This is a genomic window from Microbulbifer mixtoriginis (SeqCode) (assembly GCF_052466695.1).
The window spans coordinates 2,130,273-2,187,943 of sequence record NZ_CP174285.1; the positions used below are offsets into that span (position 1 = coordinate 2,130,273).

The window sequence follows — 57,671 nt, forward strand, 5'->3', positions numbered from 1 at the left end:
AGAATTGCACCAGCATCGCCTGGGCATAGTTCAGCTCAAAAATCCCCTTGAGATAGGGAATCAGGATATCATTCAAACAGGTAATAAATCCCCACATAAAAAACAGTGAGGTCAAAGCTACCAGCGCAAATTTTTGTCCCGCTTGATCACCAGCTTGCAACTGCACAGCATCCGTTGCCGTATTCCTCTGCAAAATTGCCATATTTGATTCCCAGAAATTTCTGCCGCAACTAAACCGTAAATGGCAAGCCAGCACTTAAACACTTGTTATTCTTTTTGCTTTCTACCATGGAGGCGCAGATACGACGCAGCGGTTTTCGATAGGGGGGGCTAAAAATGGGGGTAGTAGGGACAGTGTAAAGTGCCCTGGACACGCTCAACTAGCGAGGCAAACAAATAACAGAAGACGAATAACCCACCCAATAAACGGGGAATCGCCAAATATAGAGCAGATCTCGTAAAAGGAAACTGGACTCAAAAAAACAAGAAAAAAGGGCAGCGCCATGATCGGGACTGCCCTTTTAAGGATATTAAGAAACGATATTGCCGTAGCTCATCAGGCGCTGATAGCGCTTTTCCAGCAACTCATCAATAGGAATAGCACTCAACTGCTCCAGTTGTTCACCGAGGCGCTCCTTCAGGCTCTCGGCCATGGCATCCGGATCGCGGTGCGCACCGCCGAGGGGCTCGGGGATGGTTTCATCCACAATACCTAACTCCTCCAACACACTGGAAGTCACCCCCATAGCCTCGGCAGCCAGTGGAGCCTTCTCTACGGTTTTCCAAATAATATTGGCGCAGCCCTCCGGAGAAATCACAAAGTAGGTGGAGTACTGCAGCATATTGAGCTGATCACCAACACCTATTGCCAGAGCACCACCGGAAGAACCCTCACCAATCACGGTACAAATAATCGGCGTGCGCAAACGGGACATCACCGCCAGGTTCTGGGCAATGGCCTCACTGATGCCGCGCTCTTCACTATCGATTCCAGGGTAAGCCCCTGGAGTATCGATCAAAGTCAGCACCGGCATTTTAAAACGCTCGGCCATTTCCATAATGCGCAAAGCTTTGCGGTAGCCCTCCGGCTTAGGCATACCGAAGTTACGCGCAACCTTCTCATTCACAGAGCGCCCTTTCTCTTCACCGATCACCGCTACCGGCTTGCCATTCAAGCGTGCGATCCCAGTAATAATCGCCTTGTCATCACCAAAATGACGATCGCCGTGCAGCTCGTCCCAATCGGTGAATAGCCGCTCAATATAATCCTTGGAGTATGGGCGCTGCGGGTGCCTGGCCACCTGGACCACTTGCCAGGGGCTCAGGTCTGCATAGATGGACTCGGTAAGAGTTCTGCTCTTATCCCGCAGCCGGGTCACTTCATCGGCGATATTCAGCTCATTGTCGTCCCCGACCAGCTGCAACTCTTTAATTTTGCTTTCCAGCTCTGCAATCGGCTGCTCAAACTCGAGAAAGTTGAAATTCATGAAATCTGCGCCTTAACTCTTTTCCATGCCTCTGGGCAATCACAGCGACATAGCTTAACTGTACAGAACCGACCAGTCGAGCCCAGTGGACTTTAACGCCGCTCAGCGTATTGAAGTGCCACCCGCTCACGCCCCAGCAACTCCCGCAGGGACTGAACCATCTGATCATTCGGCTCCACATTCCATTGTGGAGGCAGGCGGTAGAGACCCCGCGCATCGTGGCGCAACACTTCCAGACTGACCCCGCACTGGCCACCGGTATAGGGCTGCAAACACGAGGCCAAACGCTTGGCTAACCCAGGGGCCACAACACCGGTATCGACTTGCAGACGCACACCGGTCACCCGGCTCTGACGCAGCTCATCCAGAGTGGAAACCCCATTCACGGTCATTTTCAGACCGCCGCTGTAATCGTCATTGGCCACGGGGCCTTCGAGTACCAGCAGCGCATCCTTAGCCAGCTTGTCGCGGTGTTCGCCAAATGCCTCGCTGAACATGGCCGCCTCAATACGGCCGCTGCGATCATCCAGGGTAACAATAGCCATGGAATCGCCACGCTTGGTCTTCATCACCCGCATGGCAACCACCAGGCCCGCCACTTTTTGCGCTTCGCGGCCAGGTTTTAAGTCGGCGATTCGCGCCTTCACCAGGTGCTGTAACTCACCGGCATATTCGTCAATGGGGTGGCCGGTGAGATACAGACCCAGGGTGTTTTTCTCACCCTCCAAGCGCTCGCGAATACTCCAGCAGCGAGTGCGACGGAAGTCCTCGTACACATCACCATCGGAAGATTGCGGCACCACCTCACCGAACAAATCCATCATGCCTGCATTGGCATTAGCCTTTTGCTGTTCCGCCGCCTTCACCGCTTCATCCAGCGCGTTAAACAGCACCGCGCGGGAATAATCCAAGCCATCACTGCCGCCAGTATCCGGCCCAATGCTGTCGAAGGCACCAGAGCGCACCAGCGCCTCCAGTGCACGCTTATTCACCTTGCGCGGATCGACACGCGAGCAGAAATCGAACAGATCGGTAAAGGGACCGCCCTCTTCCCGCGCCGCAATAATATTTTCAATCGGCCCCTCACCCAGGCCCTTGATGGCACCGAGACCGTAAATAATGCGGTTATCGATATCCACCGAGAACTGGAAGCTACCCAGATTCACATCCGGCGGCACCAGCACCAGCTCCATGGCGCGACACTCTTCGATAAAGGTCACCACCTTATCGGTCTTATCCATATCCGAAGACATGGTCGCCGCCATAAACTGGGCGGGATAGTGCGCTTTCAACCAAGCGGTCTGGTATGACACCAGTGCGTAAGCCGCAGAGTGCGACTTGTTAAAACCATAGCCTGCGAACTTCTCTACCAGGTCGAAGATCTTAATCGCAAGTTCGGGGTCAATTCCTTGCTCTTTTGCCCCATTTTCAAAAGTGGCCCTCTGTTTGGCCATTTCCTCCGGTTTCTTTTTACCCATCGCCCGGCGCAACAGGTCAGCGCCACCGAGGGTATAGCCCGCCAACTCCTGGGCGATCTGCATCACCTGTTCCTGGTAGACGATCACGCCGTATGTGGGCTCCAGGATCGGTTGCAGTTTCTCGTGCTGGTATTTGGCATCCGGGTAGGCCACCTGAGCGCGACCGTGCTTACGGTTAATAAAGTCATCAACCATGCCCGATTGCAGCGGACCCGGACGGAACAGAGCCACCAGGGCGATCATATCTTCCAGGTTGTCCGGCTGTAGGCGCTTGATCAGGTCCTTCATCCCCCGGGATTCCAGCTGGAATACCGCAGTGGTCTCTGCCCGCTTGAGCATCTTGAAGGTTTCATCATCGTCCAGTGGCAGCGCGGCGATATCCAGAGGTTCCAGCCCCTCCCGCGCTCGCGTCTCATCCACCATGCGCTTGGCCCAGTCGATGATGGTCAGCGTCCGCAGGCCGAGGAAGTCGAACTTCACCAGACCCGCATCTTCCACATCGTTTTTATCGAACTGGGTCACCAGGCCTGCACCGGTCTCATCACAATAGAGTGGCGCAAAGTCGGTGAGCTTGGTGGGGGCGATAACCACACCACCCGCGTGCTTACCCACATTACGAGACACCCCTTCGAGCTGCAGGGCCATCTCCCAGATTTCCTGGCCCTCGTCATCGCTTTCGAGGAACTCGCGCAATATCTCTTCCTGGTCGAAGGCCTTCTGCAGGGTCATACCTACATCGGGGGGAATCATCTTCGACAGCTTGTCTGCGAGGCCGTAGGACTTGCCCTGCACCCGCGCCACATCTCGCACCACCGCCTTCGCGGCCATGGTGCCAAAGGTAATAATCTGGCTCACCGCCTGGCGGCCATAGTTATCCGCAACGTAGCCAATTACCCGATCGCGCTTCTCCATACAGAAGTCGATATCGAAGTCGGGCATCGACACCCGCTCCGGGTTCAGGAATCGTTCGAACAGCAGATCGTATTGCAGCGGGTCCAGATCGGTAATGTCCAGCGAGTAAGCCACCAGAGAGCCGGCACCGGAACCCCGCCCCGGGCCCACCGGGATATCGTGGTCTTTGGCCCACTGGATAAAGTCCATTACGATCAGGAAGTAACCCGGAAATCCCATCTGGATAATGATATCCAGCTCAAAACGCAGGCGGTCTTCATAGACCTTGCGGCGCTCGGCATAGTCAGCGGCGGACTTGTCCAGGATAGTTTCCAGGCGCCGCTCCATACCCTCGTAAGAGACCTTTTCGAAGAACTGGTCTTCGGTCATACCCTCGGGAATCGGGTATTCCGGCAGGAAGTATTTACCCAGCTGGATTGGCGCCGAACAGCGCTTGGCAATCTCCACGGTGTTTTGCAGGGCTTCGGGGATATCGCCAAACAGTTCCCACATCTCTTCCGGCGTGCGGAAATACTGTTCGGCGGAATAACGGCGCTCGCGGCGAGGGTCATCGAGGGCGCGACCTTCGTGAATACACACGCGCACCTCGTGGGCCTCAAACTCGCTCTCCTCCATAAAGCGCACATCGTTGGTGGCCACCACTGGCAAATTTAATGCCTGCGCCAAATCCACTGCCGAGTGCAGGTAGTCTTCATCGCCGGCGCGACCGGTGCGCTGTAACTCCAGGTAGTAGCGGCCGGGAAATAACTCCGCCCACTCCCGTGCCAGCTCCTCTGCCTGGGCGCGGCGCCCCGCTACCAGTGCACGGCCCACATCGCCGTACTTGGCACCGGACAGCATCAGCACCCCTTCGCTGTACTCCTTAACCCATTCGCGTTTGATATAGGCGTTACCGTGGTACTGGCCTTCCATCCAGGCGCGGGAGATCAGCTCGGTAATATTGCGGTAACCATCGGCATTCATCGCATAGAGCGTGATCAGCGTCGGCTTGCCCTCGCCGCCTTCGCTGAGCCAAAAATCCGCTGCAGTAATCGGCTTGATACCGGAGCCCAAACAGGCCCGGTAGAATTTGATCTGCCCGTAGAGGTTGCACTGGTCGGTAATCGCCAGGGCCGGCATTTCCAGCTCCTGGGCGCGAGCGATGGCCAGCTTGATTCTTACCAGGCCATCGATCAGGGAAAATTCTGAGTGAATTCTTAGGTGGACAAAGGGTTGGGTCATAGTCGCATTTAGTTCCGGGCCCTGCGAGGCCCGGCCCCGACAAAGCGCTATCGATTGTTTACCAGATTCGGCCCATTTGCCGCGCGCGCTCGGTGCAGAGTTTTAACACTGCACGGCGCTCATCATTGTTCATGGAGCCCCAGCGGCTGATTTCGCTACCACTGCGAAAACAGCCCTCGCACAGGTCCTGCTCATTCAGGGCACATACGGAGATACAGGGGGATTTCACCGGGCGCTCTTTCGGCTCCACGGTTTTTACCGGTTGTTCAGACATCTTTAGCCTCAAGCGGGACCAGTTCACTGGCGAAATGTTTGCCGTTGGCCGCATAGTGATCGCTGCTGGCTTTGAGCAGCTCGTAGGTGGCGGGATCGAGAGATTTTACTACCTTGCCGGGAGAGCCCAGCACCATAGAGTAATCGGGAATTTCTGTGCCCTCGGTCACCAGCGCATTGGCGCCAATGATACAGCACTTGCCGATTTTGGCCCGGTTTAAGATCACGGCATTGATACCAATCAGGCTGTAATCACCAATGTCACAGCCGTGCAGCATCACTTTATGGCCTACGGTGACACCGGTGCCGATGGTTAATGGCACACCGACATCGGCATGCAGTACCGAGCCATCCTGTACGTTGCTGTATTCACCGATAGTGATCGGCGCACAGTCCCCGCGCACCACCGCGTTAAACCATACGGAGCTGTGCGCAAGCATACGCACATCTCCAATCACATGGGCACCGGGCGCAATATAGTGGCCCTCACCTTCCAGTTGTGGCTGTTTATCCCCCAATCTGTACAGCATTTGGCCTCCGGCTCGATATGATTATGAACCGCTCATTATCTCGCGCCAAAGAGGCCGTGGCTAGGGAGAGATGATTGCGCTTTTCCCAATATTACCCGCTAGAGCAGCTCGCCCTGCTGGACAAAGTTGGCGCCCTCAAGGGTAAGCAAGCGCGCTTTCAAAGACAGGCCGCCGGCGTAGCCGGTAAGGCTGCCATTGGCTCCGATCACGCGGTGGCAGGGAATAACGATGGCAATCGGATTTGCACCATTGGCCCGCGCCACTGCGCGAATAGCCCGAGGCTGGCCCAACCACTGGGCTTGCTGACTGTAACTGCGGGTTTCGCCAAAAGGAATTTGCAACAGCGCATCCCAAACCCGGCGCTGGAATTCAGTACCCTTTGGCGCCAGAGGCAGATCGAAGCTTTTGCGCTGGCCGGCGATATATTCCCGCAACTGCTGGACGGCTAAATCTGTCAGCTCCGAGGCGCCCCGCTGCCAACCGGCCCCCAAACGCAATGGTCGTTCATCATCATAAAACTGGAGTGCAACTATACCTCTGGCGCCTCGGGAGAGCTCCTCTTGCTCGCAGGCCGCGATGGCAACATCACCCAATTCCGTGGTGTAACTCTCATAGACAATCATTTTTTCTCTCCAGATTTCAGGGACTGCCACAACAAAATGGCTCCATATGCCCGCCAGGGCCGCCACTGCTCTGCCCGCTCCAGGGCCTGCTTGGGTTTTGCCTTTTCACCATCACTGCCCAGGGCTTGTAGAATACCCAAATCCGACGCGGGGAAAGCATCCGGCATCGACAGTCCGCGCATAGCGATATAATGCGCTGTCCAATCGCCAATACCCGGCAGTGCTGTGGCTTGGCTGCACCAATCGTCCAGGGACTGATCGGCAAAACTCACACGGCCATCCAAAGTTGCGGCGACAAACTCCTGTAGGGTTTTCATCCGAGCCCGAGTCAAGCCCAGATCGGCAAAGTCCGCCTCAGCGAGACGCTCAGCCGTTGGGAATAAAAACCGCTCTCTGCCAGCATCATCCACAAAAGACTCCCCGTAGCGGGCCACGATACGTCCGGCAATAGTGGTCGCCGCCGCGACACTGATCTGCTGACCGAGAATCGCCCGCAGTGCATATTCGAATGGGTCCCAGGCACCGGGCAAGCGCAGGCCCGGATTCTTCGCCAACTGATCTGCCAGCAATGGATCTTCGTTTAATACTGTCTGGATCTCCTCAATATCCGCATCCAGATCAAACAGCCGGCGCAGGCGCTGGTTCAGCAGATATAACCCTGCCCCACCTTCCTGACCAAAAACCTCCACTACCAGGCGATTTCGTTCCGGGTCGTGGGAGACCTCCATCACGCCGCGACAAGCATCCAGTTCGAAACTGCGTGAATAGACCTCCCCCTCCACATGCTCTACCCCCGCCAAAGCACGAGCTCCCAAGAAAGCCAGGAATTGTTGCCAATCTAATGGCGGGCGGTAATCCAGGTACAGCCGTACCCGTGTGGCACTCGCCGTCTCCGCGCGCACTGCGTGTCCCTCCCTGCGCACCTCGGATGGAGTGCGTTGATAGATCTGTTTGAATACGCCGTTAAAGCGTCTCAAACTGTTAAAACCAGCCTCGTAGGCTATTTCAGCAATAGGCAAGTCCGTATCTCGCAGTAAACGAAAAGCAAATAGTGCCCGCTCGGTTTGCCAAACCGCCAAGGGGCTTACCCCCAAGTGCTCAGAGAACAGACGGCGCAAATAGCGGCTGCTGACCCCGAGACGCTCTGCCAATCGCTCCACAGATTGAGGCTCGCGCTCACTGCGCATCAGTTTTAAAGCGCGCTGCACGGTGGTCGAAACCAATCCCCAAGCTGGACTGCCCGGCGCAGAATCGGGGCGACAGCGCAGGCAGGGCCTAAAGCCCGCATTGGCCGCCTCCGCCGCAGTTTCAAAATAAGTGACATTGCGCTCCAACGGTGGCCGAGCGGGGCAGATGGGTCGACAGAAGATACCTGTCGTCTTCACCGCCGTAAAAAAACGCCCATCAAAACGCCGATCACGGGCAAGCCGCGCACTGGAACAAATTGCCGCATCAATTTTCATTTACCCTCCCGAATCTGACCTACAGTGTATTTCCACGCTGCCTTGGAAACTAGTCAAAAACGGAACTGACCCAAAAGCCATAGACCCAATAGTCATAACAAGACTCAAGCCTTCGTTATCATGAGAAATAAATTCACATAACCAACGTTTGCCGCGGCAAGGACTATATCCGGTTGCCCGATTAATTTACGCACCTGATTACTCTTTACAGCTCACAAGAAATTTTCAAAACTATCAACGTCTTTCCGCTTATTCCCCATCAAAAATACACACCGGCAACAAGTTGAAAATTTCTCAGCACAAATGTGCAGGCATTTTCACCTCCCTCACTGCCAACAAGAAAAACTAAAAAAATAAACTGCCATTATTTTTTCAATCATTACCTTTATCCGGAGAAATCACACATATTTACTCACATCGAAATTCGGTGGCTCATCTATTCTGATAAGAAATAAAAATCAGGTATTTACTCCACCAATTACATCTATAGGGAAGCAACCTTCAAGAAGTGGGCACTTATTTTCACTTCTATTTTCTAGTAATAAATGACAGTTCTTCCCCAGCAGATAACAGAAAAGTATTTGTTCCCAGAGATTTCAAAGCATGTCAAAAATATCGTTAATTGTATTTTTTCTTTCGCTACTGCTATTGAGTGCCTGCGGATCGGACAAAGGAAAAGCCCGAGCCACCGATAACTTCCCCCCGGGCTCCAATGTGACAGACAGTGATGGAGATGGCGTTCGCAATTCCGACGATAACTGCCCCAGCATCAGTAATCCCTCCCAAGATGACCTCGACAGCGACGGTAGCGGTGATGCCTGTGACAACGATGATGACAATGATAATCACCTGGACTTAGAAGATAACTGCCCACAAATCGCCAACATCGATCAGGCAGATAGTGACGGCGATAAAGTTGGCAATGCCTGCGATGAAGATCTCGATGGTGATGAAGTAGTCAACGATGCGGATAACTGTCCTGCAAACGCCAACCATGAACAGAGTGACATGGATGGCGATGGTGTCGGTGACAGCTGCGATAACGACCTCGATGGCGATGACTTCACCAATAGCCTCGATAACTGCCCCACCGTCTCCAACCCAGACCAAACCGATCAAGACAATGACGGCATTGGCGATCTATGTGATAGCGACAGTGATACCGACAATGATGGCCTGGATGATGGTGTAGACAACTGCCCGCAAGTGTCCAACGAAGATCAAGTGGATACCGACAACGACGGCACGGGCAACGCCTGCGATAACGACGATGACGGTGATAGCATCGAAGATATCAGTGACAACTGCCCTGGCAAACCAAACCCAGCACAAGAGGATCAGGACAACGATGGATTAGGCAATGTCTGCGATCCGGACCTCGATAACGACGGCATTGATAATGAAGCTGATAATTGTCCTGCTATCGCCAATACCGACCAAAGTGATATCGACTCCGATGGAAAGGGCGATCTATGCGATAGCGATGATGATGCGGATGGCATTGAAGACCATGCCGATAATTGTCCCGTCGATGCCAATGCAGATCAAACCGACACCGATAGAGATGGCAGAGGCGACCTTTGTGACTCCGACCGGGATGGCGATGGGGTAGACAACGATGCAGACAATTGCCCCCTCGTGGCCAATGAGGACCAGGTAGATACCGACGGTGACAGCTTCGGCGATGCCTGTGATAACAACTCTGATATCGACGGGGATTTAATTACTGACTATGTCGACAACTGTGTAAACATTGCCAATACCAGCCAATTCGACCGAGACGGAGACGGTATTGGTGACGCCTGTGACAACGATAAGGATGGTGACGGCAGTGCCAACACAGAAGATAACTGCCCTGCCATTCCCAATCGAGACCAAGCCAATAACGATAGTGACCAGTTCGGTGATATCTGTGACAGCGACGATGATAACGACGGTATCATCGACCTGATCGATAACTGTCGCTTCAACCCCAATGCCCACCAAAAGGATAGCGATGCCGACTACCTCGGTGACGCCTGCGACCCCGATCTGGATAACGATGGCATCGTAAATAGCAGTGACAATTGTCCCCATAACCCCAACACACTTCAGGAGGATCATGATGGGGACGGCGTCGGGGATGCCTGCGATACCAATACCGATGCAGATAACGATAGCTTCGACGATGGTGTAGACAATTGCCCCGCAGTAGCGAACCCGAATCAGTCAGATCAGGACAACGATGGCCTGGGAGACATTTGTGACAATGACCGGGATGGCGATGGTACGACAAATGAACAAGATAACTGTCCCTTCGTTCCCAATGATCAAAGCGATAGTGACGGCGACGGAAGCGGTGATCATTGTGACAATGATGTCGATGGAGATAGCATCGAGGACACCCTAGACAACTGCCCACATGTACCAAACCCGGAGCAGGAAGATGGGGATGAAGATGGCAACGGCGATGCCTGCGATAGTGATATCGATAATGACACCCTGGATGACAGCGCAGATAACTGCCCAGCTATTTCCAATCCAACGCAAACGGATAGTGATGGAGACGGACAGGGCGACGCCTGCGACCCCGACGTAGATAACGATGGCGTGGAAAACACCTCAGATAACTGCCCTCAAACCTGGAATCCGAATGGAGAAGACTCGGATCAGGATGGCATTGGTGACGCCTGTGACTACGATACTGCCCTTTCCTGCACTTCCTTCGAGGGGCTTGAAATAATGGATGGCGCTAGCACAGAGCTGGAACATGGTATCAATGCTCCCTGCGATGGCTGCTCAGTAGTTTCATTGGCCAAAGTAGGCAATGGAATACTCTCCGATGCCGCCAGAATGGAAGTTGCGAGTGGCGCTGGAGGCAGCACTTATATCCAGGTCAACCACAGTAACGTGAAAAGTGGTCGCTACCTACTTAGCTTCCTGGTGGAAAATACGAGCTCAGTACTGGATCTTATCTACCTCAACAGTATTACCATCAGTACCTATCTGGACGGAACTGCTACAGGTGAAAGCATCAGCGGTTATAGGTTGGCACCATTTAAGGTCAATGGTGCCCAGAATCACCGCCTGTTACTGGCAAATACTCAGGCAGACTTTAACCAGGTACGCCTGACTCTTGGCGGATTGGAGCTCACCAATAACAAGCTGGATATCTATCTCGCCTGTGCGGTTCCCATAAGCCTGCCGTAGTAAAGCCCTTATAAAAGCAATAAAGCCCCGAGTTCCGGGGCTTTATGTTTACAAAGGTTTATTGAAACGATATTTGACCGCGCATAAAGTCAACGGCTTGGCCGATAAGAATAACCTCATCACCTACAACCTCACAGGTGAGCACTCCGCGCCTCTTTGATAGCTGCATTGCATTGAGATGTGACTTACCCAAAACCTGACTCCAATAGGGTGTCAACTCGCAATGTGCAGATCCTGTTACTGGGTCTTCATTGACTCGCAGCTTGGGAAAAAAACAGCGACTGACAAAATCACAGTGATCCCCCGGTGCGGTAATCACCACACCCCTTAAATCGAGCTCAGCCATCAATATGAAATTAGGCTTAACGCTCTTTAGTTGAGTCTCGCTATCCAGTACAACGATATAGTCAAAGGCAGCCAAAGTTTTCACAGGAACCACACTTAAAGCCTCAGCCAAACCTGATGGACATTCCGTTGGGGCAGGGATAATGATAGGAAATCGCATTTTATAGCCGCCTTCGCAGAGCCCCACTTTTAACAAGCCACTGCGAGTTTCGAAGTTGATAACAGGCTTTGCGTACGATAAATGTTTAAACAAAACATGGGCTGCTGCCAGGGTGGCATGACCACAGAGATCCACCTCAGCTTCAGGTGTAAACCATCGCAGCCTATAACCCTCTCCCTCTGGAACAAAAAAAGCCGTTTCAGATAAGTTATTTTCTTCAGCAATATTCTGCATCTGTATATCTGTGAGCCACTCATCAAGTGGACAAACCGCGGCCGGATTACCAGAAAACATACTGGATGCAAAGGCATCTACCTGATAAATATTAATTTCCATATTCTTCTAAACTTCCCACTTATAAAATAACAACTAGATTATTACTAGTAGTGCCTCTATTACAGGCAACATATACAACGCAGCAAAAATTAACAAATATAAAAAAGGGACAACTTAGTGCCCCTTTAAGTAGAAACCTGGCTTTAAATATTAAGTTACATTTTCACCTTATCCATACCGCATACTCCAGAACTCTATCAATCCAAAGGGCAAACACTTGCCAGGGAGGTAGTGAAAGCCCGCTTCATAAACTCAAACTGCTCATTGGTTTCCATGTGTGCACTCAAGGAATTTCTGGCCGAGAGAAAGCGCTTTTTCTCAAGCTCCGTCATGCCGTCATGATAGAGGTATAATTTTTCAATCGGCTTCATGGCCGACTTTTCACTTCTATAAAATTTATCCTTGGACATAGCAAGGTCAACCTTATCCCGTATTGACCCATCCGGCATTATCTGAACAGACACACTGGGCACATAGTTTGCAATTGGCCCCTTTAGATTTAACACCTCGGGATTCAACTCACTAAGTTTCTTGGCGATATAGACTTTCAGCTTGTTATTTCTAACTTCCAACTTCACAAACGGCTTTATTATTTTGAATTTATCTTTATCTTCTTCGAACAACTGCACAGACGCCTCCAACATCACCAAACTCTGGGTGTTTAGAAAACGTTCATATTCCTCTAATTGACAAGACGCCTGTACATACTGACTAAAGAAGAAGGCAAGAACCAGGGCTGGTATTTTCATAGTTCTAATAATTATCCTTAATTTTTAGAAATGGACCGCCCAATTCCACTGGGCAAATCTGACGTATATCACACCCTATTCTAGTCGTCTTTTTTTCTTGGATAATCTATAGGTTCACATTTGCGGATCTTCCCACAGAAAATACGCAACTTCCTTCATTTTTCAGGTTATATACGCCATTTGAGGACGACACAAAGAGGCACATAAACTAGCCCCTAAAGTACCCATTGAGTGTGGAAACCAGTAATGGAAGCCTCTCTCCTCTTTACTTTCGGTAGTCATCCAGAATTACCGGCGGCAAGCTTTTGGCTTCCGACATCCACTCTTCCACACTCTCTCTTGCCAGAAGCCTCATTACCCATTGATGAGCCCGGGGCCAATCACACATTTCCGGGCTATGGGCATACAACCTGATAACCGTGGGCACCAGCACCAGATCTGCGAGGGAGAGATCACCACAAAGGTAAGGGCCACCACTATGGGCTAATTCTTGCTCCCAGCAGTGAAACAGTCGCTCCGCATCTGCCTGCTCAGACTGGGTCATCTGACGCTTATCCTGATAAAAAGCGCTTTCAAAAGAAAGTCGTGGACACAACCCTGAGAGACCCGCATGTTGCCAACTCAAGAAAGAACGTGCTCTAGCCTTGGCCAAAGGATCTGAGGGAAGTAAACTTCCGCCGCCAATATCGTTGGCATATTCCATAATGGCTAGGGAATCAAAAATAACACTCTGGTTTTCAACCAATACGGGTACTGAAACAGCGGGGGATATCTCACCAATCCGGCGAAGATTTTCAAAGCGCTGCGGCTTGCGAATATCAACAACTCGCTCTTCAAATTCAATACCCAGCTCCCTAAAAGGAAGCCATGCCCGAAAAGCCCAGCTGGAGGCATTTTTAGTACCAGTGTATAAAATACGTTCCATGTTTTTCCCTTAAAATTTTTAGATACGGTCTTTAAAACAGATAACAGGGTAATTAAATAGACTCAACTATAAATCCAAAATGATGATCAACCTACTGTAGTGTTTCTTCAATGTAAACATCCTCATTTTTTGTGATTAATCACTCAGCTTTTTCTATCAACCGATAAAAGAGTCTCCGTAAAAGCAACATCTGATACTCAATATATGTTGCATCTAAACTTTCCCCTAAGAGTTTATTCGAGGTAAAAATAAAAAACCCGGCAAATGCCGGGTTTTCAAGGTGAAAATTTGCTTAGTTTTACTTCAAGCCAAGAACTTCTTTACCCTGGATGAAAGTAACATCCACGGGTATATCCGCCTCTGCCAATCGATCCAGGTCAGCCTGCAACTCAGGACCGATAACCCCTTTTTCAGCGAGTAGCGTTTTGGCCTGCTCGTAGTTACCATCACCCTGAATAGTCAGGATCAGGCGCGACAGGTTGGTCATGGCCTGCTGCATTTTTTCGAAATCCACACTGTATTGACCGGTTTTCGGATCGCGGGTAAAGGCGCCCTGCTCTTTGAAGAAGTTAAAGCGCATCATATTGGCCTTACCGTGGGCACTGGCTGCACCGAAGCGCACGCTGCGGAAAATACCAGCGAGGAAGGTAACGTAGTTATCCATCAGCTCGCCCTCTTGGATCTCGCCTTTCTCATGCAAGCGGGTCACCATATAAAGGCCGAGAATATCGGCTTTGCCTTCTTCCAGAGAGGAAGAAGTCTCCTTCAACACCTGGCGTACATTTGCTCCGCCGGTCACAGTCTTCTTAATACCCAGGCCGTGCGCCACCTCGTGGAACATGGTATTGGCAAAGAAAGCGGGGAATGTGATGTTCTTGCGCTGATCTGGAGCAATCAATACATCGCTGATGGGCACCAGGATCTTGTCAAACTTGGCACGCATAGCGTTTTTCAGCTGCAGCCGACGAGTGCCTTTCGCCAGCTGAACTTCTTCATCGTTAGGCAGGTTAATGGCAATCGTCTTGGAACCCGCATTGCTGTGACCTGCGTAGAAAAGTACATCGTACGCATTCAGATCAGAATCAGTACCCGGCTCTTCGGCCTTGTACTTTTCTTCTACCGGCAAGCCTTCCTGTAATTCAGGCAACAGCGCAGCAAACTTGGCCAGCTTCTTACTCCACTCTTTATCTTTGAGGAGTACGTAAGACTCGTAAGCCGTGCGATAGGCGAACATTTGATCTTCGTAGTTTTCAATGGGGCCGATCACTACGTCGATATCATTTTCCTTCATGTCCATCCATGCCATATCGCTGGGACGGAAATTATCATTGAGCAGTGCGTCGGCACGCATGTCCAGATAGTTGGCGAATTCTTTACTTTCCGCCAGCGCGGCTGCCTGGCGCAGGATATCCGCCGCCTTCTTCAGGTCAGCATTGTAGGCTTTGCTGTAGGGGATCAGCTCCAGCTTACCAGCATCGTTGCGGCGCACCAGAGAGTAGAGGCCATCTTTTCCAGGTTGGTCCCAGTTCTCAAACTCTTCGCGAGTCATATCTGCCGGATAGAAGTTGGCACCCAGGGGTTTGAGACCGTAGCCAGTGATAAACGGCTTATTGTCATTGAGGCGATCCCAAGGACCGTAATTAATCTCGGCAAACTTGCGCGCGCGGTTGTCTTCGATATCGGGCAGCAGCACTTCTGCTGGGCCGTAGGACTGCAACCAGAACAGTCGATCCATGATCCGGCTGGCATCAATCAACAGGCCGATCATCTTACGCTGATTCTCGCTAAGATTACTCATATCAGCGGTAAGTTCTACTGGTACATAAATATTAAAACGTTTATCAGCGTTTTCTATGGCTTGGCCTGCGGGCGGTGTGACCGTCTCAGATTCTACAATCTGTGCCTCCGCTTCATCTTTACGGATTTCCTCGGCCTGTTTGTCTTTGCTACAGCCGCCCACCAGCGCCATGGCCAGCAGTGCGGCAGCGATCTTGGTAGTGTGAAAGGGAATGGTCATATCGCTCTGCCTATCATTTTTTTGTTTCGGCGCCACATTAGTCTGGCTACACACAATTATCAAGACAGGCTTTTATGGCTCCGCCACCTGAGAAGCCACAGGAGTTTCTTCTCCTATTCCAGTCGTACGCTCCTGCTGCTGCATACGCCACAGGGTCGCATAGTGCCCGCCTTCCTCCAGAAGCTGGCTGTGGGAACCCTGCTCAACGATCTGGCCTTGATCCATGACCAAAATCTTATCGGCATCCACAATTGTCGAAAGACGGTGGGCGATCACCAGTGTGGTCTGTTCGCGGGCAATTTCTTTCAGAGAGGCGACAATACTGCGTTCCGAACGGCTGTCCAGAGAGGAGGTAGCTTCATCAAAAATCATAATCGGTGGTTTTTTGAGCAGCGCCCGCGCTATGGCAACCCGCTGTTTTTCACCACCGGATAGCTTAAGGCCGCGCTCACCAACCAGAGTATCCACCCCCTGGGGCAGCTGGCGGACAAAATCCGACAGGTGAGCATGATGAATTGCAGCAATCACTTCCTCATCAGTGGCATCCACCCGCCCATAACGCACATTTTCTTTGATTGATTGGTTGAATAACACCGCATCCTGGGGCACCACACCAATAGCGCGACGCAAGGATTCCTGACTGACCGTACGAATATCCTGGCCATCAATGCGAATCGACCCATCACTTACATCATAAAAGCGGAACAACAACTTAAACAGGGTCGACTTACCGGCCCCGCTGGCTCCCACAATCGCCACTTTCTGGCGTGGCAGCACGGAGAAGCTAACCTGGCGCAGAATTTCACGATTGTCTTTGTAACCAAAGCGCACGGCATCAAATTCAATTCGCCCTTCCTGCACTTGCAAATCTAAGGCCTCGGATTGATCGGCCACCGCTGGCTTAACCCTGAGTAAAGAGAACATCTTTTCAATATTGGCCAGGGCACCTTTCATTTCCCGATAGACAAAACCGAGAAAATTCAACGGGATAAAAATTTGCATCATAAAGGCGTTAACCAGGACAAAATCTCCGATGGTCATTTGCCCTTTGGTCACGCCTACCGCCGCCAAAATCATCGCTGCGCACATGGCAGAGGCAATAATCAGTGCCTGACCAGTGTTTAGGCTAAACAGCGATAGGCGGTTTTTACGCCGGGCCCGCTCCCATACCGCCAGCTCACGATCGTAATGGTTCGCTTCATGCCGCTCATTGGCAAAATATTTCACCGTCTCATAGTTGAGCAAGCTGTCTACCGAACGACTGCTGGCCTGGGATTCGGCTTCATTCAGGGCGCGTACAAAACGGGTACGCCACTCTGTGGCCACGACAGAGAAGCCGATATAAACAATAACGGCGACCAGCACTACCAGAGCAAACACGCCGCTGTAATTCCACCAGAGCAAGCCCGCTACCATGGCGATCTCAAGCAGAGTGGGTACGATATTGAACACCATAAAGCGCATCAAAAAGCCAATGCCGCTATTGCCCCTTTCAATATCCCGAGAGAGCCCCCCGGTACGCCGATCCAAGTGAAAGTCCATATCCAACTTGTGTAGGTGCCGAAATACCTCCAGGCCAACTCGACGCTGAGCCCGTTCCGTCACCCGGCCAAAGATGGTATCCCGCAACTCACCAAACAGAGTACTGGAGAATCGCACCGCACCATAAGCCAATAACAGCCCCAGTGGCAGAGCTATGGCTTGGGCAACACCACCGGTTTTATCCAGATTGTCGACGATATGCTTGAGGATAAAGGGTAAAGTGACCCCCGCAATTTTTGCCCCAATCAGGCACAAAATTGCCAGGGCGACAGCCCGGCGAAACTCCAATAAGTAAGGGAACAGGGTTTTCAGCGCACCCCAGTGCACCTCGTCCAGAGAAACAGTGGACTTGGGTCTCGGCATAATCAGTTCCGGAAGGAAAAATAGCCGCCTATTATAAATAGACTTAAAGGGTTATATAGACGCTCAATCGCAGAAACCGATTGGATGCAGCACCCCTAAACCAAAAGTTGAGCAGCAAATCTCAAACCTTGGCTACCAAGCCTCCATCCACATTAATCGTTTCTGCCGTGATAAAGCGAGAGTCATCTGACGCCAAAAACACAGCAGCATTAGCAACATCGAGCGGGTATCCTGGCCCCTTCAGCATCTGCGCGGGCTCTAAGAAGTTAGTAAAGACATGCTTGCCCTCTGGAGAGGTCACCGCCTCGGTCAGTATCTGCCCAGGACGCAAGCAATTGGCTCTGATATTGTGACGTGCCCCAATTCCGGCAATATAACGAGTAAAGGCTTCCACCCCGGCTTTCGAGGCATAGTAAGAAGCTGATGGCAGGAAACTAACCTGCTCCAATTGCGTATCGGTTGGCGCACTCTGCGCAGCAAGCGAAGACACATTAATAATGGCACCACCCCCTGCGCCAATCAGGTAGGGCCAAACCGCTTTACACATCAGAAAACAGCCAGTCAGGTTGACTTTAAAAACCTCCTCCCACTCCTGTAAGCCCTCGTAGGGAAACATATTCGGCGCACCCGTCCCTGCACCGTAAAACAGGATATTGATTGCCCCATAGCAACTGATTGTCTCCATCACTGCTTGACTGACTAACTTGTTATCGGTGACATCGCAGGGGATATAAGTAGCTTCTCCGCCGGAAGAACGAATGGACTGCTCGACCTTTCGCCCCTCCAAAGCGCGGCGCGCCAAAATAGCCACCTTGGCGCCCTCCTCCGCAAAGCGATGAGTAGTCCCATCACCGATACCTTCATTACCGCCAACAACAATGGCGACTTTGTTGCTTAGTTTTCCCATAGTCGGCACTGCCAAAGTCGATAATTACTGTATTGATGAAGAGAGTACTTATAGTTAAGGAGTCCCTGAAAAATTCCGTAATACATTTGTGGACCCCTAAGGCTGTAGAGGTTAGACAAAACTCCTGGCCAATAGCCTTTGCAAGAGCTGAAACCCAGCAGTTGCAACCTTCAACATCAGCCTTCTAGCTTTCAAAGCAGCCTAAAGAATTATGAAGGAATTCCTTAATTTTAGGTTAGCTATATAAAAGCCTAGTATCACCGTGCGATATGCCAACCAACAAATCGACCAAAGAATATTTTCATGCCTCCATAAAGAACATATGAAAGACATGTAAATATACGACCGCAAGAAAACTAAGCCTCGTTAAAAGTGTGATTTCAGTAAAATAGATTAGATGCCATGGACAGAAATCAAAAGAGAAAGCTCAATGCAAATATTAATGGAAAAGCCTTATCGCAACCCCGCCGATTTACAACTAGCGCTGATACGTATTTATATTGGGCTTAACTTTACTCACCATTTTGCTGAAAAATTCGGACTTCTAGGCGCCAAGACTTACGAAGAAATCGTTCAATATTTCACAGCTATAGGTTTCTCCAGCATCATGGTAGTTATATCTGGGCTTTGCGCATTTGCCGCATTTATTGGTTTCACTTTTGGCCTATTCACTCGTTTCGCAGCAATTGGAACGTCACTTTATTTGCTCATCGCCTTGTTTTCAGGACGTCACTATCTCGCCGGCTTCAGCTGGGCTGACCATACAAGCGGCATTGTTATTAATGGTGTAGAGCAAACTGTTTATGGTGGATGGGAATACCCCTTATTTTGGTCATTTATCTGCCTATCGTTCGCGTTAACCGGTGGTAGAAAGTGGTCCTTAGATGCACATTTAAGAAAGTGCAGCTCTGCTATTATTAGATTTTTAAGCCAGTGAGTTACTGCGAAGAAAAAATTATCGGTTTTAAAAATCACAAGCGTCTAGGCGATAGGTATCTTTAGCACTGAACAACAAAATCAAAGGGTAAATCTATGCAATATAGCCTTCACCCGCTAGTTGAAACCGATGCACATGAAGGCCTCGTATGGGTCGATTGGCAAAAGAGATTATATTTCACCTCCAAACCTTCAAGTGATTATCGAACTCCATCGGCCATTCGTTATTTTGATTTTAAAGACAGGTCTATACATACGGTAATTGAGCGAAGCAATATGGCTAATGGTATGTGCCTGACAGCTGATAAAAATCACCTGCTAGTGGCTGAACAGGGATTCCATGATAGTCCTGGATGTATTAGCCGCATAAATTTAAATAGCTTTTGCCGAGAGATTATTGTTGATAACTTTAAAGGACTACCCTTTAATTCACCTAACAAGATAGTCCAAGCAAACTCCCACTTTTTCTTTACCGACCCAGATTATGGTTACTACCAGGGGTTTAAACCACAAAGCGAATTGCCCACCGGATTATACTCCTATGATGTACAAGCATCGCAATTATTTTGCCTGGGCGATGAATTTATTGTTCCTCACGGGCTTGCGCTCTCCTGCAATCAAGAAACTTTGTTTTTAGTTGATAACTGCAGTATCACAAAAGTAAAGCCTTTTTACGACCGCAACCATGAACAAATTATATTCACCCTCCAGCTCAGCTGTGGGTCAAGCAATGCTCAAACAGAAACAATCATCAAAATACCCCCACAGGGTTTTATCGATGGAATAATTATTGGAGAGAACAAACAGCTAATATTTACCAGCTTAAATAAGTTGATGACCTGTTCAGTACAAGGAGAAAACTTGCAGTGTCTCTACGAAAACTCTGAGGATATTAACTTTGTAAACATAGCAATGGCAGAGGGAAGACTTTACGCCACTTCAGATAATGCCATCTACTATCTTGAAACTTAATGAAAAATATGAAAACAAACCATAAAGCCCAGCAAAAGTACTACCACCTTTGGACAGACAAAAGTCATATTTCCAGGACAACAGAGCACTATTTAACTGGCTTTACATTAATCCAATATTCCAATCCCAATCCAGAATATCACTACAAAGATTTGCCAGAGGTAATAAACAGTGAGTTTGCCATCTTACCTCCCAGCTGGGAAAGTGATTTCCACCCAACCCCCAGTCCACAATGGGTCATTACCTTATCCGGCCGATGGAGAACAACAACAAAAGATGGGGTTTGTGTAACCTACCAACCAGGTGATGTGCACTTTGGTGGAGATTTACCGCTGAAGGGAGTGCCGTTAAATCAACAGGGTCACAAAGCGCTTAACCCATCCTCCAAAGAATCGACAAAGGTACTGATACTTTCTGTCAACACCCCTCTTTCAATTCCTGAAAGCCAGTTCTGAGCCTAAATACCATAGCTATATAGAAAGAACATATAAATCATTATGGAGGATGAGAATATTATTTTTGAACAGCTGGCAATTTTCGATTTGCTGTCAAAGTTTATTCTCACTATAGATAATCAAGACGCCAAGGTCTGTGCCTCGCTATTTACCGAAAATGGTCGCTTTGAAAACGGTAGTTTGATGATTAAAGGGCGGCAAAAACTTTATGAATACCTGCTTGTCCACAGCCGTTTGGGTACCCAACATATCACGTCTTCATATCTTTATGTTGTTTCTCTCGATAGGGCGACCGATAAGGGAAAATCAACCATAGTAGTTTTTTGCAGCAACTCGCGCGGGTTATCGCGTGGTAATGGCAGGCCAGTATGACGATGAACTTGTGAAGGTTAATGGTGAGCGGCTATTCCTGCGCCGAAGTGCCATCGCTTCTGGCTTACCTGAAGATCCAGAATTTTCATTACTCAATGCAGATCAGCAAACTGCACATGTATTAAAACCCTTATTAGATGCATGGCAGCAACTGGGCGAACCCATCAGGCATTGATGGCACCAATTGTCGAAGCCCCTATGACAGTTACACGAGCACTAGCCATACTGCAAGAATATGGAAAATCAACAAGAAAACAATGATTCAGCACCTGACCAAAACATAAATAAGATTTGCTGTATTCTATGTTTGCCCTGTGGAGAGATAATCACTTCAATCAGTATCTATCCAGTCTTAACGCAATTGGCTCTGATATTGCAATCTGCCTAAATTCAGGGAATGTAATAAATAAAGCCTCCCACACCAGCCTCAGAGGGCTAATCATTGACTAAAAATAGGGCTTCAATTGCGCATCCGTCAGTACACTTAGTGCAGCGAGTAGAAACACATTGATGATCTGCCCCCACTCACTATGCTAAGCCGCAATGTCTCGATAATAAAATAAAAGAATTAATATGCTTTAGCCCCAGCTCTGGCTATCCATGCCTTACATGCACCACAAGGAGGCCTTCTATCCGATTTCCCTTTGTGCTTATTGGGCTGACGAGCCGCAAAAATACTATTTTTGATAGATTGACTGTTTTCTCCTGATTTACGCCGCTGACTGAATGCCCTTCTCAGGCAGTCTACCTCAGCACAGGTTCGACCAAAGATATATCGGTCTACATCCAGTTCTGACGGAATAGTATTCCAAATCGTATTCGGGATATATCCTCGACTGGTTCCATTCCCTGTTGATCCTTCAAACCACTGTTCTAATACACTATCGTACATAACTGCTACCATACTCGGTGTGTTCGAACCATTTCCGCCACGGTCCCTGGCTAGTGTTCTAACTTTATTGACGGCCTGATTCCCCAAATTTTGAGCAGAGCCAGCCTTAGGTACTGTCTGAATATATTTGACATATTTTTGGCAATGCAACATTGGCCGGCGCTTAGGGGCTATCCCCTTGTAGATAGGACCAAACTGACTGATAACATTATGGGCATGGTAATAGGCATGTTCCATCACCGGAGGAGGCAACGGAGAACCGTTTTCAACCACAAAAATACCACACTTATTACACTGGAACTTATGATGATATTCTGGCATCTTGTATATCCTTTACGTTAACCCAATTTAATTAAAAACTGCTCTTTTTATTTCTCAAAGAAATCTACACACCCTTTAATTGAAAAGGCACCTCTTAGTCGAGGGTGGATCTGTTTTTGTTACATTAAATATCTATAAAATAACCATCATTAAAACTGGCCAAAAATTCTTGGCCAGCGAGCGTTGGCGATACTGCTAGTTAGCAGCGAAAATCAGAAGTATTTATACTGTTACCTTCAGCTTGGTTCTATAGCTTCAAAGTCATCCTCGCGCAGGCGCATGGTTCCATCCTCTTGCAGGACCCATAGTTCCCGAGTGATAACTCCTTGCGCATTGTTCATCTTCCACTTACTGGTAAGAACTGTTGAGGAACCATCAACTACCTCAATCTCGGTATCCTGATAAGCCACATCAGAGAATCCCTGAGCCACTAGGTTTTGCCAGAAAGCTTTTATCTGCTCCCGACCTAGAAATATACCAAACGGCCTGGCATTCATTTGAGCATTCTGTTCATACATTGAAGCGCAGCCTTCAGCATTCCCTTGATTAAAAAACGACTTCCACTGTTCGCTGGCCACAATAGTTTTCTCAATAAGTAGCTTGTTCATATCCGACTCCTCTTGATAAAGGCTTGATCTTTAACTTCCATAAGCATATTGCCCTAACGCACCGCCTGTGATAAATACACATTCAACCAAATTAGTGTTTAGTGAAATTAAACTATGAAACCCAGCCTAGAGGACATGCAGATATTTTTAGCCGTAGTTGAGGCCCGCAGCTTTACTGCCGCAGCAGACAAGCTGGTACGTACCAAGTCGGCAATTAGCCAGGCAGTGACTAGATTGGAAGAAGATCTCGGTACAAGGTTGCTTTACCGGAGCACCCGCTCGCTTTCACTGACGGAGACAGGAACCCAATTCTACGCTCACTGTCGCGAGATCCGGGATATCTACAACAACGCCCTGGCCGATTTAAAAAGTAATAACAAGGAACTCTCGGGCACACTGACAATCACAGCTCCCCACGCGCTCTGCGAGCCGGTTATAGTCCCTGCAATTAGACAGCTTAACGAGCAGCATCCACAGCTGGGGGTTCGTTTACTGGCGGATGATGCCCCAATGAATTTGATTGATTCCCAAGTAGACTTGGCAATTCGTGTAGGCAACCTGGATATGCAATCCGCCAAAGTATCAAAGCTGGGAATACTCCGGGAAAGCCTCTATGCGAGTAGAGGATATATAGAGCAACAGGGAGGAATACCTGACGATCTTACCGAATTACGCAACTGGCAACATATCATCAATGATTGGCAGGGCACCCCGGTGAAATATCAGCTGGGTAGTAAAAAAGAGATTCGAGTTATTCCCAAGATACGCTGCAACTCACTACATAACATTTTACAAATGACAACAATGAGTTTAGGGGTTGCAAGACTACCAGACATTGTTGCAGAAAAATTGGTTAGAGAAGACTCCTTAAGGCATCTAGTCACAATAGCTTCAACTCCCGTTCACTATATGCACCTTTTTTCTAAAAGGCCTCCGCCAAAGGTTCAACACTTCGTCAAGATTTTGAGAAGATTAATGTCATCTTATCACTAGCCTCCGAGTTATCTTCGACTGAGGGGCTATCGAACACAGGTAGGACCTTAGCCTTAGTATCCGATAAAATTTACTATAAATAAAAAGAAAAAACCCTACAGGCAGGGTCAACTTTCAAGTGCCAGAGTTCTTTCCCGCTCCACAAAAGAGCGCTTTACAAACTCAGAAGCGCTAAGACCCAGCTCCTCTTTGAATGCCCGGGAAAACTGGCTGGTGCCGTTAAATCCACAATTGAACGCCACCTGTAAAATACTTGCATTTTTCCCGGCTGCCAATAACTGTGCGGATGCGGCCTCCACCCTGGCACGTCTCACCAAGTTAATATAAGAGGTATTATGAAAACGCAGCGCTCTATGTAAATAGGAGGTTGAGATATCCAATGACGCTGCCAGCTGTGGCGCGGACAAATCCGAGTCACAACAGTGTTTTTGAATCAGCCTGCAAACCTGTTGAAAAATAGACTTTAAGCGACTCGGAGTTTCCGACTCCGCCTGCAAATTGCCACGACTCTCCTGGATACAGGCAATAATTAATTCGGCTATCGGATTAAAGAGAAAGCGGGAAGAAGCAAAGGTGCACCTTTGTTTGGCCTGGGGAAACAGCAAAAGATAATTACGTAATAAGAGGCCGGGACCACTGCTACCATCTATGGTCAGAGGACAGTTATCCTTGGGACCTGAACGAAACCTCTCGAGCTTCTCACGGGGAATGCGACACAATAGCGAGCGACTTTCATGAACCAAATCATGAGTAATTGTCTGCGCCAGATCAACCAAGTAGAGTCCACCGGGATTCATCGGGGTAAAATAACTCCCACGCTGTATAGCACCACGGCCAGATAAAAGATATATCAATGTATAATTGGCATACCCATCACTCAAGTGATTGCTTGCTCGATGAAAAGAATTCCCAGAGAAGCAGGCTCGAGCAAATGAATCTCCCGTTTCAGGATTGGAAGATACTGCAAATTCCCCATAATACGCGCTGTTATGATGAGACTTGAGCAACAATTCACAGCGGTAAGGTAGACCAGCCTCCATCAGCTCCTTCCAGCGGCGCCAGCGTTCATTAACTACAAAATCATCTGTCCTGGCCACCCAGTCAAAAAACGGAGTCTTATCGCGATCCATCGAAACATCAGTCTGCATGACATGCTTATCCTTAAGCTGCCCATTTATGGTATTAAGCAAGAATAATAGATTTTTGAAAGCCTCTTTGTACCCAAAAGTTATTTCGGCGGCATCCTAATTTTTTCTACACCAGGGTACAGGCTGGAGAAGCTGCACCTGTAAGTGATCTTCAGAAACACGGCTTAGGAGCTATTTTCATAAATAGTGAAGCGAAATAATCAGTGGGTAAAATGATGAATGAACTACAGCTATTCAGAGACCGATTCGCAATTAGCGACCTACTTGCTCGCTACACTTTAACTATCGATAACTGTGATGCCCGAGGTTGGGCGTCACTTTTTACACTTGACGGTCGCTTCGAGCATGGCAATCGAGTAATCCGAGGAAGAGAAAAACTAGAGCGCTATGCAGTCATCCACAACAAACTGGGTAGCCGGCATATTACCTGTTCGCCATTACATCATATTTCAGAAGATGGGCAATCTGCCTCAGGCAAAGCCACTACAGTATTTATTTTAGTGACTCGCTCTGGTTATCGCGTTGCCGTAGCCGCAGAATACCATGATGAATTAGTCAAGGTAGACGGCAGCTGGCTATTTCAATGCCGCCGTGGAGTTATTGCTAAGCTACCGAATGATCCTGATTTTCCCATACTTACTGCTGATCCCAATACTCGTGACCAGATAAGTCTTTTAGAGGATGCCTGGAAAGACTTGGGTGAACTGATATCAGATTAAAGCTACCAATATAACGAGTATCAAAAAATCCGAATCCGTGAAATATTCCTCTAGAGCAGGGCTAATTCAATGTACGTAATGGCACATCATCCCTGCGCCCAATAGAAGCGCCCAGTATTCTTACCAGGAACTCGGTTAATACTCCGGCAGTAAAACCCCAGATTTCATAGTCGCCAAACTGGTAGGCGGGTAGATAAATAGCTTGATTATCGATAGTGATTCGGTCAGTGCGGATACGGGGATCGTCAAGAAAAAACGACAAAGGCACACGAAAAATTGCATCCAGCTCACCAGGGTTGGGCCTGAGATGGGTATCCGGTGAGATCACCCCCACCCAGGGAGTGACATGTACCTGCCAGCGAGTAGTGCGCGGCCACAGAGGGCCGAGCATCCGCACCTGATTCATAGGCAGGTCCACTTCCTCTTGAGCTTCGCGCAGGGCGGTATATTGCAGGGAGGGGTCAGTGGCATCCCAACGCCCGCCCGGTAGGGAAACTTCTCCGGAATGGGTAGATAGTGTATCGGCGCGCTTAGTCAGCACTACATGGGGGTCTGGCTCTTCGGTAAGTGCAATCAACACTGCGGCATGGCCATACAATTCTGGCCCTGTTGGTACGCCAGCCTCCAGCTCTTCTATTTGCTGGGAAATTTTCTTTTCGATAATCGATAACATATCCACTTATCCCGCCTCATACAACAAAGGCTCCCTAAAGTTCATCATACTGATTCCCGGTGATAACACCGAGCTGTATACCGCAATCTCCATTTGCGGCTCCCAGCCAGTTACTGCCGCTCAGCCGAAGCTGCATCCAGCTGGGACTGGGGCGTATAGCCCCCTTTGAGCTTCTCACGAAGCGCCTGCACCAACGCGTAGTACACAGGCACCAGTAAAGTGGCGAACAGGCTGGCTGCGAGCATACCGCCAAACACGACCAACCCCAGGGAAATACGGCTTACGGCACCCGCGCCTGTGGCTACCAGCAACGGTATCACTCCGAGAATAAACGACATAGCCGTCATCAATACTGCCCGGAAACGCAGGCGGGTGGCTGAAATCGCAGACTCGGCAATAGACTTGCCTTTATCCCGTTCCACACAGGCGAATTCAACAATCAAAATTGCGCTCTTCGCCGCCATACCAATTAACAATACCAAACCGATCTGGGTATAGAGATTATTGATAGATCCTGCCAGCCACACCACCAACATGGCACCGCAAATCGCAATAGGCACGCACAAGAGCACCGCAATAGGGATACTCCAGCTCTCATACTGGGCCACCAAAAACAGGTACACAAATATTATGGCCAAACTGAACAGGATGGGAGCCAGATTGCCTGAGGTAACCTCCTGTAAACTGATCCCGGTCCATTCATAGCCGTAGCCTTCCGGCAGCCTGGAGGCCAGCTCCTCCATGGCATCCATGGCCTGACCACTGGAGTAACCCGGTGCTGGAGCGCCATTAATCGTCACGCTGTTATAGAGGTTGTAGCGGGTGATAGTTTGTGGAGCCACAACCGGCTCAATAGTGGAGACCGAGGTAATCGGCACCAGACCACCACTGTTGGCGCGCACATAGAAGCCCGCCAGATTTTGTTCGTCATCGCGAAACTGCGCATCTGCCTGGGCGATCACTCGGAATACTTTGCCATATAAATTAAAGTCGTTTATGTAATATCCGCCCAGAAAAGTCTGCAGTGTCGAATAAACCTCTGGCAACGGCACACCGAGTACGTGCGCTTTTTCTTTATCGATCTTTAATTCCAACTGGGGGGTAGCCGCCTGGAAACTGGTGAAGGCCTGGGAAATTTCCGATCGCTGATTGGCCGCACCCAGCAGATCAATCATTACTTGTGATAATTCTGTAATACTGCGCCCCTGCAAATCCTCCAGCACAAATTCAAACCCTCCCACGGTACCGATACCCGGCAGGGGTGGTATGACAAAAGGCATAATCTGTGCGTTGGGTATCTGCGCCAGTTTTTTCTGTGCCCGCTGCATAATGGCGAACTGGTGATCCTCTTCACTGGTGCGGTCATCCCAGGGTTTTAACACCGCAAACATCATTGCGGTATTAGATGAGACACTGTTGGTAAGCAGGTTATAGCCGGGCACACCCACCACATGGGCCATACCGGGTTCTTCCAATAATATGTCTGTAACCTGATTCACCACCGGGCCAGTGCGCTCCAGGGAGGAACCATCCGGCAATTGCACATGTAGCATAAACGTGCCCTGGTCCTCATCAGGGATAAAGCCAGTGGGGATACTACTAAACAACCAAAAGGCCAACAGGAAAATACCGATAACGGAGATAATTCCGATTAGCGGAATCTTTACGCAGGCTTTTACCATGCCCACATAAAAATTGGTGGAGCGATGCAGCCCTCGGTTGAAAAAACCAAATACCCCGGTCTCTTTCACTCCGGCAACTTCGCCTTCCTTACCCACTTTTAAAATACTGGCGCAAAGTGCCGGGCTCAGGGTAAGCGCATTAAGGGAGGAAATCGCGACCGACATAGAAATAGTAACCGCAAATTGCTGATACATTTTTCCGGTGATACCCGGCATCAACATGACCGGTACAAACACCGCAAACAACACCAGCGTAGTGGCAATGACCGGCCCAGTAACCTCACGCATAGACTGCAACGCAGCCTCCTTTGGCGTTAGGCCGTCACTCATCAGTCGCTGGGTGTTTTCCACCACAATAATCGCATCATCAACCACTATGCCAATGGCCAGAATCAGCGCAAACAAGGTGATGGTATTAATAGTCATACCAAACGCCAGCATCAATGCAAAAGTGCCCACCAGTGAAACAGGGATGGCAATAGCGGGGATCAGGGTGGAGCGCCAATCCTGTAAAAACAGGAAGACCACCGCGATCACCAAGATCAGGGCAATAAATAGTGTCTGCACCACCTCTTTGATAGAGGCCTGAACAAACAGAGTGGTGTCGTAGAGGATCTCTGCCTTTAGGCCATCTGGAAAACGCTGGGAAAGCTCTTTGACCTTGGCCTTGATGCCGTCAGCCACTTCAATGGCATTGGCTTCCGGCAACTGATAAACGCCGATCACTGCCGAAGCCTGGTTATCCAATTGCCCATAGGAGGAATAGGACTCACTGCCCAATTCCACCCGCGCCACATCTTTCACTTTTACCATGGCGCCATCGGGTTTGGCGCGAATAGTAATTTCCTCAAATTCCTTGGGATTCACCAGGCGCCCCTGCACCAGGATGTTGTATTGAAATTGCTGGTCCTTGCGAATGGGCGGCGAGCCAATCTGCCCAGCCGCTACCTGCACATTTTGTGCCCGTACCGCGCTGATAACATCCTCGGTGGTAACGTCCAGGGACGCCATCCTATTCGGGTCCAGCCACAGGCGCATGGCGTAATTGCGCGAGCCAAAAATAACTACGCTGCTCACACCCAATACGCGCGCCAGCTCATCCTTCAAATAAATTTCTGCGTAATTGGCTAGGAAAAGTTCATCGAATTTCTGCTCAGGAGAAAATAAGTTCACGACCAATAGCAAAGTGGTGCTTTGCTTGGAAACCACCACACCATCGCGCTTTACATCCTCTGGCAATTGCGGCGTGGCCTGCTCCACACGGTTCTGTACATTGACCTGAGCGATATCATCGTCATAACCAGATTTAAACGTTACCGTGAGACTATAAGAGCCATCGTTGCCACTGGTGGAGGACATATAATCCATGCCTTCCACGCCATTCACTTGGGATTCGATGGGCACGGCAACACTATCGCGCACAACTTCAGCACTGGCCCCGGCGTAATTGGCTGCGACGTTTATTGTGGCTGGAGTAATTTCTGGAAATTGCGCCACCGGCAATAATGGCAACGAGAGAATACCCGCAAGAGAGATCAGTATGGAGATGACAAAAGCGAAACGGGGCCGCCGTATGCAAAAGGCACTGATCATAAATTCGCTAAGCCCCCCCCATTTCAGGCGGGCTATTTATAATCATGCTCTTGTCCCTCGTATCGGTGGCGTTCGCCCTCCTCCACACCTTCAGGAAGTTCCATGTCGTCGGGGAGCAGTGTCCCCTGCCCGAAGCCTATAGGCTGTTTGGTACTTTGCTTACCTACGGGAGAAGCGCCACCGCTTGCGGGCTCTGCCGGCTTTTCTGATGCGTCGTAGGGGTTCCGCGGCGTGTTTTGAGGGGTCACTGGCTTGCCCGCAACAACCCGCTGCAAACCGTTAACGATGACCGACTCCCCAGCAACTAAACCATGATTAACCGCCCAGAGCTCCCCCTCCCGCTGCCCCAGAGTGACATAGCGTTTTTCAGCAATATTTTTCTTACCCAGCACAAAGAGGTAACGCCCCTGCATGTCCTCCAGCACTGCAGATTGCGGCACCAGCGGTTTAAGTGCCTCACTGCCGGTATACAAACGGATTGAGACCCGAGCAAATTGTCCTTGCACCAGTAGGCTGCCCGGATTGGGAAAGAGTGCGCGTACCGCTACGGAGCCGGTGTTGGGGTCTATCTGGTTATCGATAAATACAATCCTGCCCTGATAGGGGTAAAAATTGCCATCCGGTAGCTCTATACGCACATCCAGCCTCGTTGGCGGCAACCCCTCCCGGCGGCGGCGCTCGGCATCCACCTGTACGGCATAGAGTTGGTTTTCAGGAACCTCAAACAACACATAGATTGGGTCCATCTTGACGATGGTAGTGAGCGGGTCCGAATCAGGTCCCACCAGGGAACCCTCAGTGAACTGGGTACGACCAATGCGGCCGGTAAGTGGCGCGTAAATCTTTGTGTAGGAGAGGTCTAGGCGAGCACTTTCCACTTTGGCCCGATCTGCATCGACCTGTGACTTGGCCTCTTCAAAAGTGCCCAGTAATTCATCCATCTGCACCTGGCTGATAGCACCTGTAGCGACCAACTTTCGACCACGTCGATAATTGCGCTCAGCGATCCGCAGAGTTGCCTCGGCGCGCTCCAAATTGGCGCTTTGGTTATCCAATTCAGCGATAAATGGGCGCGGATCTATTTCAAATAGCAGGCGCCCTTTCTTAACCGTTTCCCCCTCTCTAAAATCACGACTCTGGATATAACCTTGCACGCGGGGGCGCACCTTATACTCATCGGTGGCCTCCACCCGGCCGACAAATTCAAAGCGCGGAATCACTGGCTGTTCTCGCACCACCAGCACCTCTACAGGAGGCGGTGGCGGTGCCTTTTGCTTATCGTCTTTGCCGCCACAGGCCGCCAAGGCGATCAGCACAAGCCAAAAAAATAAAATACGCGCCATAGTAAAGCTGGCACCGCCCTATGAACTTCAACACCTTTAACAACTATAGGCGTCAAAAAGCTGGAAGCTGGCGCTGGAATCTTGCATGGGTATACTGACGCCATGAAATTTTGTAGCCAATGCGGCAGTAATGCCGTCACATTTTCCATCCCCCAAGGCGATGACCGCCCTCGCCACCTCTGTGGCAATTGCGGCACCATCCACTACATCAACCCGCGTGTGATTGTCGGTGTTTTACCCTACCTGGAAGACCGGGTCTTACTGTGTAAACGCGCCATTGAGCCACGCCTGGGACTCTGGACCCTGCCCGCCGGCTTTATGGAAAACGGTGAAACCAGTGAAGAAGGTGCTTTGCGCGAGTCCTGGGAAGAAGCACGTGCCAGCATTCGTGTGGACGAGCTTTATTCAATTTATGACATTCCGCATATCAATCAGGTTTACCTGATGTATCGCGGAGAGCTCACCGATACGAATTTTGGCCCCGGGCCGGAGTCACTAGAAGTGTCACTATTTCGCCAGGAAGAAATCCCCTGGGCTGAAATTGCCTTCCCGATCATGCATAAAACTCTCAAGCACTATTTCACCGACACGGAGCAGGGGCAATACCAGCTGCACCGGGGCGTTATTTCGCGGAAGCTATAGTGGTAGCTGCAGCGCGAGCCAAGCTGAAGATAGTGCACTGGAAGAGGACTCTGGGTGGGAGAAGCACTCACCCACCTGGGTACATTTAAAAAGGATGTTCCAATGAAATACGCCTATATGCTTGCGGTACTGTTATTAGTAGGCGTGGGCTTACCCATGTTGATTCCCGGTCCCGATGGCAAACCGATTATGTCTCCCCAAGACTGGCTTCCCGATCAGCAGACTCTGGACACAGTTCGCCAGCAAGGCCAACGCGCCATTCAAGCGGTGAGCGACAGTACTCAGAAATCTGCCGAGCAACTGGAAACCCTGGTGGAATCCAGTGGCCTTTTGCCAGAAGAGCAACATAAACAGACCAGGGAGGTATTTAGCTGGCGGGACAGTGAGGGCAATTGGCACTTCTCTGATTCGATACCCGAGGGCCTGGATACTCATGTACGTATACATCGGATAAAACCCATCAATACCCTGCCCGCCACACCCAGCAACGATGCTCAGTCACAAGGCCCCCAGGCACAGCTATTGCAGGAGAACCGTGAGGGCGATAGCCGGATTTCACAGATTTTGAAAGAGGTTCAAGCGCTAAAAGAAAACAGTCAGCAGCGCCAGCAGGCACTGGATAACCTTTAAAGCCCTCTCTCGCGAATGGCAGGATACTGTTTATTTCCTGCCACTAGCGAATTTTGCCGCCACAACGCTCATCCAGGCGCCAAAGGTCAAAGGCCGGCTCCTCGTAAGGATGTGCCTGGTAGAGGGCTTCAAGTGCTGCATCCACAGACTCATCGGCACACGCCATCTCAACCCGATATTCCTCTACCTGCTCTATCTGCCCGGACTCACCAATAAACGGCTGACTGCCCGCTAGTGGCCGGAACTGACCGGCACCCAATACCTGCCAGCAACAACTGTCGTAGTCGCCGATTCTGCCAGCTCCGGCGTTAAACAGAGCTTGCTTGACAACTTCCAGATGACTTGAGGGTATATAGATACAGAGCTTATGCATTCTACTGATTCACTATTCAGCGGTGTATAAAGTAAAGGGGCCTTCAAGGCCCCTTTACAGTGCAATACGATTGAAACGTCTAGAACATCAACGTCATCAGCTTACGCTGATATTGGGTGGCGATGGGGTCGCCGGCACCCAAGCTTTTCACCATATCGAGAAATGCCTGCTTGGCCGCGCCATCGGCAAAATTCATATCCTTGCGCAGGATATCCAACAACAGCTCCAGGGCTTCCTCGTGACGATTGGCCTGACTGTACTGTACCGCCAGCTTATAGGCGGAATCATAATCCTGCGGGTTCTGCTCCAGGGCCTTCTGCAGCGCCTGAATCTCGGGGGTATCCGCCGCCTGTTGTTTTAGCTCCAACTGGGCCATCAGGCGCTGGTATTCCGCATCCTGATCCGCCAGCAGAATTTTGCTGAGCACGGTTTCTGCTTCCGCAGCACGGTTTTGATCGAGCAGCAACGCCGCCAGGTGTTTGGCAATATCCACCCGCTCGGAGGATTCAGCGTAAGCCTGGCGCAGCAACGGCAGAGCTTCATCCACCTTGTCCTCACCAATCAGCGCCTGGGCCTGCTGCAATTTGATGTCCCAGGGTTTGGGCAGATATTTATCGAGCATTTCACGAATCTGGCTTTCCGGCTGCACCCCGGCAAAGCCATCTACCGGCTGCCCCTCTTTGAGCAGCATAACTGTAGGTAAGCTGCGTACCCCCAGCTGGCCGGCGATCATCTGCTCGGTGTCGGCATTCACTTTTGCCAGGAGGAACTGGCCCGCATATTCATTCGCGAGCTTTTCCAAAACCGGCATCAGCTGTTTGCACGGCTCGCACCAATCGGCCCAGAAATCCACCAGAACCGGGCGATTCATGGATTCTTCAATGAGTACCTGCTGGGCGTTTTCTGCCGTTACATCGACAATAAAATCGTTCACAAACTCTCCTGAGTAATGTCTTGCTAATCTGCTGAGGTTCTAGCGGTAGAGGGTATCCGTGCCATAAGCTAGCTCAAGGGATTGCCGCTCAATTTTACGCAGCCCCTTAACCACCAGGCCATAGGAGCGATCCGCCATCCGCTCAATTTCATAATCCGGCACTGTGCCATCGAGCAATACAGTATTCCAGTGCTTCTTGTTCATATGGTAACCCGGCAGCACGCCAGGGAAGATATCCCGCAGGGCCTGAGCCTCGTCGGGATCACACTTTAAATTGGTCGCATCTACCTCGCGATAACGGCTGAGAGTCGCGAACATACGCCCCTTAATCTTGTACACCGCAACATCGGGACCAAAGGGGAAGTCCTCAATCGCCTCTGGTCGCGCAAGTAAATAACTCCGCAGTTCCGCCTTGTGCATTGTTAGCGCCTACCAGTCTAGCGAAGAGGGTAAGCGTGGCGACGACAACAGCTTGGCGAAGCGCTGCCAGCGCTCTTGTGCACTGCTTGTATCTCGCTCCACATAATCAGCTACCAGTTTTTTGCCCCAGTTGTAATTAATGACATAGGCACCGTAGGCATCGACAAAATCCTTGCGCTGCTTTGCCTTGGCCGGGCTCATCAGCGTGTATTTCTCAAACAGTGCCGCAACTTGGTCTGGGGCAATTTCACCATCGATATACTGCCGAGCAATTTCATTGCCGGCAAAACTGAGCTTATCCACCAGTCCCATCACCCGCTCATACTTTTGCGCACTTTGTGGGTCCAACCCGGCGAGGGGATAAAGTACCTCCATCTCGAAGCGGTTTTTTTCCTCCCCAGGAAAGGCCAGGTCGATACCGTAATTGGCACTGCCCTCGGCAATCAGAGATTGGGGACTGAACAGCGGATACACGCTGTATTCCACCCAGCCACGGTCTTCCACCAGCGTTTGCTCCAACAGCGCGTTATAGGTGTGATGGCCCGGGTAGCCTTCATGGCAGCCAAGGTCGATCGCTCGATCAATGGTAATCGGCAAGCCACTGTTCACCTGTATCAGGCTATGCGCCCCTCCCTGATACCAGTTGTAACCGCTCCAGGGTTTGTCACTGACATATTCAAGGGCAAAATTTTCATCCTGTGGCAGCGGAATATACTGCTTGGTGCGCTTGCGACACTCCGCAATGGCTGCATCAAAAACCTCTTGGAGCTTGTCCACTGGGATTTCATACTGCTGCCGAAACGCCTGCACTCGCGCACTTAGGGGCTCATTGCCGGGCAACAGCTCATCCAACTCCTGCAAGAGTGGATCGAAACTAGTGAAATTTTGCCTGGGGGGCTCGGTGTCATAAAGCTCGCGCGCTTCTTTGGCAAAGTTGCGCTCGCTTTCGCCAGCAAGGCTGCGGGCATGAGCCACCAACGCAGCCAGTTGAGTTCGCAGGTAGTGTAGACGCAGGCCGTCAAGGGAACCATCCGCCACGCCCTCTTCGGGTAGCAGAGCGATGAGGGCGTTACCGCGTTTGGCAATATCCGCCGGGCTGGCCTGGCTCTGCTCCGTCTGCTCTCGCCACTGAGCCGGGCCATAATAGGCATCGACATAACTCTTGTCGTGATTACCCAATTCCAACACCAGGGCAACATAGTCCCTGGCCACTGTATCCATGGACATATCCCCTTTCCCTTCTATTGCAGTTTTTTGCCCTTTAACCTCTACTGCTTCTCGTAACTTATCCTCTGATCGCGCTTTACCCTCGCAGGCGACAAGAAATAGAGGTGCAGCCAGAATTGGCAACAGACCCACCGCCTTTACTACTTGTTTCATTATTATTTCTCTTGAAATTTATTTCACATCTGGAAGTTTACTCAGCCGGGAAAACCCCAAAACGGCCTGCTATGGCAGGACCAGGCCGAGATGCCCCTCAACGTTGACGACCGGGATTTTCCTGAGCGGAGCTATCTTGCTTCTCTAAGCCTTCTTGCTGAGCTTCACTGCCCCCCGCAGGCTCAGGTTCCCGACCACCGGTCTGTACATCAAACTCTTCGGTAACCGGCGCAGTGCGCAGTACCAGGAAACCAGCGATACCGGCAATTACAGAAGCCAGCAAGATACCTGCCTTGGCCTGATTCAACAGGTTGTTCTGGTAACTGAACGCCAATTCGGCAATAAAGATCGACATAGTAAAGCCGATACCGCCGAGTAATGCCACGCCAATGATATGCTGAAAATTAGCCAACTTAGGTAAGCTGCCCAAGCCTAATTTCCAACCGATCCAAGTAGCCCCCACAATCCCAATCAGCTTTCCGAATACCAGCCCAGCGATTACCCCCAGGGTTACCGGGTTGAAAACTGCACTTGAGCTAGTAAAGCTATCGAAGGGAATACCTGCATTAGCGAGCGCAAAGATGGGAATCACCAAAAAGCCAACCGGAGTGTGCAGGCGGGTTTCCATACGCTGCAGAGGAGACTGCGCCAGGTTAACGCCACTGCCAAGGGCCATAACCCGTGCGCGTAAGGCATCGTTGGCAATGATTTTATCGCCGGGCCGGAAACAGCGATCAAAGCTGCGGATAATATCTTTAACGAAAGTACTAAACGCCACTGGATCGTACTTGGGCTTCGCCGGCAGCGCCATTGCAGTTATGACCCCCGCAATGGTGGCGTGAACTCCGGCCAGATAAAATTCATACCACAGCAGAATGCCCACAAATACATAGGGGGGGGAGTTACGCACGCCAGCCGCCTTCAGCAACCACATAATCACAACCAGGCAACCCGCAGCGATCAGCGCGGTCATATTTACCTGCTCTGTATACCAGATAGCGATCACCAGAATGGCGCCCAAGTCATCAACAATAGCCAGGGCCACTAAGAAAGTCACAACCGCGCGAGGCACACGATTACCCAATAAGGCAATACAGCCCACGGCAAAAGCAATGTCCGTGGCCATGGGGATTCCCCAACCGCGCTCCGCCTCACCGCCAGCATTGAATGCTGCATAAATCAATGCCGGCACCACCATGCCACCGATTGCCGCCATCACAGGTAGTACCGCATGGCGCAGATCGGACAGCTCCCCTACCATAAATTCCCGCTTGAGCTCCAAGCCCACTAAAAAAAAGAAGATCGTCATTAGACCTTCATTAATCCAGTGGTGTAGCGATAAAGAAAACTCCCAGTTTCCCACAGTGAAACTGATGGGCATATGCAAAAGGGTTATGTAGACATCTTCCAGGGGGGAGTTTGCGATAATGAGCGCCGCCAGCGCAGAAAGCATCAGTAAAATACCACTGCTGCTCTGCCGGTGGATAAACTCTTCAAAAGGTGTCACCAGGCGCCCAAAAGCCTGTTCTAAAGGCGCCTCAAAAACCTTTCCTTTGCGGATCTTGAACTTATTCAGAACACTTTTTGCCATCGACAACCCCCTCTTTAGTAAAGAGTAGCCCGACTAGAAACGGAGCCGCACTTCTACCTATGGGAGCCAGAGGTTAGCATGGCCACACTATTCTTAACCATTTGACAGGACCCAGTAGTAAAACATGACCCGCTTGGACCAACTGCTAGTACAGAGAAAACTCGCCAATTCCCGCACCCACGCCAAAAAACTGGTTGAAGCCGGCAGGGTCACGCTGTCCGAGGGCGGCCCCATGGAGCTGGCGCGCAAAGCTGGGCAATCCGTCAGTGAGAACTGCGCCTTAGAAGTCACTGCACTACCCGAAGATCAATATGTTTCCCGCGCCGGCCTAAAACTTGCCGCGATACTCGATCACACAGGATTAAACCCTATGGGCTGGCACGCCCTGGATGTAGGCTGCTCTACTGGAGGCTTTAGTGACTGCCTGTTGCAGAGAGGCGCCACTTCCGTAGTAGGGGTAGATGTAGGGCGAGATCAGCTAGCACAAAAACTAATAGATGATCCACGTATGCACCTCTTCGAAGGAATTAATGCCCGTTATTTAGAGGCATCACAGCTTTCTCCTTTCGCAGATACTGGCTTTGATGCCATCGTGATGGATGTATCCTTTATTTCCCAAACGTTGATACTGCCGCAGCTGTCTTCTTTACTAAAATCCGAAGGCCAGCTGTTGACCCTGGTAAAGCCACAATTCGAGGTGGGACCTGAGGGCATTGGTAAAGGGGGGGTGGTGCGTGATGCAAACCTCTACCCTCAAGTACGCCAGAAAATTGCATATTTATGTGATGAACTAGGACTTGAGATTAAAGAATATATTGACAGCCCAATAAAAGGTGGCGATGGCAACCGGGAATTCTTACTCTGGGCTGCACATAGAGAAGCATGAGCTAAGAGAACAAAAAAGTTTAATATTACACCACTGAATCCACTTGAACGCTCTATCCTGACATAATTTTAATTTACGCTAGGGTCATCATATTTCGAGGGCCCTATCGATTACGTTTCAAAATAAAAATTTCCAGACAGATCTTAGATACCTACCGCTTAGAATTAAGAAACATTCTCATGTTCGCCTCTCAAAACACTCTCACCCTTTAACAAAAACTATTTATTACTATCACAACCTATAAATAAACACGTAATAAATACTCCCTATCCTGCGCACATAAAACAACGACGCAGATAACCCCAATGAAAAGATTAATTTTGCTATGTGCGCTCTCCACTTCATTACAAGCGGCTCCACTGACTAACTACAGGATAATAGACGGTGACACAGTTCACGGATATGTTTCTGGTGAATATGTTGAAATACGCCTTCAGTGCATTGATGCACCAGAAACCTATCCCAGCGCGCAAATATATGGCCCAGAAGCTACTCAAACCCTGAATCATTTATTGTCATTTGGCACTGTGGATTTCCAATCGACAGGAAGGGATCAATACGGCAGAGAAACTGGCTATCTATTTGCAAATGGGTACAACATCAATCAAGAAATGGTTGCAAGAGGAGCCGCTTGGAATTACGCCTACTATTGCGGAGATAAATTCAAGATTGAGCAAGACTTTGCATACTACTCCAATCTAGGGTTATGGGACGAAATGGAAGCAAAAGACCCCTACTGCTTTCGTAAGAACCTAGATCACGACTTTTGCTATTACAATCCGGAAAACAACTTCTTTTTAGATGATTAAAAACTAAATTTTCTGAACATGAATTTTACCCACTAAGCAAACAGTTCCCATAAAGCTCAAAATAAAAAATCATTAGAGCTACCAAACTGGTCTATAACTTACACCATACGGGAGTATATGGGACTGTTTGCTGATATTTTAAGAGGAGATTCCTTCGGTTTTACCTTTGCGAGGTTGGGTAAGATTCTATTGCCTGTCCACCCTTTTTATAGAGGACTCCTCCTTTCATAACCAATGAGACATTGGATAGAAGGTTAATATGCCTCAGCACATCCCCTCTTACTGCGATGATATCGGCAAATTTTCCTTTAGATACAGTCCCTGATTGGTCCGAAACCCCCATCATTACTGCGGGCCAGTAGGTAGCTGCTCGAATTGCATCCATAGCGGAAAAATTCATCTCCTCAACCAAAACGGCCAATTCGTTCCAAGTGCTTTGGCAATGAAATTTAGTTGGGATACCACTATCTGTTCCCACAAGAAACACCACACCAGCATCTTTAAGCTGGGAGATTTTCTTTTTCAAAGTTGGTTTACGTAAGGGAGTTAACTGCATGTACTGCAATTGCCCAGGGTTTCTCAATGACTGTTTAATATCGTCAATAGTGTCTGGTTTTAGCCCTTTGTGCCAGCATGTATCATCCAGCCTTTCCGGGTTATCCACAGTATTACTATAGTTCCAGAGACCTTCTACGGTTGGAGTCCAGAAAAGCGGGCCTCCAGCAACGCGGCCCTTAGCAGTGCGCTCTTTTAATAACTGGATGATATCTTCAGGGTACTCAGGTGCTGTTGTCAGCCCTGTATGTTCAAAGTTATCGACACCTATGGCCAGCCCTCTGCGGATCTCATCTGGGCGGTGCGAATGAGCTACAACTTTTAAACCATGCTTATGGGCCTCATCCACGACCGTTTGAGCAACTTCTATAGTCATCTTGTCATGGTCAATCAGCTTAATTATATCGACACCAGCTGTTGCCAGTAAGTTTACTTTCTTTTTTGCTTCAGGGGCACTAGAGACTGACCAACGAAAAGCTTCAGTGCCAGGATAAACTTCATGTTGGATAAATGGACCGGAAACAAATAGCCTTGGCCCGGTAATTTCACCAGAAATGATTTTGCGCTTTATCTCTAAAGATGCTTCTAGCGGAGCACCCAAATCACGAACACTAGTAACCCCGGCTAGCAGTAATTGTATTGCACTAGCAGGCATTATTTCATTGGTCAGGCGATGTAGGTAGTGTTTATCCCAATGCACATAGTCCGAGTGTCCACTGAGCATTAGGTGAGCATGATTTTCCCAAAGTCCAGGTAAGACATCCATCCCCTCAGTAGAAATAATTTGATACCCGTCGGGGACGGGAAGCGTTTCAACCGTGCCAACGTCCTCAATTTTGTCGTCCCGAATTAAAATAACACTGTTTGCGATTGGCCGATTACCAAAACCATCGATCAGCCGCCCCCCCACAAGCGCACTTCTCGTCTCTGCCTGAATTGACAAGCTGAACAGCAACATAATACCAAGAGATGATGCCTTAATTATTTTTTTTATCATTAAAATTTCCTTCTATTAGCTGGTGATAAATTCAAATCAACAAAACAGGATAAAAAGCCCCCACTCAACTAAAAGCGCTTAACATGCATTATCTAAATAGGCATACCCAATAGCGCTTCATAGCTTTTCAACCAACATCGAATCGCATAGCTAGTTTTGACCTATATACACCCTACTAACTTAACGAGTAACACTGCAAAGACCATAAATCAGACAATACATTCATCTCTCACATAGTCTAAACAGTTATCTTATCTCTGAGTGTAAACATATTGCAGCATCGCTCACCATCAAGCCCATATTTCATAACGCATAATCAAATCCCGACATAATAGAGACAACATTAATTTTTCACGACAAACTATCATTATATATCGCACTGAACAACAAAATATACAGACCAAAATACAATCAAGAATAAATAAAGAGAAAATAAAGGATAAAAATATTCCGGTCAAAGAACTGGGACTGTAACATTAATTTTTTATGGATTTACAACTCAGCGGCCATCCTACCCACACGCAGTCTTTCATCTCCATTAATAAACTATTAGAAAGAATAAAAATTAGACAAATCAAAAAATAAGCATCTAGAGAACTTACCGCAGTATCTATTGAAATTCTTGCAGTCTACTTAACACTATTAACAAATAAACAACTTAGAATAAAACTCCTAAGAAGGAAATGATGACTACACCTAAAGACGACGTAATATCAACTTACCAACCCTACAACAAATTGCTCAAAACCATAAGCTCTCACGTACCTATATATATTCCTAGCACATCACTCAGAAACTTTTATCTTTCGGCAGAGATAGATAAAACCGACCTCACAAAACCCAAGAGAACCCCTTAAAAATTTGGAATCTACAAGCTTATCATGTATTAAATATTGGCTCTTTTGAAGCCAAGATAGACAGATATTCTTAGAAAAGACAACTAAACTGCATACTTTTAACCACCCTAAATATACGAGTTATGAAGTGATCAAAACAGCTACAAATAAAGTGTCGTTGATTATAACGTTGCTCCTATTTTCCTGGCCATCGATACTCTATGCATGCTCCCGGGTTATCTGGAATACTGAGCAAGGTGTTTTTGCCGCCAGATCAATGGATTGGGGACATTCTTTTGAGGATATTCTTTATATAAATCCTCGAGGTATGAAGATGGTTGGTGAGGATGGCCATAACCCCGCCAAATGGACTTCAAAATATGGAAGTGTTGTACAAAGTATTATTCCTTATGCCCGCCAATATGGCTTCTCAAATAATGACGGTGCTACCGACGGAATTAACGAGAAAGGTCTAACGGCACATATTCTATATCTTGGAGCAACCCGCTACGCCAAACCAAATAATACGCCAGGAGTATCCTATATGCGCTGGCTGCGTTTTATTCTCGATAACCATGCTACAGTCGCAGATGCTGTCATTGGGATGAAAAATATACGCATATCGCCAGTGAAAGTTGGTGGCGAAGTACTTGGTGCACATATGGCAATAGAGGACCCAAGTGGTGACTCAGCTATCTTCGAAATAATCGATGGTAAACTAGTTGTACATCACGGTAAGAAATTTTCGGTCATGACAAATGATCCACCATATGGATGGCAGCTTCAAAACCTGCCTTTTTACCAAGGCTTTGGAGGGCTTAAATCTGTTCCTGGAGGGATTGATGGCGCTGACCGTTTTGTTAGATTATCTTACTATCAACACAATCTACCAAAACCTACGAATGATATTCAGGCAGTCTCTTACCTCCTAAGTGCTATCCGCACTGTGGCCGTTCCTTTTGGCGCACCTTATAGCCGTCCCAGTCAGGAAGAAGGAACTAAAGAACCAGCTACTTATCCCACTTGGTGGCTTTCGGTGATTGATTTAAACCGCCGAATTTACTATTTCAACTGGGTTAAAAATCCAAATATTGTATGGGTAGATTTACATGGAATCGATTTTTCAAAGGGCACAGGAAAGCGGATTGCCGACCCAAAGGACCCCAAATTGGTTGGAGATATCACGGATGTATTTAAGCCACTAAAAAAATGAACAGAAAGAAACACAAGGTGTACAAGTTACTCTAAAAACATTGCTGAATATAAAACACTCTGCCCGATACCCAATATCGCCTTAATTACAGCCAAGAATTTACATACTTTGAAATAAATCTACTTCAACATGTACATCCCTTCACTTTCAGGGCTGCTTAACTTAAAGCCAAACTTCTCGTACAGCTCCGGTACATCCGCCATAAGGGTAATATAAGCAGAAGGAAGCGCCTCACGATCCAAATAAGACATAATGTGTTCCATCACAACCCTTCCCAACCCTTGCCCCTGAAAAATTGGGGCGACAGCGACATCCACAATCTCAAAATTTAAGGCTCCATCACCAACCACCCGCCCCATGGCAATGGTGGTTGAACGAGTTTGAATGTGAATGCCATAGAGACTATTTGGCAGCCCCTTCTCTGCAGCCTCCCGACTTCTTGGGGATAGCCCACTAATCTGCCTGAGGCGCAGAAAATCCTCAACTGAAGCCACAGTTTCAATAACTTTAAACATACTGCCGTCTACATCAGTATTTATGAAACCTACTCACTTCAATGAGTAGTTATACCTCCCGAATCTCAGTAACCACTTCCGTTTTTACGGAGTTAGCAATAAAGCACTGCTTGTGGGAAAAATGGTGGATTTTTTCCAATTGCTCGCGACTAGGTTTCTTTTCGCCAGAAAAGCGGATCAAAGGCCTCAGGGTGACCTTAGTCATGGCCAACTTACCCCCCTCTATTGTATCCATCACGCCTATCGCTTCATCGCGATACTCATCAATGACGAAACCCCTTTTTGCGGCAATTGCAAGGAAAAACAACATATGACAACTAGATAGCGACGCCACGAAAGCTTCTTCTGGGTCGACATTTTCCGGGTGTGAGTAGGGGATTGGGACAATATGGGGAGATGAAGAGGCAGGAACTGACAAACCGCCATCAAACTGCCAAGTATGAGCGCGGCTGTATTGATTGTCAGTAAAAATCTGGTCGTCACGTTGCCAGACCACTGTAGAAGTATACTCAGACAAAATCTCTCTCCTTCTATCCAGGGCACACACTTTCAACTATTGATATACAGGGCTACCGAACGACTCCGGAACCAGGAGGTATTTAGCGGAGTGAATAGAGCCGAAGGGTTCCTTCTAGGGCAACCTCAGTTTAGAAATGACGCGGGATGGCAGAAAATTGGGCGCTAGATGCGCCCTTGGGAGATGCTTAGTCTGCATCTACTTGCTGGTCGGTGCGCGCAGCCATAATAAAATCATTCTTATGCAACCCCTTGGCCTCATGGCTCCACCAGGTCACGGTTACCTTACCCCACTCGGTAAGCAGTGCCGGGTGGTGGCCCACTTCTTCTGCGATGGCACCTACACGGTTAGTAAACGCCAAGGCCTGCTTGAAATTCCGGAACTTGAACACGCGCTCCAGCTGCATAATGCCGTCGCGGGTCATTGGCGTCCAATCAGGAATTTGGCGCAGCAATCCTGGCAGCTCGTCATCGCTGACGAGAGGGGCATCGGCGCGGCAGGCTTCACACTGTTGTTGGGCTAGCTCAGTCATGAATAAATCCTCAAAACCTTGTTTATTATCGGTTATTTCACGTGGGGCTCACTCTAACCGGGGCTCTTCCACGACACAAGCGCAGACGTTAAAAACGCATTATCTACGGTTTTCACTCGCCAATATGGGACAGTGTGCTAAATGCTTGGATATCAATTCACGGTGTAAACAACCATTGTCAGGCTGATCAAGGGTCTCCGGCCGATATGATAATTTTTAAGCAGATACACAAGCGTTTATAAACCCCTTTTGGCAAGGATCGCCATGAAAGCCCCTCTTAAACTGTTGATTTTGACGTCGCTCACTCTTGTTTGTGCCTGTGGCCCCCAAGGTACCGATAGGAAGCGCATAGTGCCCCCTCAAGTTGAAACGATGATTGAAATGCGTGCCGAGATGGAACTGGCCTTTCAGCAGCTGAGCCAACAATTCGTTAACGGTCTGTGGAAACTGTTTCCGTCCTGGGCAGTTCGCGAAGGCTATTATGAGGCTGCCATACATTTACAAGTACCTGACAAGGCCTTCCGCGCCTATCTACTGGACTTCGCTCAAACTTATGAACGCAAGTTCGCCGCTCTGGATAGTGAATTACTCAGTATTTCTTCCCTCACCGATATGGCGCTTATTATGAATTTCCTACAGCGCCTGCAGTGGGAATATACCACCTTCAAATCCTACCAGTGGGACCCTTCCATATATAACGTATCCCATCCTTTTGCCCTGATTTTAAATACCGAGTACGCCCCCCTCAAGAACCGACTGCGCACCTTCAACACGCGTATGCGCTTGGTTCCCGATTACTACCAAGCCGCAAAACAGGCCATCCGTAGGCCCGCCGCGCCACAATTAATGTTGGCTATTCAACAGAACGAAGGTGCCCTGGAAGTTTTTGGGACTAGGGTAGAAAACCTGGTAGAAAGCAGCCAGATGTTTGATGATGAAAAAGAAGTATTCAGGCAACGTCTGCACGCCTCCCGTGAAGCGATAAAAGACTATGTAAACTTTTTAAAAAATTTACAAACCCGCCTGGAAAAATCTGCAAGGTTTCGTGATTTCCGTATTGGAGAAAAGCTATATGAAGAAAAATTCCGCTTTGATATTCAGATTGATACCAGTGCCAGCGCCCTCTACCTGCGTGCTTTGGAAGAAAAAAAACAGGTCCACAGTAAAATGGCGGCGCTCACCGAGCAACTTTGGCCGAAACATTTTCCCGATACCCAGTCACCATCAAATCAAATGGAAAAAGTCCGGCGCCTACTCGAAAAACTATCCCTTAATCATGCCAGTAAAGATACATTCAAAGAGGTTATAGAAAAGCAAATACCACAGCTGGCAAACTTTGTCACACAGCACAATCTACTCGACCTGGACAAAGAAAAGCCACTAATAGTACGCACTACCCCCCCCTATCTTCGTGGCTTTGCTGTTGCCTCTATCAATGCGCCTGGCCCCTACGATAAGAATGCCAATACCTATTACAATGTGTTGCCCATAGAGAATTACAGTGATGAGCAAGCGAATAGCCTGCTGCGGGAATATAACCATTACACTTTGCAAATACTGAACATTCACGAAGCCATCCCCGGTCACTATACCCAGTTGGTTTATGCCAACCAGTCTCCGAGTATTATTAAAACCATCTTCGGTAACAGCGCCATGATTGAAGGCTGGGCGGTCTATGCCGAACGTATGATGCTGGAGGCTGGATACGGGGATTTTTCGCCGGAACTCTGGCTGATGTACTACAAGTGGAATTTACGCGTGATTACCAACACCATTTTGGATTACGGTGTACAAGTTAAGGGGATGACAGAAGCCGAAGCAATGAATTTAATGGTTGACGGGGCTTTTCAACAACGGGCTGAGGCGGAGGGGAAGTGGCGTAGAGCAACTCTCAGCCAGGTTCAACTCACCAGCTATTTTGCCGGATTTACTGATATCCTTGCCTTGCGCGAAGAAGTAAAGAAAAAGCTCGGAGATAAATTCGACTTAAAGGAATTCCATGAAAGCTTTCTAAGCTTTGGCAGTGCGCCAGTGCCGATTATTCGAGAACTAATGTTGACCCAACTGGAGAAGACGGGTTCTATTTGAACCAAGCACTCTGTAGAGCTCTAACTCTCACTCTTCTGACAAGATCCAATAGATTTCCAGTGAAAAGTGCCCAGCAAAAGATCAAACAGAGGGATGGTCAAATTAAAATTACATTCATTCATCCACTTACGTTGATGATGTATGCGATGCAATTGAGCCAACTCACGCAAAACAGGAACTCGATGGAACCAATGATTTAGAGGCTGGTGGTATCCCAAGTGCAACAATTCATAACCCAAATGATTTCCCACCATAGTCACAATCAAGAGGTAACCAGCATTCATCGAAAAAAGTATGGAGAAAAAGTATCCTAAAATTGGCGCAATCACTAAAGCAAGAGTCGCAGTTAAATAAGTGGGGAAAAGTACTATTCTCCAGTCTCTGGTAGAGTCAATAGAAAATAGGGGGGGAGAGAAAAAACTGTGATGATCCCCGGTATGTCTGCGATAAAACAGCCCTGCAATCCGAATCTTTTTATGACCAGCCCAACGGTGACTAGCGTATTCAGAAAAATTATATATAACAGTCCCTGCGGGGATCACTAACAACTCCCAGGTTTTTAACAAATCCAATTGAAATATGCAGTAGATACAAACCCCGGCACCAATAGCTAGAATACCCATCAGATGAAGCCATCCATGGTAACGGCCTTTCACTCGCGCCCTGTATCCAGCCCTGAAAGGGGCCGCATCGTGATTGATCGACATATTTGCTCCTTTTTATTAGCGTTGGAATTCCGTAAAACTATATAAACAATCAAAACCCGGCAGTTTGATTACATCCATCTAATAGCGATGTACAGAGTGCCCCTCATCATTTGCACTAGAAAATTTAAGAATTTGATTGACCAGAAATATAATCAGGCGGATGATTGAATTCTAATAAATAATAATTAACAGCATTATTTGTGAGATTGATAATGTCGAATCATCTCAGATCAATGGACTTGAATTTACTGCCTGTATTTGATGCCCTGATGGTCGAACGCAACCTGACTAGGGCTGCAGTAAAGCTACATATGAGCCAACCTGCAGTAAGTGCTGCCTTAAAGCGTTTGAGATCCACCTATAACGATGCACTTTTTATCCGCACCGCAAAAGGCCTACGCCCTACCGAGCGTGCGCTGGCACTACACCCTTCCATTCACACGGCTCTTGGGGCAGTGAGATCAAGCTTCCTGCAGCTCGACTTTGAACATCGCGAGGCAGAACGGGATTTTTCGATTGTTCTACCCGATGTGGTGGAAACCCTTATGATTCCAGGACTCAGCGCCTGGCTACGAGAGTATGCACCAGGGATAAAGCTCACAATATTACCTGACGAATCAGAGATGACTTCCAGAATGGTAAGCAATGGTGAAGTCGACTTAATTATCGATTATTTACCATTAGAATCTCCCAATTACAGCAGCCTGATTATTGCCGAAGAAGAATTGGTGGTGATCGCAGGGGAGCATAATGAGAAGGTAGGAAAATCCATCTCTGAGGCGGATTTTCAATCAATACCACAAATATCATTGCTGAGAGGAAACCCCGTAGGCTCACCGATGGAGAGGCTGGCCAGACCGAATAAATTGCAGCGCAATATTTGCCTGCGTGTCCCTCACCTATCCTCCTTTCCTCATATAGTCGCCACCACCGATTTAATTGCCGTTGTACCCGCAAGGATGATGAAGTCCTCTCATTACCGAGCATTACCTGTTCGTACAATTGAACTGCCTATGGATTTTCCCAAGGTCAGCCTGCAGCTGATTTGGCATAAGTCACAAACCAACAACCCCGCCCATCGCTGGTTAAGAGAAACCATTTTGCAGCTTTACCCAGAGCTGGGGATGTAGAGGCTTTTGGAGTGGGCTGTACCAGGATGAATCTAATTGAGGCATCAGGTTAGGCTTTTACTATGCCTGTTTTACCGTGACTAGCTGAGAAGACAACCTAGTCCCGCCAAACTTAATCCCTAAAAGCTTGAAGACAAAAAAGCCGGGAACCTCGGGGACCCGGCTTGTTTAAATTGGGGCAGCCCTTAGGCGATACCCTCCTCGATTTTCGCCTTCCAGATCAATGGTCCCGTGGTATGCACAGACTCACCTTGGCTATCGACTGCTACGGTTACTGGCATGTCCTCCACCTCAAACTCGTAGATGGCTTCCATACCCAGCTCCGGAAAGGCAATTATCTTGGAGGCTTTAATCGCCTGAGCCACCAAGTACGCAGCGCCACCCACAGCCATTAGGTACACTGCTTTATTGTCACGAATCGCTTCAATTGCCATTGGGCCACGCTCTGCCTTACCGATCATCCCTTGCAGGCCGGTCTCTTCAAGCATGGTGCGCGTAAATTTATCCATACGGGTGGCGGTAGTTGGGCCTGCGGGGCCAACTACTTCATCGCGCACAGGATCTACCGGCCCTACGTAATAGATAAAGCGGCCAGTCAGGTCCACTGGCAGCTTCTCCCCTTTCGCGAGGATATCCACCATTTTCTTGTGAGCGGCGTCGCGACCAGTAAGCATCTTGCCATTCAGCAGCAAGGTTTCACCGGGCTGCCAGCTCTGCACATCCTCTGCAGTAACGGTATCCAGGTTGACACGACGAGTATTGCTGCCAGCTTCTCGAGTAATTTCCGGCCAGTCTTCCAGTTTCGGCGGAGTCTGGCGCGCGGGGCCAGAGCCATCAAGAGTGAAGTGGGTATGACGAGTGGCGGCGCAGTTGGGAATAATTGCTACGGCCTTATTTGCTGCGTGAGTGGGATAATCCTTCACTTTCACGTCCAAGACAGTGGTCAAGCCACCCAGGCCCTGGGCACCAATACCCAGCTTGTTGACGGAATCGTATAGTTCCAGGCGCAACTCTTCGGCGCGGTTGGAGGCACCGCGCTCCTGCAACTCCTGGATATCGATAGGATCGAGCAGGGATTCTTTGGCCAGCAACATAGCTTTCTCAGCAGTACCGCCAATGCCGATACCCAGCATGCCCGGCGGACACCAGCCCGCCCCCATCTGAGGCACCATCTTCAGAACCCAATCCACTACAGAATCAGAGGGGTTGAGCATGGCAAATTTGGTTTTGGCTTCACTGCCACCACCTTTGGCTGCCACATACACTTCCACAGTTTCACCAGGAACGATTTCATAGTGAATCACTGCCGGAGTGTTATCGCCGGTATTCTTACGGGCGCCATCTGGGTCGGCAAGAATAGAGGCGCGCAAAACGTTGCTGGCATTTTGATAAGCGCGGCGCACACCTTCGTTGACCATGTCGGTAACGCTCATGTCCGCTTCCCAACGCACATTCATACCCACTTTCAACTTCACGGTGACAATGCCGGTATCCTGGCAGATAGGGCGGTGGCCCTCGGCACACATCCGTGAATTGATCAGGATCTGGGCCATGGCGTCTTTGGCCGCCGGGTTGACCTCTTTCTCATAAGCCTTGTTCAGGGCCTGAATGAAGTCCTGTGGGTGGTAGTAAGAGATAAATTGCAGCGCATCAGCAACGCTGTCGATCAGATCATCCTGGCGGATAGTGGTCATGCCCAACTCCGATTAACGTCTCAAGGCCGGCGATTCTACACGAAATGTAGGGTTATTGGCCTGTTATTAAAATGGCGATAAATTTTCCACAGGCAATAAAAAAGGCGAACCCAAGGTTCGCCTTTTCTAGCCCCTGAAAAACTACATTGAGGAGGCTGTAGGCTCACTGGACTGCAGAGAGCGAATCGCATCGCGCAGTTGTACCAGATCTTTGTTCACTGAGCGACGGTAGGCATCAATAGACTCCACTGCCTCTTCATTGGCTCCGACACGCATAGTCAGATCACTGCGCACAGAGGCCAGCTGACGCTCCAGGCGTGAAATTTTGTCGGTCATCTCACGCTTGCTCTCGATACTGCCTTTACGCAATTCCGCCAGGGCAGATTCAACCGCAGCAATCTTTTTCACACTGGCATCGAGACTACCGAGCTTACTGTTGAGTGAAGCAACTTGTTTCTTGTTGACTTCGTTTGCGGCCTTATTGGCTGCAATACTCTTGCGGTTGGTATCGTAAGCCACCCCCCAAAGCTTGCGGATCTCGGAGGAGTTCTCCTTGGCCTTGGCGCTCAGCACCTCAACGGAAGCTGTAGACTCCTCATCAGAGAGACTAAAGCGCTTCTCCAGCTCAGCAATCCGGTTCTCGGCATCGGCTATGCGATTCTCCGCGTTGACCAGCTGGGTACGGCTTTCCTGCCACTGCTGGTAGAGGAAACCAGAAGCAGCAAGTCCCCCCATGGCTAAGACCAAGGCACAGAGGCCTAGGAAGGAGAAGCCACCGCGGCGCTCCTCAACGATCACTTGTGGTTCCTGGGACTGCTCGCTGCGCTCAGGAGAGCTGGGCTCCAGTGCGGGTTCGATGGCGGCGCTGCCGTCCAGTGTGGGCTCTCTACGTTGCATGTATCAATACACCCGGTAACTAATCTGGTGGGTTCGGTACTGGTCAGTTCGGGATTGTCCCGCCCGGCACCGCTAAATTCATTACTTAGAGACAATCAAGCCGGGACAGATTCGTCGAATTATGCGGCAGTTATACCAAAAATTGACGAAAAAGTAATCGGCCACAAGTAAGAATAGACGACAGCAAAACATTGGTGTCATCAAACACCACCCCTTGAGTTCGAGGAAAACGTCCCAAAATCCCCTATTCTACTGCGCCGGCTTAATTCTGGCATACGGCGCGTGTAGAATGCTCTCACCAATAACCCTAAACAAAGGAAGGAAGACACCATGGCTTTCGAATTGCCCGAACTCCCCTACGCGATGAATGCCCTGGCCCCCCATATCTCTGAAGAGACTCTGGAGTACCACTACGGTAAACACCACAAGACTTACGTTGACAAGCTGAATGGTCTGCTGGAAGGCACTGCTGACGCCGATAAATCCCTGGAAGAAGTGATCAAATCCTCTTCCGGTGGTGTATTTAACAATGCCGCACAAGTATGGAACCACACTTTCTACTGGAACTGCCTGAGCCCCAACGGCGGCGGCGAAGCCACTGGCGCTGTTGCAGAAGCTATCACCGCAGCATTCGGCAGCTTTGACAAGTTCAAGGAAGAGTTCACCACCAGCGCGGTAAACAACTTTGGCTCTGGCTGGACCTGGCTGGTGAAAAAAGCCGATGGTTCAGTAGCTATCGTCAACACTTCCAACGCAGCCACTCCGCTGACTGATGAAGGCGTTACCCCACTGCTGACCTGCGACGTATGGGAACACGCTTACTACATCGATTACCGCAACCTGCGTCCTAAGTACATGGAAGCTTTCTGGGCGCTGGTGAACTGGGAATTTGTAAACCAGAATTTCGCCTAATCGCGGAATTACCTAAAAAGCGGGCACTGCCCGCTTTTTTTATGGGAGGAAATCACTCCCGACATGGCTCCAGAATACTGCCCCTAGTCAAAGACCCATCTAGTGCGCACAATACCCTCTGGAGTGCGCTGTTCTCGCCACGTTAAGCGCGGCCAGAATTGGCTCAAAAACCTAAAGAATGCCACCCAAGTGGCACAATATAGCAATGATTATCCGAACACTGGGAATATGCTTATGAAGTTGAAACCAACCCTGATCGCAGCTGCCATTAGCGCGCTGGTTATCAGTGGCTGTGACCGCGGCGCCCCCGAAGCTGCACAGCAGAATGCTGCCTCCGTCACCGCGGAAAGCAAGTCCATTCAAGACAGCACTGCCAAGGTGAGCCAAGAGGCCATCAAGCAGGTAAACCAGATGTTCGAGGACTTCTTCCAGGAGCATCTGTCTCGCAGTCCGGAGTTCAAAACCTTCCTGGGCAAAAAAGAAGATTACGATAAGTGGGATAATCTCTCCCCAGAATTCGCCAAAGAAACACTGGAAATCAACAAGCGCCAGCTCGCCGAGCTGAATAAGGTTGACCCCAATACTTTGGATGAAGCCACTCGCCTGAGCCTGCGTCTTGCCAAGCGCAATCTTGAGCAAGACATTGAAGGCTACAAGTGGCGTAACCACTACTACCCGGTCAACCAGATGTATGCCACCCATACCAGTGCGGCATCCCTGCTGATCAGCCAGCATCGTATCGATGCAGTGAGTGATGCCGAGGCTTACATCGCCCGACTGAACGGCATGCCCCAATACTTTGCCCAACTGGAAGAGAACCTGAAAGCCAACGCCAAGGCCGGTACTATTGTGCCGAAGTTTGTCTTCCCCTATGTGATCAGCGACTCACAAAACCTGATCAGCGGCGCACCTTTTGAAGGTGAGAAAGACAGTCCGCTTTTTGCTGACTTCAAAGGTAAAGTCGAAAAGCTGGAAATCAGCGCCGAACAGAAAAAAGCGCTGATCGATAAAGCCAGCACCGCCCTGCAAGAGAGCGCTGGCCCAGCGTACAAAAAACTGATCAGCTACTTACAGGAACTGGAAAAGAAAGCCACTACCGATGACGGCGCCTGGAAACTGGCCAACGGTGATGACTTCTACAAGTTCCGCCTCGGTGTATACACCACCACCGATATGACAGCCGATGAGATCCACCAGACTGGCCTCAAGGAAGTTGCGCGGATTCACGATGAAATGCGCGAGATTATGCGCAAAGTGAAGTTTGAGGGTAACCTGCAAGAATTCTTCGAGTTCATGCGTACCGACAAGCAGTTCTACTACCCCACTTCTGAGGAAGGTAAAGCGGAATACCTGGAGAAGGCTACCGCCATTATCGACACTATGAAGGGTCGCCTGGACGAGCTGTTTATCACTAAACCCAAAGCCGACCTGGATGTAAGAGCTGTGGAACCTTTCCGCGAAAAATCCGCAGGTAAAGCTTTCTATCAGCGCCCGGCGCCCGATGGCTCGCGCCCAGGTATTTACTACGCCAACCTGTATAACATGGAAGATATGCCCACTTACCAAATGGAAGCACTGGCTTACCACGAGGGCATCCCCGGTCACCATATGCAGCTCTCTATCGCACAAGAGCTTCAGGATATCCCCAAATTCCGTAAGTACGGCGGTTACACCGCCTACACCGAAGGCTGGGGCCTCTATTCAGAGTTAGTACCGAAAGAGCTGGGCTTCTATGAAGACCCCTACTCAGACTTTGGCCGCCTGGCAATGGAGCTGTGGCGTGCAGGTCGCCTGGTAGTAGACACCGGACTTCATGCCAAAAAGTGGACTCGCGAACAGGCTATCGATTATCTGGTTGAAAATACACCAAACCCGAAAGGCGATGTGGTTAAAGCCATCGAGCGTTACATTGTGTTGCCTGGTCAGGCGACGGCTTACAAAATCGGTATGCTGAAAATTATTGAGCTGCGAGAGAAAGCCAAAGCCGAGCTGGGTGATCAATTTGATGTGCGCGGCTTCCACGACACCATTTTAGCTAACGGTGCGGTACCTCTAAATGTTCTCGAAGAACTGGTAGACGGCTGGGTTGCAAGCGTTAAAGCTAAGAGCTAACTTCACCGGGTAAATAGCACCCAATAAAAAAGGCCACTCTCAGAGTGGCCTTTTTTGCAACTATCTAAAGGAGTTAAAAACTACCTTATCCTTTTTTAATTGCAATCCAGTCATCCACTTGGCGCTCCAAGATTGCCAATGGCAAGGCCCCATTGGTCAGCACCACATTGTGGAACTGGCGAATATCAAACGCCTCGCCCAGCTCGGCCTGGGCCCGATCACGCAACTGCAGAATTTTTAACATTCCAGCCTTGTAGGCCAGTGCCTGCCCAGGCATTACCAGGTAACGCTCGATTTCTGTGGTCACTTCGGTTTCGGTCATGCCAGTTTTTTCCACCATATATTCGATGGCTTCTTCGCGACTCCAGCGCTTGTAGTGCATACCAGTATCCACCACCAAACGCACAGCACGGAACATCTCGGCCTGCAAACGGCCAAGATCATCGTAGGGGTTTTCCTGAAAGCCCGCTTCCTTGGCAACCTGCTCAGAATAAAGTGCCCACCCCTCAGCGTAAGCCGTAAACAAACCCAATTTGCGGAAAGTGGGCACACCCTCTAGCTCCTGAGCAATCGCCAACTGGAAGTGGTGGCCGGGAACCGCTTCGTGATAGGCCAGCGTGCGCATACCAAATTTCTTGGTTTCATGAACATCACGCAGGTTTGCATAGAAAACCCCCGGACGGGAGCCATCCATAGCCGGAGGGTTGTAGTAAGCCCCCGGTGCGCCCTGCTCTTTAAATTCTGGTACCCGTCGTACTTCAACCCCCATCGCCGGCTTCACATCGAAATAATCTCCTAGCCCAGCATTAATCTCATCGATCATCGCTTGGTAGTCGGCAACTATGCGTTCGCGCCCCTCATCCGAATCTTCGTATAAAAACTGGGGATCATTGTTAATCACAGAAAAGCGGGCGCTGATACTGCCGCTATCTTGCCCAATTGAAGAGAAAATACGATTCATCTCCCCCTCTATTCTTGCCACCTCTTCAATACCAACTCGGTGCAACTCCTCGGGGGACAAATTCGTTGTGGTGTGGCTACGAACCTGGTACGCGTAAAACGCCTCCCCATCAGGAAGCGCCCAAACACCATTATTTTCGAAAACCTTGGGTTGTAACTCACGATAGTAAGCAATCAGATTCTTATATGCAGGATATACTTCTGCATCAATCAAGGCCTCTCCCTGAGCAAGGATACGCACCCGCTCCCCATCGGCCAGACCTTCAACTTTATTTAGGCGTTCTTCAAGGGAGGTATAAAGAATATTCTCATGGGCCGGTACCGCTATAAACTCTTGCATCTCTTCCAGCACGCTGTCGATAACAAAGCGGGGGGGTAGGATGTTTTTTTGCTCACGGATTTTTAGACCATCAAGCACCTGTGAAAATTTGCGGTCAACCTCACTCAGGCGGGAAAGGTAATAATCCGCTTCTTTGACATTATGAATCTGGTGCACTTCCGCAAGAAACTCCGGCAAGCTGTTTTGCACTCCAAACATTTGGTTAAGCGGATAATTGTGGTGTTTCCAGCGTTCCCCCTCCACCATATTGCCAAGAAAGTAGGCAAATACATCGTAAGAAATCGCTTGCTGGCCATCCATACCTGCACGATCGTACTCCTGCAGAACGGCAAGCTCATCCTTAATCATCTGCATCTGGCGCTGCTGTTCAGCCTCAGAAGCGTCATCAAGATGGGCATTGTGTCCATCGATTCCAAACTGCTCGAGCAATCGCAACTGGGAGAGAATTTCTGGACTGGTACTGCCGAGCTTGAAAAAGGCCCGCTCAAAGTACACATCTATTGACCAGGGTTTAAAATAGATCGCGTTGACCGCAACAACAGAAACCGCCGCCACCCCCAATAACAAAATACCGCCAAGCCATTTGGCCAACGTTTTAATCATTTTTTATTCTCCTAATATAGATATTGCGGTTCTAACTCCTCTCCGCCCCATGACGGCCCTACCCTGAGTGAGCCATGGCCAGCTAGATCATAGAAAAAACTATACTGCCGACACACCGCATGCCCATATTAAGCGCTATATCTTGATGGGAGAAACAAAATCACTGGGCTTTAACGCAAGCAGAGAGCAACTCACCTTTTGCAGAATATTCTCGGCAGTGTTTCCCATAATAAAACCGGGTATACCCGCACGACCCACAGTACCCATGATGAGGAGATCCAGCTCCTCCTCATCGATCAGCAGGGGAATATAGCTATCTGGGTGAGCAATGACATGGTGAACTTGAATATCCCCGCCGATACCCGCAGCCCGAATAAGTACATCCAATTTTGAGCGGTGTTGAGATCGAGCCGCTTCTGTAGCCTGGTCCAACTCCTCTTCAGAGGCGCTGATAGGGAAGTGACGACGCAAGAACTCATCAACGTCATAATCCCAGCAGGAAACAACGTGTAAAATACCGTTACAACTATCCGCCAACACCCGCGCCCAACGTAGTAAGCGGATCGCCAGATCGTAAGTACTCCCCTCATCACACTCGGGATCAATCGCCACGGCCACCCTTATCTCAGTGTGCGCACGCTCTATGGGACGACACAGCCACACTGGGCAGGGGCACTTGCGTAATAACTCCATATCAATGGCTTTGAAGCCCTTGAGCTGGCTCAGCCCCTCCACATTTTTAATTACCAGATCGTAACCTTCGCTAAGTACGCGGCGAATAACTCTCTCTGCAGGGCGTGGACCGCAGTCAGATTCGATCTCTATATTCACCTGCTCTTTCGACAGCTTCATACGCTCTCGAGCTGCGGCAATTCCTTCATTTACACGTTCCAGCATTGCCTTAACACAGAAGCTACTAAAGTCCTCAAACCCCGCCGGTACCGCTGGGCAAACCAGCAGCACCTTAATTTCCGCATGATTATTGCGGGCTATGGCAAAAGCCTGTAACAACCCACTGGACTCATCTTCAGCAGCATGGCTCACATAGAGGACTTTATGAATATTCGGCATAACAATTTCCTCAAACTGTGGGCATTGGAGGTAAAAGCAGACGGAGACCACCATGCAGCCCCTGCGGCCACCACCATTTAATATGGTCGATGAAAGCCAATTCACAGAAGAAGAATAGAAGTGCAGCTCTAGTCACCACCAGATTGAATACAAACCTGGGAACAAAAGAGGAAGCAAAGGGGGGGTTATAGAAGGGGCGGCGGCAGATGACCCAGAACTCTTTGACAGTCTCCTAGGTCAACTACTGAGTTAGGCTTAGGGGCAAATTGGATACCCTAGATATCCAGCACCTGCTTTACAAAGGGGATGGTAATTTTACGCTGTGCCATCAGGGAGGCCCTATCTAACTGCTCTAACAGCAGGAACAGTGCGCGAGTATCCCTAGGCGCGCGGTGCAAAATGTATTGCGCCACATCTTCGGGCAGATCGAAACCGCGCAGGCGGCTGCGCCTGCGCAAGGCAGCCACTTTATCGCGATCATTCATTGGCTGTAACTGGAATACCAGCGACCACTGCAGGCGCGACAACAAATCAGCCAAGGAGATATCCATCCCCCGCGGAGATTTTCGCGCCCCTAATAATAACTGCCTACCGCTGTCTCTGACCCGGTTGTATAAATGGAACATCGCCGTCTGCCACTCGGGCTGCCCCTCTAACAAGTGCAGGTCATCAATACACACCAGATCCAACTGCTCGAGGCCGTCGAGCAGTACAACCGGGTCCATGGCCATCAATTCAGCCATAGGAATATATTGGAAACTGCGACCATTGGCCTCGGCACTCTGACAAGCAGATTGCAGCAAGTGGCTAACACCACTTCCTGCATCCCCCCAGATGTAAATCACCGCTTCGGGATTTTGCCCACTGGCAAATGACTGCAGCAGAGCTACAACTTGGCGGTTGGGGTCCGACTCCGACAGATAAAAGTTATCGAAGGTAGCATCGTCTCGCAGGGATACTCCCAGCGGCAACTGTTGCGGAATACTCATCTCAATCCCAACGATAGCGCAACGGATTATCAGCGCTGCCCAAAGGTGCACGGTGCCCATTCAACTCAATGGCATCCTCGTCCCCATGTGCTCGCAACTTATGATTTAACG

The 57,671-nt window shown here is 49.4% G+C and carries 52 protein-coding genes (2 of these 52 cut by a window edge); 17 read left to right on the forward strand and 35 right to left on the reverse strand.

What is annotated here, in order from left to right; genetic code table 11:
• The 7 genes from ACJJI0_RS09470 to ACJJI0_RS09500 form a co-directional block, all read right to left on the reverse strand.
• Positions 1–202 carry the start of a sugar MFS transporter gene (locus ACJJI0_RS09470; RefSeq protein ID WP_444885669.1) on the reverse strand. The gene continues 1,058 nt to the left of window position 1, outside the view, so 202 of the gene's 1,260 nt are visible here — the first part of the coding sequence; it begins with the start codon at positions 200–202; its stop codon lies beyond the left edge, outside the window.
• A gap of 328 nt (positions 203–530) precedes the next feature.
• Positions 531–1,487, reverse strand: a complete 957-nt coding sequence (locus ACJJI0_RS09475) for an acetyl-CoA carboxylase carboxyltransferase subunit alpha (protein WP_252085077.1) — start codon at positions 1,485–1,487, stop codon at positions 531–533.
• Positions 1,488–1,579: 92 nt separating this feature from the next.
• Positions 1,580–5,098 (reverse strand): DNA polymerase III subunit alpha, encoded by a 3,519-nt coding sequence (gene dnaE, locus ACJJI0_RS09480; protein ID WP_444885670.1) that lies wholly within the window; start codon positions 5,096–5,098, stop codon positions 1,580–1,582.
• 58 nt (positions 5,099–5,156) lie between these two features.
• The gene (locus ACJJI0_RS09485) at positions 5,157–5,372 is read right to left on the reverse strand and encodes a DUF1289 domain-containing protein (protein ID WP_444885671.1); all 216 of its coding nucleotides are present in this window, start codon (positions 5,370–5,372) and stop codon (positions 5,157–5,159) included.
• Positions 5,365–5,901, reverse strand: coding sequence for a gamma carbonic anhydrase family protein (locus ACJJI0_RS09490; RefSeq protein ID WP_252085074.1), 537 nt, complete (start codon positions 5,899–5,901; stop codon positions 5,365–5,367). Before ACJJI0_RS09490 ends, ACJJI0_RS09485 begins: the two co-directional genes overlap by 8 nt.
• Positions 5,902–5,999: 98 nt before the next feature.
• Complete coding sequence (locus tag ACJJI0_RS09495; RefSeq protein ID WP_444885672.1) at positions 6,000–6,524, reverse strand: methylated-DNA--[protein]-cysteine S-methyltransferase; 525 nt, start codon at positions 6,522–6,524, stop codon at positions 6,000–6,002.
• On the reverse strand, positions 6,521–7,987 hold the full coding sequence (locus ACJJI0_RS09500; protein ID WP_444885673.1) for an AlkA N-terminal domain-containing protein: 1,467 nt from the start codon (positions 7,985–7,987) through the stop codon (positions 6,521–6,523). Before ACJJI0_RS09500 ends, ACJJI0_RS09495 begins: the two co-directional genes overlap by 4 nt.
• A 603-nt stretch (positions 7,988–8,590) precedes the next feature.
• On the opposite strand from ACJJI0_RS09500, the gene ACJJI0_RS09505 reads away from it, so the two are divergent.
• Positions 8,591–11,176, forward strand: a complete 2,586-nt coding sequence (locus tag ACJJI0_RS09505) for a thrombospondin type 3 repeat-containing protein (protein WP_444885674.1) — start codon at positions 8,591–8,593, stop codon at positions 11,174–11,176.
• 58 nt (positions 11,177–11,234) lie between these two features.
• Here ACJJI0_RS09505 and ACJJI0_RS09510 read toward each other — a convergent pair whose 3' ends face one another.
• The 6 genes from ACJJI0_RS09510 to ACJJI0_RS09535 all read right to left on the reverse strand — a co-directional run bounded on the left by ACJJI0_RS09510 (position 11,235) and on the right by ACJJI0_RS09535 (position 18,520).
• Entirely contained in the window at positions 11,235–12,017 is a 783-nt protein-coding gene (locus ACJJI0_RS09510) for a PhzF family protein (RefSeq protein WP_444885675.1), read from the reverse strand.
• A gap of 197 nt (positions 12,018–12,214) precedes the next feature.
• Complete coding sequence (locus tag ACJJI0_RS09515) at positions 12,215–12,766, reverse strand: hypothetical protein (protein WP_444885676.1); 552 nt, start codon at positions 12,764–12,766, stop codon at positions 12,215–12,217.
• Positions 12,767–13,031: 265 nt separating this feature from the next.
• Positions 13,032–13,691 (reverse strand): glutathione S-transferase family protein, encoded by a 660-nt coding sequence (locus ACJJI0_RS09520; RefSeq protein ID WP_252085068.1) that lies wholly within the window; start codon positions 13,689–13,691, stop codon positions 13,032–13,034.
• Positions 13,692–13,989: 298 nt separating this feature from the next.
• The gene (locus ACJJI0_RS09525; RefSeq protein ID WP_444885677.1) at positions 13,990–15,708 is read right to left on the reverse strand and encodes a DUF8614 domain-containing protein; all 1,719 of its coding nucleotides are present in this window, start codon (positions 15,706–15,708) and stop codon (positions 13,990–13,992) included.
• Between the two features lie 72 nt (positions 15,709–15,780).
• Positions 15,781–17,613, reverse strand: a complete 1,833-nt coding sequence (locus ACJJI0_RS09530; RefSeq protein WP_444885678.1) for an ABCB family ABC transporter ATP-binding protein/permease — start codon at positions 17,611–17,613, stop codon at positions 15,781–15,783.
• Positions 17,614–17,734: 121 nt separating this feature from the next.
• Entirely contained in the window at positions 17,735–18,520 is a 786-nt protein-coding gene (locus ACJJI0_RS09535; protein ID WP_252085065.1) for an SDR family NAD(P)-dependent oxidoreductase, read from the reverse strand.
• A 430-nt stretch (positions 18,521–18,950) separates the two neighbouring features.
• On the opposite strand from ACJJI0_RS09535, the gene ACJJI0_RS09540 reads away from it, so the two are divergent.
• From ACJJI0_RS09540 to ACJJI0_RS09560, 5 genes are all read left to right on the forward strand, one after another.
• On the forward strand, positions 18,951–19,457 hold the full coding sequence (locus ACJJI0_RS09540; RefSeq protein ID WP_444885679.1) for a DoxX family protein: 507 nt from the start codon (positions 18,951–18,953) through the stop codon (positions 19,455–19,457).
• Positions 19,458–19,552: 95 nt separating this feature from the next.
• Positions 19,553–20,428: an SMP-30/gluconolactonase/LRE family protein gene (locus tag ACJJI0_RS09545; RefSeq protein WP_444885680.1), complete on the forward strand. Its 876-nt coding sequence runs from the start codon at positions 19,553–19,555 to the stop codon at positions 20,426–20,428.
• Positions 20,428–20,883, forward strand: coding sequence for a cupin domain-containing protein (locus tag ACJJI0_RS09550; protein WP_444885681.1), 456 nt, complete (start codon positions 20,428–20,430; stop codon positions 20,881–20,883). Before ACJJI0_RS09545 ends, ACJJI0_RS09550 begins: the two co-directional genes overlap by 1 nt.
• A gap of 42 nt (positions 20,884–20,925) precedes the next feature.
• Complete coding sequence (locus tag ACJJI0_RS09555) at positions 20,926–21,255, forward strand: nuclear transport factor 2 family protein (RefSeq protein ID WP_444885682.1); 330 nt, start codon at positions 20,926–20,928, stop codon at positions 21,253–21,255.
• Positions 21,239–21,430, forward strand: a complete 192-nt coding sequence (locus ACJJI0_RS09560; RefSeq protein WP_444885683.1) for a hypothetical protein — start codon at positions 21,239–21,241, stop codon at positions 21,428–21,430. The genes ACJJI0_RS09555 and ACJJI0_RS09560 overlap by 17 nt, the downstream gene beginning before the upstream one ends.
• 393 nt (positions 21,431–21,823) lie before the next feature.
• On the opposite strand, the gene ACJJI0_RS09565 is transcribed toward ACJJI0_RS09560, so the two are convergent.
• Both ACJJI0_RS09565 and ACJJI0_RS09570 read right to left on the reverse strand, forming a co-directional pair.
• Positions 21,824–22,468, reverse strand: coding sequence for a hypothetical protein (locus tag ACJJI0_RS09565; RefSeq protein WP_444885684.1), 645 nt, complete (start codon positions 22,466–22,468; stop codon positions 21,824–21,826).
• Between the two features lie 236 nt (positions 22,469–22,704).
• Positions 22,705–23,076 carry a Cif family virulence factor gene (locus ACJJI0_RS09570; protein ID WP_444885685.1) on the reverse strand — a complete coding sequence of 124 codons (372 nt, stop codon included), beginning with the start codon at positions 23,074–23,076 and terminating at the stop codon, positions 22,705–22,707.
• A 114-nt stretch (positions 23,077–23,190) separates the two neighbouring features.
• Between ACJJI0_RS09570 and ACJJI0_RS09575 the strand changes: the two genes are divergently transcribed.
• Entirely contained in the window at positions 23,191–24,069 is an 879-nt protein-coding gene (locus ACJJI0_RS09575; protein ID WP_444885686.1) for a LysR family transcriptional regulator, read from the forward strand.
• A gap of 107 nt (positions 24,070–24,176) precedes the next feature.
• Here the strand turns inward: ACJJI0_RS09575 and ACJJI0_RS09580 are convergent, their stop codons facing one another.
• Positions 24,177–25,217: an AraC family transcriptional regulator gene (locus ACJJI0_RS09580; protein WP_444885687.1), complete on the reverse strand. Its 1,041-nt coding sequence runs from the start codon at positions 25,215–25,217 to the stop codon at positions 24,177–24,179.
• A 215-nt stretch (positions 25,218–25,432) separates the two neighbouring features.
• On the opposite strand from ACJJI0_RS09580, the gene ACJJI0_RS09585 reads away from it, so the two are divergent.
• Positions 25,433–25,936: a nuclear transport factor 2 family protein gene (locus tag ACJJI0_RS09585; RefSeq protein WP_444885688.1), complete on the forward strand. Its 504-nt coding sequence runs from the start codon at positions 25,433–25,435 to the stop codon at positions 25,934–25,936.
• Positions 25,937–25,997: 61 nt separating this feature from the next.
• Here ACJJI0_RS09585 and ACJJI0_RS09590 read toward each other — a convergent pair whose 3' ends face one another.
• The 3 genes from ACJJI0_RS09590 to ACJJI0_RS09600 form a co-directional block, all read right to left on the reverse strand.
• Positions 25,998–26,609, reverse strand: a complete 612-nt coding sequence (locus ACJJI0_RS09590; RefSeq protein WP_252085055.1) for an NUDIX hydrolase — start codon at positions 26,607–26,609, stop codon at positions 25,998–26,000.
• 110 nt (positions 26,610–26,719) lie between these two features.
• Positions 26,720–29,884 (reverse strand): efflux RND transporter permease subunit, encoded by a 3,165-nt coding sequence (locus ACJJI0_RS09595; RefSeq protein ID WP_444885689.1) that lies wholly within the window; start codon positions 29,882–29,884, stop codon positions 26,720–26,722.
• A gap of 32 nt (positions 29,885–29,916) precedes the next feature.
• Positions 29,917–31,227, reverse strand: coding sequence for an efflux RND transporter periplasmic adaptor subunit (locus ACJJI0_RS09600; protein ID WP_444885690.1), 1,311 nt, complete (start codon positions 31,225–31,227; stop codon positions 29,917–29,919).
• 102 nt (positions 31,228–31,329) lie between these two features.
• Between ACJJI0_RS09600 and ACJJI0_RS09605 the strand changes: the two genes are divergently transcribed.
• Together ACJJI0_RS09605 and ACJJI0_RS09610 are read left to right on the forward strand one after the other, a co-directional pair.
• The gene (locus tag ACJJI0_RS09605; protein WP_252085052.1) at positions 31,330–31,869 is read left to right on the forward strand and encodes an NUDIX hydrolase; all 540 of its coding nucleotides are present in this window, start codon (positions 31,330–31,332) and stop codon (positions 31,867–31,869) included.
• Positions 31,870–31,971: 102 nt separating this feature from the next.
• A complete protein-coding gene (locus tag ACJJI0_RS09610) occupies positions 31,972–32,499 on the forward strand; it encodes a hypothetical protein (protein ID WP_444885691.1) in 528 nt (175 codons plus the stop codon).
• A 43-nt stretch (positions 32,500–32,542) separates the two neighbouring features.
• Here the strand turns inward: ACJJI0_RS09610 and ACJJI0_RS09615 are convergent, their stop codons facing one another.
• From ACJJI0_RS09615 to nhaA, 5 genes are all read right to left on the reverse strand, one after another.
• The gene (locus tag ACJJI0_RS09615) at positions 32,543–32,872 is read right to left on the reverse strand and encodes a YqfO family protein (protein ID WP_444885692.1); all 330 of its coding nucleotides are present in this window, start codon (positions 32,870–32,872) and stop codon (positions 32,543–32,545) included.
• 79 nt (positions 32,873–32,951) lie between these two features.
• Positions 32,952–33,806 carry a thioredoxin gene (gene trxA / locus ACJJI0_RS09620; RefSeq protein ID WP_444885693.1) on the reverse strand — a complete coding sequence of 285 codons (855 nt, stop codon included), beginning with the start codon at positions 33,804–33,806 and terminating at the stop codon, positions 32,952–32,954.
• Positions 33,807–33,845: 39 nt separating this feature from the next.
• Positions 33,846–34,226 (reverse strand): MmcQ/YjbR family DNA-binding protein, encoded by a 381-nt coding sequence (locus ACJJI0_RS09625; RefSeq protein WP_444885694.1) that lies wholly within the window; start codon positions 34,224–34,226, stop codon positions 33,846–33,848.
• A gap of 9 nt (positions 34,227–34,235) precedes the next feature.
• Positions 34,236–35,606, reverse strand: a complete 1,371-nt coding sequence (locus tag ACJJI0_RS09630; protein WP_444885695.1) for a hypothetical protein — start codon at positions 35,604–35,606, stop codon at positions 34,236–34,238.
• Positions 35,607–35,703: 97 nt separating this feature from the next.
• The gene (gene nhaA / locus ACJJI0_RS09635) at positions 35,704–37,197 is read right to left on the reverse strand and encodes a Na+/H+ antiporter NhaA (RefSeq protein WP_444885696.1); all 1,494 of its coding nucleotides are present in this window, start codon (positions 37,195–37,197) and stop codon (positions 35,704–35,706) included.
• Between the two features lie 124 nt (positions 37,198–37,321).
• Here nhaA and ACJJI0_RS09640 point away from each other — a divergent pair, with 124 nt between their 5' ends.
• Positions 37,322–38,083 (forward strand): TlyA family RNA methyltransferase, encoded by a 762-nt coding sequence (locus ACJJI0_RS09640; protein WP_444885697.1) that lies wholly within the window; start codon positions 37,322–37,324, stop codon positions 38,081–38,083.
• 305 nt (positions 38,084–38,388) lie between these two features.
• Positions 38,389–38,892, forward strand: coding sequence for a thermonuclease family protein (locus ACJJI0_RS09645; protein WP_444885698.1), 504 nt, complete (start codon positions 38,389–38,391; stop codon positions 38,890–38,892).
• Between the two features lie 160 nt (positions 38,893–39,052).
• Here ACJJI0_RS09645 and ACJJI0_RS09650 read toward each other — a convergent pair whose 3' ends face one another.
• Positions 39,053–40,444, reverse strand: coding sequence for an amidohydrolase family protein (locus ACJJI0_RS09650; protein ID WP_444885699.1), 1,392 nt, complete (start codon positions 40,442–40,444; stop codon positions 39,053–39,055).
• Between the two features lie 984 nt (positions 40,445–41,428).
• On the opposite strand from ACJJI0_RS09650, the gene ACJJI0_RS09655 reads away from it, so the two are divergent.
• On the forward strand, positions 41,429–42,493 hold the full coding sequence (locus ACJJI0_RS09655; protein ID WP_444885700.1) for a bile salt hydrolase: 1,065 nt from the start codon (positions 41,429–41,431) through the stop codon (positions 42,491–42,493).
• 119 nt (positions 42,494–42,612) lie between these two features.
• Here ACJJI0_RS09655 and ACJJI0_RS09660 read toward each other — a convergent pair whose 3' ends face one another.
• The 3 genes from ACJJI0_RS09660 to ACJJI0_RS09670 all read right to left on the reverse strand — a co-directional run bounded on the left by ACJJI0_RS09660 (position 42,613) and on the right by ACJJI0_RS09670 (position 44,057).
• Positions 42,613–43,008 (reverse strand): GNAT family N-acetyltransferase, encoded by a 396-nt coding sequence (locus ACJJI0_RS09660; protein ID WP_444885701.1) that lies wholly within the window; start codon positions 43,006–43,008, stop codon positions 42,613–42,615.
• A 49-nt stretch (positions 43,009–43,057) separates the two neighbouring features.
• Positions 43,058–43,525 (reverse strand): OsmC family protein, encoded by a 468-nt coding sequence (locus tag ACJJI0_RS09665; RefSeq protein ID WP_444885702.1) that lies wholly within the window; start codon positions 43,523–43,525, stop codon positions 43,058–43,060.
• A gap of 187 nt (positions 43,526–43,712) precedes the next feature.
• The gene (locus ACJJI0_RS09670; protein WP_252085039.1) at positions 43,713–44,057 is read right to left on the reverse strand and encodes a 4a-hydroxytetrahydrobiopterin dehydratase; all 345 of its coding nucleotides are present in this window, start codon (positions 44,055–44,057) and stop codon (positions 43,713–43,715) included.
• A gap of 264 nt (positions 44,058–44,321) precedes the next feature.
• On the opposite strand from ACJJI0_RS09670, the gene ACJJI0_RS09675 reads away from it, so the two are divergent.
• On the forward strand, positions 44,322–46,145 hold the full coding sequence (locus tag ACJJI0_RS09675; RefSeq protein WP_444885703.1) for a DUF885 domain-containing protein: 1,824 nt from the start codon (positions 44,322–44,324) through the stop codon (positions 46,143–46,145).
• A gap of 20 nt (positions 46,146–46,165) precedes the next feature.
• On the opposite strand, the gene ACJJI0_RS09680 is transcribed toward ACJJI0_RS09675, so the two are convergent.
• The gene (locus ACJJI0_RS09680; RefSeq protein ID WP_444885704.1) at positions 46,166–46,852 is read right to left on the reverse strand and encodes a sterol desaturase family protein; all 687 of its coding nucleotides are present in this window, start codon (positions 46,850–46,852) and stop codon (positions 46,166–46,168) included.
• A gap of 212 nt (positions 46,853–47,064) precedes the next feature.
• On the opposite strand from ACJJI0_RS09680, the gene ACJJI0_RS09685 reads away from it, so the two are divergent.
• The gene (locus tag ACJJI0_RS09685; protein WP_444885705.1) at positions 47,065–47,982 is read left to right on the forward strand and encodes a LysR substrate-binding domain-containing protein; all 918 of its coding nucleotides are present in this window, start codon (positions 47,065–47,067) and stop codon (positions 47,980–47,982) included.
• Positions 47,983–48,167: 185 nt separating this feature from the next.
• On the opposite strand, the gene ACJJI0_RS09690 is transcribed toward ACJJI0_RS09685, so the two are convergent.
• The gene (locus tag ACJJI0_RS09690; protein ID WP_444885706.1) at positions 48,168–49,676 is read right to left on the reverse strand and encodes a fumarate hydratase; all 1,509 of its coding nucleotides are present in this window, start codon (positions 49,674–49,676) and stop codon (positions 48,168–48,170) included.
• 141 nt (positions 49,677–49,817) lie between these two features.
• A complete protein-coding gene (locus ACJJI0_RS09695) occupies positions 49,818–50,573 on the reverse strand; it encodes a hypothetical protein (RefSeq protein WP_444885707.1) in 756 nt (251 codons plus the stop codon).
• A gap of 330 nt (positions 50,574–50,903) precedes the next feature.
• Between ACJJI0_RS09695 and sodB the strand changes: the two genes are divergently transcribed.
• Both sodB and ACJJI0_RS09705 read left to right on the forward strand, forming a co-directional pair.
• Complete coding sequence (gene sodB / locus ACJJI0_RS09700) at positions 50,904–51,485, forward strand: superoxide dismutase [Fe] (protein ID WP_252085033.1); 582 nt, start codon at positions 50,904–50,906, stop codon at positions 51,483–51,485.
• A gap of 234 nt (positions 51,486–51,719) precedes the next feature.
• Positions 51,720–53,597: a DUF885 domain-containing protein gene (locus ACJJI0_RS09705; RefSeq protein ID WP_444885708.1), complete on the forward strand. Its 1,878-nt coding sequence runs from the start codon at positions 51,720–51,722 to the stop codon at positions 53,595–53,597.
• Positions 53,598–53,682: 85 nt separating this feature from the next.
• Here the strand turns inward: ACJJI0_RS09705 and ACJJI0_RS09710 are convergent, their stop codons facing one another.
• The 4 genes from ACJJI0_RS09710 to ACJJI0_RS09725 all read right to left on the reverse strand — a co-directional run.
• A complete protein-coding gene (locus ACJJI0_RS09710; protein WP_444885709.1) occupies positions 53,683–55,500 on the reverse strand; it encodes a DUF885 domain-containing protein in 1,818 nt (605 codons plus the stop codon).
• A gap of 135 nt (positions 55,501–55,635) precedes the next feature.
• On the reverse strand, positions 55,636–56,571 hold the full coding sequence (locus ACJJI0_RS09715) for a universal stress protein (RefSeq protein ID WP_444885710.1): 936 nt from the start codon (positions 56,569–56,571) through the stop codon (positions 55,636–55,638).
• Between the two features lie 275 nt (positions 56,572–56,846).
• Complete coding sequence (gene hda, locus ACJJI0_RS09720) at positions 56,847–57,560, reverse strand: DnaA regulatory inactivator Hda (RefSeq protein ID WP_252085029.1); 714 nt, start codon at positions 57,558–57,560, stop codon at positions 56,847–56,849.
• Between the two features lies 1 nt (position 57,561).
• On the reverse strand, positions 57,562–57,671 hold the 3' portion of the coding sequence (locus ACJJI0_RS09725) for a DUF2066 domain-containing protein (protein WP_444885711.1). The gene runs 988 nt beyond the window's last position; only the last 110 of its 1,098 coding nucleotides appear in the window; its start codon lies off the right edge, out of view — the gene reads right to left on this strand; it ends in the stop codon at positions 57,562–57,564.

What these genes read in the sequence shown, in the direction of transcription:
- ACJJI0_RS09685 (WP_444885705.1), top strand. Translation starts at nt 47,065, where the DNA reads ATGTCGAATCATCTCAGATCAATGGACTTGAATTTACTGCCTGTATTT.
- ACJJI0_RS09590 (WP_252085055.1), bottom strand. Translation starts at nt 26,609, where the DNA reads ATGTTATCGATTATCGAAAAGAAAATTTCCCAGCAAATAGAAGAGCTG.
- ACJJI0_RS09600 (WP_444885690.1), bottom strand. Translation starts at nt 31,227, where the DNA reads ATGGCGCGTATTTTATTTTTTTGGCTTGTGCTGATCGCCTTGGCGGCC.
- hda (WP_252085029.1), bottom strand. Translation starts at nt 57,560, where the DNA reads ATGAGTATTCCGCAACAGTTGCCGCTGGGAGTATCCCTGCGAGACGAT.
- ACJJI0_RS09505 (WP_444885674.1), top strand. Translation starts at nt 8,591, where the DNA reads ATGTCAAAAATATCGTTAATTGTATTTTTTCTTTCGCTACTGCTATTG.
- ACJJI0_RS09555 (WP_444885682.1), top strand. Translation starts at nt 20,926, where the DNA reads ATGGAGGATGAGAATATTATTTTTGAACAGCTGGCAATTTTCGATTTG.
- ACJJI0_RS09675 (WP_444885703.1), top strand. Translation starts at nt 44,322, where the DNA reads ATGAAAGCCCCTCTTAAACTGTTGATTTTGACGTCGCTCACTCTTGTT.
- ACJJI0_RS09485 (WP_444885671.1), bottom strand. Translation starts at nt 5,372, where the DNA reads ATGTCTGAACAACCGGTAAAAACCGTGGAGCCGAAAGAGCGCCCGGTG.
- ACJJI0_RS09605 (WP_252085052.1), top strand. Translation starts at nt 31,330, where the DNA reads ATGAAATTTTGTAGCCAATGCGGCAGTAATGCCGTCACATTTTCCATC.
- ACJJI0_RS09570 (WP_444885685.1), bottom strand. Translation starts at nt 23,076, where the DNA reads ATGAACAAGCTACTTATTGAGAAAACTATTGTGGCCAGCGAACAGTGG.
- ACJJI0_RS09710 (WP_444885709.1), bottom strand. Translation starts at nt 55,500, where the DNA reads ATGATTAAAACGTTGGCCAAATGGCTTGGCGGTATTTTGTTATTGGGG.
- ACJJI0_RS09515 (WP_444885676.1), bottom strand. Translation starts at nt 12,766, where the DNA reads ATGAAAATACCAGCCCTGGTTCTTGCCTTCTTCTTTAGTCAGTATGTA.
- ACJJI0_RS09490 (WP_252085074.1), bottom strand. Translation starts at nt 5,901, where the DNA reads ATGCTGTACAGATTGGGGGATAAACAGCCACAACTGGAAGGTGAGGGC.
- sodB (WP_252085033.1), top strand. Translation starts at nt 50,904, where the DNA reads ATGGCTTTCGAATTGCCCGAACTCCCCTACGCGATGAATGCCCTGGCC.
- ACJJI0_RS09630 (WP_444885695.1), bottom strand. Translation starts at nt 35,606, where the DNA reads ATGAAACAAGTAGTAAAGGCGGTGGGTCTGTTGCCAATTCTGGCTGCA.
- ACJJI0_RS09545 (WP_444885680.1), top strand. Translation starts at nt 19,553, where the DNA reads ATGCAATATAGCCTTCACCCGCTAGTTGAAACCGATGCACATGAAGGC.
- ACJJI0_RS09610 (WP_444885691.1), top strand. Translation starts at nt 31,972, where the DNA reads ATGAAATACGCCTATATGCTTGCGGTACTGTTATTAGTAGGCGTGGGC.
- ACJJI0_RS09625 (WP_444885694.1), bottom strand. Translation starts at nt 34,226, where the DNA reads ATGCACAAGGCGGAACTGCGGAGTTATTTACTTGCGCGACCAGAGGCG.
- ACJJI0_RS09500 (WP_444885673.1), bottom strand. Translation starts at nt 7,987, where the DNA reads ATGAAAATTGATGCGGCAATTTGTTCCAGTGCGCGGCTTGCCCGTGAT.
- ACJJI0_RS09535 (WP_252085065.1), bottom strand. Translation starts at nt 18,520, where the DNA reads ATGGGAAAACTAAGCAACAAAGTCGCCATTGTTGTTGGCGGTAATGAA.
- ACJJI0_RS09645 (WP_444885698.1), top strand. Translation starts at nt 38,389, where the DNA reads ATGAAAAGATTAATTTTGCTATGTGCGCTCTCCACTTCATTACAAGCG.
- ACJJI0_RS09510 (WP_444885675.1), bottom strand. Translation starts at nt 12,017, where the DNA reads ATGGAAATTAATATTTATCAGGTAGATGCCTTTGCATCCAGTATGTTT.
- ACJJI0_RS09680 (WP_444885704.1), bottom strand. Translation starts at nt 46,852, where the DNA reads ATGTCGATCAATCACGATGCGGCCCCTTTCAGGGCTGGATACAGGGCG.
- ACJJI0_RS09580 (WP_444885687.1), bottom strand. Translation starts at nt 25,217, where the DNA reads ATGCAGACTGATGTTTCGATGGATCGCGATAAGACTCCGTTTTTTGAC.
- ACJJI0_RS09640 (WP_444885697.1), top strand. Translation starts at nt 37,322, where the DNA reads ATGACCCGCTTGGACCAACTGCTAGTACAGAGAAAACTCGCCAATTCC.
- ACJJI0_RS09670 (WP_252085039.1), bottom strand. Translation starts at nt 44,057, where the DNA reads ATGACTGAGCTAGCCCAACAACAGTGTGAAGCCTGCCGCGCCGATGCC.
- dnaE (WP_444885670.1), bottom strand. Translation starts at nt 5,098, where the DNA reads ATGACCCAACCCTTTGTCCACCTAAGAATTCACTCAGAATTTTCCCTG.
- ACJJI0_RS09585 (WP_444885688.1), top strand. Translation starts at nt 25,433, where the DNA reads ATGAATGAACTACAGCTATTCAGAGACCGATTCGCAATTAGCGACCTA.
- ACJJI0_RS09530 (WP_444885678.1), bottom strand. Translation starts at nt 17,613, where the DNA reads ATGCCGAGACCCAAGTCCACTGTTTCTCTGGACGAGGTGCACTGGGGT.
- ACJJI0_RS09540 (WP_444885679.1), top strand. Translation starts at nt 18,951, where the DNA reads ATGCAAATATTAATGGAAAAGCCTTATCGCAACCCCGCCGATTTACAA.
- ACJJI0_RS09525 (WP_444885677.1), bottom strand. Translation starts at nt 15,708, where the DNA reads ATGACCATTCCCTTTCACACTACCAAGATCGCTGCCGCACTGCTGGCC.
- ACJJI0_RS09695 (WP_444885707.1), bottom strand. Translation starts at nt 50,573, where the DNA reads ATGCAACGTAGAGAGCCCACACTGGACGGCAGCGCCGCCATCGAACCC.
- nhaA (WP_444885696.1), bottom strand. Translation starts at nt 37,197, where the DNA reads ATGGCAAAAAGTGTTCTGAATAAGTTCAAGATCCGCAAAGGAAAGGTT.
- ACJJI0_RS09690 (WP_444885706.1), bottom strand. Translation starts at nt 49,676, where the DNA reads ATGACCACTATCCGCCAGGATGATCTGATCGACAGCGTTGCTGATGCG.
- ACJJI0_RS09615 (WP_444885692.1), bottom strand. Translation starts at nt 32,872, where the DNA reads ATGCATAAGCTCTGTATCTATATACCCTCAAGTCATCTGGAAGTTGTC.
- ACJJI0_RS09595 (WP_444885689.1), bottom strand. Translation starts at nt 29,884, where the DNA reads ATGATCAGTGCCTTTTGCATACGGCGGCCCCGTTTCGCTTTTGTCATC.
- ACJJI0_RS09575 (WP_444885686.1), top strand. Translation starts at nt 23,191, where the DNA reads ATGAAACCCAGCCTAGAGGACATGCAGATATTTTTAGCCGTAGTTGAG.
- ACJJI0_RS09475 (WP_252085077.1), bottom strand. Translation starts at nt 1,487, where the DNA reads ATGAATTTCAACTTTCTCGAGTTTGAGCAGCCGATTGCAGAGCTGGAA.
- ACJJI0_RS09650 (WP_444885699.1), bottom strand. Translation starts at nt 40,444, where the DNA reads ATGATAAAAAAAATAATTAAGGCATCATCTCTTGGTATTATGTTGCTG.
- ACJJI0_RS09715 (WP_444885710.1), bottom strand. Translation starts at nt 56,571, where the DNA reads ATGCCGAATATTCATAAAGTCCTCTATGTGAGCCATGCTGCTGAAGAT.
- ACJJI0_RS09705 (WP_444885708.1), top strand. Translation starts at nt 51,720, where the DNA reads ATGAAGTTGAAACCAACCCTGATCGCAGCTGCCATTAGCGCGCTGGTT.
- ACJJI0_RS09520 (WP_252085068.1), bottom strand. Translation starts at nt 13,691, where the DNA reads ATGGAACGTATTTTATACACTGGTACTAAAAATGCCTCCAGCTGGGCT.
- ACJJI0_RS09560 (WP_444885683.1), top strand. Translation starts at nt 21,239, where the DNA reads ATGGCAGGCCAGTATGACGATGAACTTGTGAAGGTTAATGGTGAGCGG.
- ACJJI0_RS09565 (WP_444885684.1), bottom strand. Translation starts at nt 22,468, where the DNA reads ATGCCAGAATATCATCATAAGTTCCAGTGTAATAAGTGTGGTATTTTT.
- ACJJI0_RS09550 (WP_444885681.1), top strand. Translation starts at nt 20,428, where the DNA reads ATGAAAAATATGAAAACAAACCATAAAGCCCAGCAAAAGTACTACCAC.
- ACJJI0_RS09660 (WP_444885701.1), bottom strand. Translation starts at nt 43,008, where the DNA reads ATGTTTAAAGTTATTGAAACTGTGGCTTCAGTTGAGGATTTTCTGCGC.
- ACJJI0_RS09495 (WP_444885672.1), bottom strand. Translation starts at nt 6,524, where the DNA reads ATGATTGTCTATGAGAGTTACACCACGGAATTGGGTGATGTTGCCATC.